58 protein-coding genes and 1 riboswitch (2 of these 59 running past the window's edge) are annotated in these 55724 nt (G+C 64.5%); of the genes, 34 read left to right on the forward strand and 24 right to left on the reverse strand.

Going from position 1 to position 55724, the window contains the following annotated elements:
- From D1012_RS11320 to D1012_RS22655, 14 genes are all read left to right on the forward strand, one after another.
- A protein-coding gene (locus tag D1012_RS11320) for a dimethyl sulfoxide reductase anchor subunit family protein (RefSeq protein ID WP_118152208.1) crosses the window boundary here: on the forward strand, window positions 1-822 show its 3' portion. It extends 48 nt beyond the left edge of the window; 822 of the gene's 870 nt are visible here — the last part of the coding sequence; its start codon lies beyond the left edge, outside the window; its stop codon occupies window positions 820-822.
- 77 nt (window positions 823-899) lie between these two features.
- The gene (locus tag D1012_RS11325) at window positions 900-4406 is read left to right on the forward strand and encodes a PAS domain S-box protein (protein WP_118152210.1); all 3507 of its coding nucleotides are present in this window, start codon (window positions 900-902) and stop codon (window positions 4404-4406) included.
- A 119-nt stretch (window positions 4407-4525) separates the two neighbouring features.
- Entirely contained in the window at window positions 4526-5536 is a 1011-nt protein-coding gene (locus tag D1012_RS11330) for a BMP family protein (RefSeq protein ID WP_118152354.1), read from the forward strand.
- Entirely contained in the window at window positions 5533-7050 is a 1518-nt protein-coding gene (locus D1012_RS11335) for an ABC transporter ATP-binding protein (protein ID WP_118152213.1), read from the forward strand. Before D1012_RS11330 ends, D1012_RS11335 begins: the two co-directional genes overlap by 4 nt.
- Window positions 7040-8083, forward strand: coding sequence for an ABC transporter permease (locus D1012_RS11340; RefSeq protein WP_118152215.1), 1044 nt, complete (start codon window positions 7040-7042; stop codon window positions 8081-8083). The genes D1012_RS11335 and D1012_RS11340 overlap by 11 nt, the downstream gene beginning before the upstream one ends.
- Window positions 8084-8195: 112 nt before the next feature.
- Window positions 8196-9134, forward strand: coding sequence for an ABC transporter permease (locus tag D1012_RS11345; protein ID WP_118152217.1), 939 nt, complete (start codon window positions 8196-8198; stop codon window positions 9132-9134).
- Window positions 9134-10402, forward strand: coding sequence for an amidohydrolase family protein (locus tag D1012_RS11350; RefSeq protein ID WP_118152219.1), 1269 nt, complete (start codon window positions 9134-9136; stop codon window positions 10400-10402). Before D1012_RS11345 ends, D1012_RS11350 begins: the two co-directional genes overlap by 1 nt.
- 154 nt (window positions 10403-10556) lie before the next feature.
- On the forward strand, window positions 10557-10841 hold the full coding sequence (locus D1012_RS11355) for an STAS domain-containing protein (RefSeq protein ID WP_118152221.1): 285 nt from the start codon (window positions 10557-10559) through the stop codon (window positions 10839-10841).
- Window positions 10838-11206, forward strand: a complete 369-nt coding sequence (locus D1012_RS11360) for a response regulator (protein ID WP_118152223.1) — start codon at window positions 10838-10840, stop codon at window positions 11204-11206. Before D1012_RS11355 ends, D1012_RS11360 begins: the two co-directional genes overlap by 4 nt.
- 7 nt (window positions 11207-11213) lie before the next feature.
- Window positions 11214-13337, forward strand: coding sequence for a chemotaxis protein CheA (locus D1012_RS11365; protein WP_118152225.1), 2124 nt, complete (start codon window positions 11214-11216; stop codon window positions 13335-13337).
- A gap of 4 nt (window positions 13338-13341) precedes the next feature.
- Window positions 13342-13809 (forward strand): chemotaxis protein CheW, encoded by a 468-nt coding sequence (locus tag D1012_RS11370; protein ID WP_118152227.1) that lies wholly within the window; start codon window positions 13342-13344, stop codon window positions 13807-13809.
- A gap of 58 nt (window positions 13810-13867) precedes the next feature.
- Complete coding sequence (locus D1012_RS11375; protein WP_233517099.1) at window positions 13868-14659, forward strand: CheR family methyltransferase; 792 nt, start codon at window positions 13868-13870, stop codon at window positions 14657-14659.
- Between the two features lie 36 nt (window positions 14660-14695).
- Complete coding sequence (locus D1012_RS11380) at window positions 14696-15079, forward strand: response regulator (protein WP_233517100.1); 384 nt, start codon at window positions 14696-14698, stop codon at window positions 15077-15079.
- 227 nt (window positions 15080-15306) lie between these two features.
- Window positions 15307-15483, forward strand: coding sequence for a hypothetical protein (locus D1012_RS22655; protein ID WP_158569318.1), 177 nt, complete (start codon window positions 15307-15309; stop codon window positions 15481-15483).
- 37 nt (window positions 15484-15520) lie between these two features.
- Here D1012_RS22655 and D1012_RS11390 read toward each other — a convergent pair whose 3' ends face one another.
- From D1012_RS11390 to D1012_RS11405, 4 genes are all read right to left on the reverse strand, one after another.
- Window positions 15521-16036, reverse strand: coding sequence for a chemotaxis protein CheD (locus D1012_RS11390; protein WP_118152233.1), 516 nt, complete (start codon window positions 16034-16036; stop codon window positions 15521-15523).
- Entirely contained in the window at window positions 16036-16710 is a 675-nt protein-coding gene (locus D1012_RS23225) for a CheB methylesterase domain-containing protein (protein WP_118152235.1), read from the reverse strand. Before D1012_RS23225 ends, D1012_RS11390 begins: the two co-directional genes overlap by 1 nt.
- Entirely contained in the window at window positions 16679-19621 is a 2943-nt protein-coding gene (locus D1012_RS11400) for a methyl-accepting chemotaxis protein (protein ID WP_118152237.1), read from the reverse strand. Before D1012_RS11400 ends, D1012_RS23225 begins: the two co-directional genes overlap by 32 nt.
- Before the next feature lie 273 nt (window positions 19622-19894).
- Window positions 19895-21118, reverse strand: coding sequence for an acyl-CoA dehydrogenase (locus D1012_RS11405; RefSeq protein ID WP_118152239.1), 1224 nt, complete (start codon window positions 21116-21118; stop codon window positions 19895-19897).
- 233 nt (window positions 21119-21351) lie between these two features.
- Here D1012_RS11405 and D1012_RS11410 point away from each other — a divergent pair, with 233 nt between their 5' ends.
- From D1012_RS11410 to D1012_RS11420, 3 genes are all read left to right on the forward strand, one after another.
- Complete coding sequence (locus D1012_RS11410; RefSeq protein ID WP_118152241.1) at window positions 21352-22236, forward strand: LysR family transcriptional regulator; 885 nt, start codon at window positions 21352-21354, stop codon at window positions 22234-22236.
- A 107-nt stretch (window positions 22237-22343) separates the two neighbouring features.
- The gene (locus tag D1012_RS11415; protein WP_118152243.1) at window positions 22344-23255 is read left to right on the forward strand and encodes a ring-cleaving dioxygenase; all 912 of its coding nucleotides are present in this window, start codon (window positions 22344-22346) and stop codon (window positions 23253-23255) included.
- Entirely contained in the window at window positions 23252-23884 is a 633-nt protein-coding gene (locus tag D1012_RS11420) for an alpha/beta hydrolase (RefSeq protein WP_118152245.1), read from the forward strand. The genes D1012_RS11415 and D1012_RS11420 overlap by 4 nt, the downstream gene beginning before the upstream one ends.
- Window positions 23885-23905: 21 nt before the next feature.
- Here the strand turns inward: D1012_RS11420 and hemP are convergent, their stop codons facing one another.
- Together hemP and D1012_RS23165 are read right to left on the reverse strand one after the other, a co-directional pair.
- Window positions 23906-24064: a hemin uptake protein HemP gene (hemP, locus tag D1012_RS11425; RefSeq protein WP_118152248.1), complete on the reverse strand. Its 159-nt coding sequence runs from the start codon at window positions 24062-24064 to the stop codon at window positions 23906-23908.
- A complete protein-coding gene (locus tag D1012_RS23165; protein ID WP_267897828.1) occupies window positions 24061-24192 on the reverse strand; it encodes a hypothetical protein in 132 nt (43 codons plus the stop codon). The genes hemP and D1012_RS23165 overlap by 4 nt, the downstream gene beginning before the upstream one ends.
- A gap of 197 nt (window positions 24193-24389) precedes the next feature.
- Between D1012_RS23165 and cysE the strand changes: the two genes are divergently transcribed.
- Entirely contained in the window at window positions 24390-25193 is an 804-nt protein-coding gene (gene cysE, locus D1012_RS11430; RefSeq protein ID WP_118152250.1) for a serine O-acetyltransferase, read from the forward strand.
- A 75-nt stretch (window positions 25194-25268) separates the two neighbouring features.
- Here cysE and D1012_RS11435 read toward each other — a convergent pair whose 3' ends face one another.
- From D1012_RS11435 to D1012_RS11465, 7 genes are all read right to left on the reverse strand, one after another.
- Window positions 25269-26567, reverse strand: coding sequence for a pyruvate dehydrogenase complex dihydrolipoamide acetyltransferase (locus D1012_RS11435; protein ID WP_118152252.1), 1299 nt, complete (start codon window positions 26565-26567; stop codon window positions 25269-25271).
- Window positions 26567-26821: a hypothetical protein gene (locus D1012_RS11440; protein ID WP_118152254.1), complete on the reverse strand. Its 255-nt coding sequence runs from the start codon at window positions 26819-26821 to the stop codon at window positions 26567-26569. The genes D1012_RS11435 and D1012_RS11440 overlap by 1 nt, the downstream gene beginning before the upstream one ends.
- An 8-nt stretch (window positions 26822-26829) precedes the next feature.
- On the reverse strand, window positions 26830-28209 hold the full coding sequence (locus tag D1012_RS11445) for a pyruvate dehydrogenase complex E1 component subunit beta (protein WP_118152256.1): 1380 nt from the start codon (window positions 28207-28209) through the stop codon (window positions 26830-26832).
- 14 nt (window positions 28210-28223) lie between these two features.
- Window positions 28224-29213 carry a pyruvate dehydrogenase (acetyl-transferring) E1 component subunit alpha gene (pdhA, locus tag D1012_RS11450; protein WP_118152358.1) on the reverse strand — a complete coding sequence of 330 codons (990 nt, stop codon included), beginning with the start codon at window positions 29211-29213 and terminating at the stop codon, window positions 28224-28226.
- 188 nt (window positions 29214-29401) lie between these two features.
- Window positions 29402-29704, reverse strand: a complete 303-nt coding sequence (locus D1012_RS11455) for an FtsB family cell division protein (protein ID WP_118152258.1) — start codon at window positions 29702-29704, stop codon at window positions 29402-29404.
- A gap of 106 nt (window positions 29705-29810) precedes the next feature.
- Window positions 29811-30704, reverse strand: a complete 894-nt coding sequence (locus tag D1012_RS11460) for a fructose bisphosphate aldolase (protein ID WP_118152260.1) — start codon at window positions 30702-30704, stop codon at window positions 29811-29813.
- A 184-nt stretch (window positions 30705-30888) separates the two neighbouring features.
- Complete coding sequence (locus D1012_RS11465) at window positions 30889-32079, reverse strand: phosphoglycerate kinase (protein WP_118152262.1); 1191 nt, start codon at window positions 32077-32079, stop codon at window positions 30889-30891.
- A 141-nt stretch (window positions 32080-32220) separates the two neighbouring features.
- Between D1012_RS11465 and D1012_RS11470 the strand changes: the two genes are divergently transcribed.
- From D1012_RS11470 to D1012_RS11480, 3 genes are all read left to right on the forward strand, one after another.
- A complete protein-coding gene (locus tag D1012_RS11470) occupies window positions 32221-32730 on the forward strand; it encodes a peptidylprolyl isomerase (RefSeq protein WP_118152264.1) in 510 nt (169 codons plus the stop codon).
- On the forward strand, window positions 32720-33331 hold the full coding sequence (locus tag D1012_RS11475) for a peptidylprolyl isomerase (protein ID WP_118152266.1): 612 nt from the start codon (window positions 32720-32722) through the stop codon (window positions 33329-33331). The genes D1012_RS11470 and D1012_RS11475 overlap by 11 nt, the downstream gene beginning before the upstream one ends.
- 181 nt (window positions 33332-33512) lie before the next feature.
- Window positions 33513-34649, forward strand: coding sequence for a cystathionine gamma-lyase (locus D1012_RS11480; protein WP_233517102.1), 1137 nt, complete (start codon window positions 33513-33515; stop codon window positions 34647-34649).
- Window positions 34650-34842: 193 nt separating this feature from the next.
- Here D1012_RS11480 and D1012_RS11485 read toward each other — a convergent pair whose 3' ends face one another.
- From D1012_RS11485 to pyrC, 11 genes are all read right to left on the reverse strand, one after another.
- The gene (locus D1012_RS11485) at window positions 34843-35499 is read right to left on the reverse strand and encodes an SDR family NAD(P)-dependent oxidoreductase (RefSeq protein WP_118152268.1); all 657 of its coding nucleotides are present in this window, start codon (window positions 35497-35499) and stop codon (window positions 34843-34845) included.
- Window positions 35500-35589: 90 nt separating this feature from the next.
- The gene (purF, locus tag D1012_RS11490) at window positions 35590-37053 is read right to left on the reverse strand and encodes an amidophosphoribosyltransferase (RefSeq protein ID WP_118152270.1); all 1464 of its coding nucleotides are present in this window, start codon (window positions 37051-37053) and stop codon (window positions 35590-35592) included.
- A 122-nt stretch (window positions 37054-37175) separates the two neighbouring features.
- The gene (locus D1012_RS11495) at window positions 37176-37772 is read right to left on the reverse strand and encodes a CvpA family protein (protein ID WP_118152362.1); all 597 of its coding nucleotides are present in this window, start codon (window positions 37770-37772) and stop codon (window positions 37176-37178) included.
- A 21-nt stretch (window positions 37773-37793) separates the two neighbouring features.
- A complete protein-coding gene (radA, locus tag D1012_RS11500) occupies window positions 37794-39152 on the reverse strand; it encodes a DNA repair protein RadA (protein WP_118152272.1) in 1359 nt (452 codons plus the stop codon).
- Between the two features lie 50 nt (window positions 39153-39202).
- Window positions 39203-39613: a hypothetical protein gene (locus D1012_RS11505; RefSeq protein WP_118152275.1), complete on the reverse strand. Its 411-nt coding sequence runs from the start codon at window positions 39611-39613 to the stop codon at window positions 39203-39205.
- Between the two features lie 7 nt (window positions 39614-39620).
- Window positions 39621-40367, reverse strand: coding sequence for an ABC transporter ATP-binding protein (locus tag D1012_RS11510; RefSeq protein WP_118152277.1), 747 nt, complete (start codon window positions 40365-40367; stop codon window positions 39621-39623).
- On the reverse strand, window positions 40364-41176 hold the full coding sequence (locus D1012_RS11515; protein WP_233517103.1) for an MlaE family ABC transporter permease: 813 nt from the start codon (window positions 41174-41176) through the stop codon (window positions 40364-40366). The genes D1012_RS11510 and D1012_RS11515 overlap by 4 nt, the downstream gene beginning before the upstream one ends.
- Window positions 41173-42222 carry an alanine racemase gene (alr, locus tag D1012_RS11520; protein WP_118152279.1) on the reverse strand — a complete coding sequence of 350 codons (1050 nt, stop codon included), beginning with the start codon at window positions 42220-42222 and terminating at the stop codon, window positions 41173-41175. The genes D1012_RS11515 and alr overlap by 4 nt, the downstream gene beginning before the upstream one ends.
- Before the next feature lie 211 nt (window positions 42223-42433).
- Entirely contained in the window at window positions 42434-43933 is a 1500-nt protein-coding gene (locus D1012_RS11525) for a replicative DNA helicase (protein ID WP_118152281.1), read from the reverse strand.
- A 271-nt stretch (window positions 43934-44204) separates the two neighbouring features.
- Window positions 44205-44882: an orotate phosphoribosyltransferase gene (locus D1012_RS11530; RefSeq protein ID WP_118152283.1), complete on the reverse strand. Its 678-nt coding sequence runs from the start codon at window positions 44880-44882 to the stop codon at window positions 44205-44207.
- A 105-nt stretch (window positions 44883-44987) separates the two neighbouring features.
- Entirely contained in the window at window positions 44988-46031 is a 1044-nt protein-coding gene (pyrC, locus tag D1012_RS11535) for a dihydroorotase (RefSeq protein WP_118152285.1), read from the reverse strand.
- A gap of 119 nt (window positions 46032-46150) precedes the next feature.
- Window positions 46151-46253, forward strand: a riboswitch (TPP riboswitch).
- 53 nt (window positions 46254-46306) lie between these two features.
- Here pyrC and thiD point away from each other — a divergent pair.
- The 13 genes from thiD to pstC all read left to right on the forward strand — a co-directional run.
- Window positions 46307-47110 (forward strand): bifunctional hydroxymethylpyrimidine kinase/phosphomethylpyrimidine kinase, encoded by an 804-nt coding sequence (gene thiD / locus D1012_RS11540; protein ID WP_118152287.1) that lies wholly within the window; start codon window positions 46307-46309, stop codon window positions 47108-47110.
- The gene (locus D1012_RS11545) at window positions 47103-48083 is read left to right on the forward strand and encodes an FAD-dependent oxidoreductase (protein WP_354002036.1); all 981 of its coding nucleotides are present in this window, start codon (window positions 47103-47105) and stop codon (window positions 48081-48083) included. The genes thiD and D1012_RS11545 overlap by 8 nt, the downstream gene beginning before the upstream one ends.
- Window positions 48073-48270 (forward strand): sulfur carrier protein ThiS, encoded by a 198-nt coding sequence (gene thiS, locus D1012_RS11550; protein WP_118152290.1) that lies wholly within the window; start codon window positions 48073-48075, stop codon window positions 48268-48270. The genes D1012_RS11545 and thiS overlap by 11 nt, the downstream gene beginning before the upstream one ends.
- Before the next feature lie 3 nt (window positions 48271-48273).
- Complete coding sequence (locus D1012_RS11555; RefSeq protein ID WP_118152292.1) at window positions 48274-49035, forward strand: thiazole synthase; 762 nt, start codon at window positions 48274-48276, stop codon at window positions 49033-49035.
- A complete protein-coding gene (locus D1012_RS11560) occupies window positions 49032-49628 on the forward strand; it encodes a thiamine phosphate synthase (protein ID WP_118152294.1) in 597 nt (198 codons plus the stop codon). The genes D1012_RS11555 and D1012_RS11560 overlap by 4 nt, the downstream gene beginning before the upstream one ends.
- The gene (locus tag D1012_RS11565) at window positions 49625-50578 is read left to right on the forward strand and encodes a HesA/MoeB/ThiF family protein (RefSeq protein ID WP_118152296.1); all 954 of its coding nucleotides are present in this window, start codon (window positions 49625-49627) and stop codon (window positions 50576-50578) included. Before D1012_RS11560 ends, D1012_RS11565 begins: the two co-directional genes overlap by 4 nt.
- Before the next feature lie 10 nt (window positions 50579-50588).
- The gene (locus D1012_RS11570; RefSeq protein ID WP_118152298.1) at window positions 50589-51539 is read left to right on the forward strand and encodes an ABC transporter substrate-binding protein; all 951 of its coding nucleotides are present in this window, start codon (window positions 50589-50591) and stop codon (window positions 51537-51539) included.
- Window positions 51536-52210 carry a thiaminase II gene (tenA, locus tag D1012_RS11575; RefSeq protein WP_118152300.1) on the forward strand — a complete coding sequence of 225 codons (675 nt, stop codon included), beginning with the start codon at window positions 51536-51538 and terminating at the stop codon, window positions 52208-52210. The genes D1012_RS11570 and tenA overlap by 4 nt, the downstream gene beginning before the upstream one ends.
- Complete coding sequence (locus D1012_RS11580) at window positions 52207-52962, forward strand: ABC transporter ATP-binding protein (protein ID WP_118152302.1); 756 nt, start codon at window positions 52207-52209, stop codon at window positions 52960-52962. The genes tenA and D1012_RS11580 overlap by 4 nt, the downstream gene beginning before the upstream one ends.
- Window positions 52949-53605, forward strand: coding sequence for a TenA family protein (locus D1012_RS11585; protein ID WP_118152304.1), 657 nt, complete (start codon window positions 52949-52951; stop codon window positions 53603-53605). The genes D1012_RS11580 and D1012_RS11585 overlap by 14 nt, the downstream gene beginning before the upstream one ends.
- A complete protein-coding gene (locus D1012_RS11590) occupies window positions 53602-54336 on the forward strand; it encodes an ABC transporter permease (protein WP_118152306.1) in 735 nt (244 codons plus the stop codon). The genes D1012_RS11585 and D1012_RS11590 overlap by 4 nt, the downstream gene beginning before the upstream one ends.
- A gap of 161 nt (window positions 54337-54497) precedes the next feature.
- Window positions 54498-55553, forward strand: coding sequence for a substrate-binding domain-containing protein (locus D1012_RS11595; protein WP_118152308.1), 1056 nt, complete (start codon window positions 54498-54500; stop codon window positions 55551-55553).
- Between the two features lie 61 nt (window positions 55554-55614).
- Window positions 55615-55724, forward strand: partial view of a phosphate ABC transporter permease subunit PstC gene (pstC, locus tag D1012_RS11600; RefSeq protein ID WP_118152310.1) — the 5' portion only. Its footprint extends 1351 nt past the window's final position; the window shows 110 of its 1461 coding nt (coding positions 1-110); it begins with the start codon at window positions 55615-55617; its stop codon lies beyond the right edge, outside the window.

Consider the following 55724-nt stretch of genomic DNA (forward strand, 5'->3'; position numbering starts at 1 on the left):
GGTTTTGGCTACTTGGCGCTGCTAGCCACGGTCCATGACTATAGTGGCATCGCGGCGTTCTGGCATTGGTTTGTCGGCTATGCGCTGGCCACGATCGGGCTTGCGGCCTCGGCGTTTCACCTTGGCAACCCCAGCCGCGCCTGGCGGGCGTTCACGCAGTGGCGGTCAAGCTGGCTGAGCCGCGAGGCCTGGGGCGCGGTGCTGGCGCTGCTGGCCCTTGCCCCGGTGGCGCTGTCGGACTGGCTGCACCTGGGCCTGCCGCGCGGCTTTGGCTGGCCGGGGGCGGTGCTGGCGGTGGCCACGGTTGCCGCCAGCGGCATGATCTATGCCAGTATCCGCGCCGTGCCGCGCTGGCATCACTGGACGGTGCCGGTGCTGTTCGTGGCCTTTGCCTGTGCCGGGGGCAGTCTGCTGGCGGGGCTGCGCGGGCCGTCGCTGGTGGCCCTGCTGGTGCTGGGCGGGCTGATGGTTCTGTATTGGCGGGTGGGCGACGGGGCCTTTTCCCGTGCGGGCAGCACGATGGGCACGGCGACGGGTCTTGGCACTCTGGGCGGCGTTTCTGTGTTCGAGCCGGCCCATACGGCGGATAACTACCTGCTGCGCGAGATGATTTACGCGGTGGGGCGGCGTCATGCGGCAAAGCTGCGCGTGCTTGCGCTGCTGCTGGCGGTGGTCCTGCCGCTGCTGGCGATGCTTTTGTTGCCCGGTCGATACGGCCCCTATGTTGCGGTGCCGTTGCATCTGCTGGGGGCTTTGGCGCAACGCTGGCTGTTCTTTGCCGAGGCTGAGCATGTCGTCGGTCTGTATTACGGCAAGCGCTAAGGTCTTGCACGAAGGGAGCAGCTGGATCATGCTGCAATCTTAAGGCGAAGCCGGGCGGAGGATACGCACTGAACGCGATGGACGGGAACAGCCTGACTGTGACCGACACCGGGGCATTGCTTTTGGTGATCCCGGAAGTTTTGGCCGGGCTGGCAGAGGCCGGGCTGTCTGATCACCGGCCCGCCGCGATTGAAGAGGCGGTGCAGCAGGCGCTGGACCAGCTTTCTGGCGCGCTGAACGCCCCGCTGCGTCTGCAGATCGGCGAAAGGATCTGGCAAACCGGGCAGGTTGTATCCGGGCCGGGTCAGATCATCCGTACCGGGGGGCGTCTGGAAGGGGTGCCGCAAACCCTGTCAGCCCCAATTCTCAACGCGCTGGAGTCGGTTCTGCGGACAGTCATCGCGCTGTATCATTCAGGGACAAAAGCCGCCGTGCGGCAGGCCGAAGCGGCGCGGGCAGCAGCAAAGATCACCCGGCGCGACCAGTTGCTGCGCCGGTTGTTTGATCTGTCGCCGGTTGGCATTGTGTTGATTGACTATGAAAGCGGCATAATTCTTGAGGCCAACACCGCTTTTATGGAGTTTGGCGACTGGTCGCGAGAGTCGCTTGTCGGGGTCAGCATCCGCTCGATCCTGCATCCCGATCATGCGCTTGCGATCAATCAGGCGGTGGCAGAACTGGATGAGGGCGGCAAGTTTGGTCCGTTTGACCAGCGCTTCATCTGTCCCGACGGTACGGGGTTTCCGGCGATTTTGCGGGGGTTGCTGCTGATCGCTGGGGAGGGGCAAAAGATCGTCTGGCTGATGGTCGAGGATGTGAGCGAGTTGCGCGCGCATCTGGCCGAGGTGCAGGCGGTGCGCGATGAGGCGGTGCGCGCGCGGGCCGAACTGCATACGGCGGTTCAGGCATTGCCGCACGGGTTCATGCTGTGCGATGCGGACAACCGCATTGTCATGGTCAACACCCAAATGGTGAACATGTACCCTGAGCTTGCGCCGTTGATGGTGCCGGGCAGTCACTACGAAGACCTGCTGCGCGCGGGTCTGAAGATCGGGCTTTGGCCCGCCACGCCCGGACGGGAAGAAGACCTGATCAAAGAGGTGATGGCCCGCCGCGGCGCGCCGCTCATCGAGAGACTGTCCGAGTTGCGGGATGGCCGGGTGATACGGATACTCGACCGCCTGACGCCGACCGGCGGGCGTGTCGGCCTGCGTATTGATGTCACCGCTGAACGCGACAACGAACGCCGCCTTTCGCACGTGATCGAAGGCTCGCAGGCCGGGACATGGGAATGTGATTTCGTGACCTGGGAAAACCGGGTCAACGCCCGTTGGGCCGAGATGGTCGGGTGGACCTGTGAAGAGCTGGCGCCGATTACCCTGACCACATGGAAGAATCTGCTGCACCCCGATGATCTGGAGCCGACCTTGACGCAAGTGAACCGTGCGGCACGGGGGGAGACAGACCGCTTTGATCTGGTGTTCCGCCTGCGGCATCGCGAGGGTCACTGGGTCTGGGTGCAGTCGCGCGGGCAGGTGTCGGTGCGGGATGCAGAGGGCATCCCGATCCGCATGTCCGGGGTACATGTCGATGTCTCGGCCCTCAAGGCCGCCGAACAGAGGCTGGAACAGATCATCGAAGGGGCCGAGGCGGGGATCTGGCATCACGACATGGTGGCGGGCATCTGCCATGTAAACGAGCTGTGGGTGCGGATGCTGGGCTACACGCTGGAAGAGCTGGGGCCGGTGACCGATGCGGTCTGGGAAGGGCTGCTGCATCCCGATGACTGGCTGATGCTGAACCGCAACATGCAGGCCCGCATGGCGAGCGGCAGCCGCCAGTTTCAGGATGAGTTGCGGCTGCGCCACAAGGATGGCCACTGGGTTTGGGTCGCGTCGCGCGGGCATATCACCGCATGGGATGCACAGGGCAATGCGACGGCGACGTCGGGCGTTCATCTTGATATCAGCGCGCGCAAGCAGCTGGAGGGTGATCTGGAGGCTGAGCGCGACTTTCTGGCGACGCTTACGGAAACCTCTGGCTCGGGCATTCTGGCGGTGGATGAGGATGCGCGGATCGTGTTCTTCAACCGCGAGGTGCAGCGTATTTTCGAGCTGCCCGGCGAGGCGCTTTTGAATCAGGTCTGCGACCCGCAGTTGTTGCGTCTGAGCGATTGCGACGGCCAGACATTGTCGTTTTCCGGGTTGCCCTGTCGTCTGGCGCTGTCCGGAGGGCAGGTCATCCGCGATCTGCGGATGCGTATCGCGATGGCTGACGGGCGGGAAAAGGTGGTGTCGGTCAATGCGGCGGAACTGCCTGATCCGGGCATGACGGCGCGGGTGGTCTGCACCATCACCGACATCACTGCCGCCGCGCAGGCCGAGGATGATCTGCGCGCGGCGATTTACCGGGCCGAGACGGCCAACCGGGCCAAGTCACAGTTTCTGGCCAATATGAGCCACGAGCTGCGCACGCCGCTGAACGGGGTGCTCGGCATGGCCGAACTTCTGGCCGACAGCCCGCTTGAGCCGGGGCAGCGCACCATGCTGAACGCCATCCGCGAATCCGGTGTGCATCTGCTGTCAGTGGTCAATGACCTGCTGGATCTGGCCAAGATCGAAAGTGGCAAGCTGGTGCTGGAGCTGGCCCCGATGAATGTGCGGGATCTGGCCGAGCGGATTGAGGCCATGCATGGCCCTGCCGCGCGGCGCAAGGAGGTCGACCTGCACGTGACCCTCGGGCCGGGGGCCGACAGGGTGCGGATGGGCGATGCCAAGCGGCTGTTGCAGGTGCTGCACAACCTTGTCGGTAATGCGGTAAAGTTCACCGAGGCGGGCGCGGTCGAGGTGGCGATCCGCGAACATGCCACGTCAGCCGGTCAGCTGGTCATCGAAGTCTCAGACACCGGCATCGGGATGAGTGACGACCAGACTGCACGGGTTTTCGAGGAATTTACCCAAGGCGACGATTCCATCACGCGGCGTTTTGGCGGCACCGGTTTGGGCCTGCCGATCGTGCGGCGGCTGGTGGCCTTGATGGAGGGGGAGATTGCCTTGGTCAGCGCCTTTGGTCAGGGGACAACGGTGACTGTGACGCTGCCGATGCCGCTGGTGGCGGTGCAGGACGCGGCAGGCGGGACCGATGAACCGCAGACTGAGGGCCAGCTTGCCGGGTTGAATGCCCTGCTGGCCGAGGATAACCCGACGAACCGGCTGATCATGCGTGCCATGCTTACCCGGCTGGGCATATCGGTCATACTGGTCTGCGACGGTGATGAGGCGGTAGAGATGTGGACGCCCGGTCAGTTTGATCTGGTGCTGCTCGATATCTCGATGCCGCGCAAGGACGGCCTGACGGCGCTTGCCGAGCTGCGGGAAAAGGCGGGCAGTGCGGGTCTGCCGCCGGTGCTCGCGGTCACCGCCAATGCCATGGCGCAGCACTTGCAGGAATACCACGAGGCCGGCTTTGCCGAGGTGGTCACAAAGCCGGTCACGCTGGAGGCTTTGACACAGGCCATTCACCGCGCGCTCCGCGCTGTCCCCCCGCTGCCCGGTCTTTCATCACATCGGCCCCTGTGCCTTTGATGATTGCGCGTTTCTTATGCGCAGCCCCCCTGATGAACGATTGCTTGTGGCGAATCGGAATTGGGTTTTACCGTATGGTCAAACAATAACGACAACGGGGGATGACAGAGATGATTGGAATGAAACGGGGTGTGTCGCGGCGGGGAATGATCCTGGGCGGCGGCGTTCTGGGCCTTGGGGCCGCGTTCCTGCCGCGGGCCGTGATGGCGCAGGAGCCGCTGAAGGTGGCGGGCATCTATACGGTGCCGGTCGAGCAGCAATGGGCCGGGCGCATCCATCAGTCCGCCGAGGCCGCGAAGGCGGCGGGCGTCGTTGATTACAGCTATACCGAGAACGTGGCCAATACCGATTATCCACGCGTGATGCGCGAATATGCCGAAAGCGGTGTCAAACTGATCGTGGGCGAGATTTTCGGGGTCGAAGCCGAGGCGCGCGAAGTGGCGGCGGAATACCCCGAGGTGGCGTTCCTGATGGGATCAAGCTTCATGCCCGATGCGGCGGCGAACCCCAATCTGGCGGTGTTTGACAACTACATTCAGGATGCCAGCTATCTGTCCGGCATCATTGCGGGCGCGATGACGACATCAGGCAATATCGGGCTGGTCGGCGGCTTTCCGATCCCCGAGGTCAACCGGCTGATGCATGCCTTCATGGCCGGTGTGCGCGAGACCCGGCCCGATGCGCGGTTTCAGGTCACCTTCATCGGCTCATGGTTCGACCCGCCGAAAGCCAAGGAAACGGCGTTCGCGATGATCGAGGCCGGGGCGGATATGCTCTATGCCGAGCGGTTCGGCGTGGCCGATGCGGCGGCGGAAAAGGGTGTGCTGGCGATCGGCAATGTGATCGACACCCAAGCCGATTACCCCGAAACCGTGGTCGCCTCGGCGCTGTGGCACTTCGAGCCGACGTTCGAGGCGGCGGTGGCAGCGGTGACGGCGGGCAGCTTTGCGGCGGAAAACTATGGCGTTTACAGCTATATGAACGTGGGCGGCTGTTCACTGGCCCCGCTGGGGTCGTTCGACGGCAAGGTGCCAGCGGCGGCGATGGAACTTGTGGCGGCACGGCAGGCGGCGATCATGGATGGCAGCTTTACCGTGACCATTGACGACAGTGAGCCGAAATCGTCGTGAGCCTTGCGCAAAGCGGGGCGGAGATTGTCCTTCGCCTTGACCAGATTACCAAACGGTTTGGCAGGCTGGTGGCGAATGACGCCATCAGCCTGACCCTGCACCGGGGCGAGGTGCTGGCGCTGCTTGGTGAAAATGGCGCGGGCAAGACCACGTTGATGAACATCCTGTTCGGGCATTATCTGGCGGATGAAGGGTCAGTGACGGCCTTCGGCCAGCCCTTGCCTGCGGGCCAGCCGAAAGCCGCCTTGGCGGCGGGCATCGGCATGGTGCATCAGCATTTCACGCTGGCCGATCAGCTGACGGTGCTGGAAAACATCACGCTGGGCACGGAAAGCCTGTGGAGCCTTGGCCGGGGGCGGGCAGCGGCGCTGGCAAAGGTGCAGGGGTTGAGCCGCGATTTCGGGCTGGCGGTGGACCCGTTGGCGCGCATCGCCGATCTGTCGGTGGGCGAGCGGCAGCGGGTGGAGATCCTCAAGGCGTTGTACCGCGACGCGCGGATCCTGATCCTCGATGAACCCACAGCGGTGCTGACCCCGCAAGAGGCCGAAGCGCTGTTCCAGACTTTGCGGCTGGCCACGGCGCGCGGGTTGTCGGTGATCTTCATCAGTCACAAGCTGCACGAGGTGATGGGGCATTCTGATACCTGCGTGGTGCTGCGCCATGGCCGGGTGGTGGGGCAGGTGGCGACCCGTGACACCGACCGCCGCGCGCTGGCTGCGCTGATGGTCGGGGCCGAGATGACCGAGGCCACCGTCGCGCCCGGCGTGCCGGGGCCGGTCCGGCTGTCGCTGACGGGCGTGCGGGCGGGCCCGTTGCGCGACCTGACGCTGGAGCTGCGGGCGGGCACCATCACCGGGCTGGCGGGCGTGTCGGGCAACGGACAGGCGGCGCTGGCCGATCTGATCGGCGGTGCACTGGGCCCCGAGGCGGGAGAGATGCGGGTGGACGGCGCGCCGGTGTCACGGTGGACCCCGCGCGCGGCGCTTGCGGCTGGGGTCGGGCGCATTCCCGAAGACCGCCACAAGACCGGCACGGTGGCCGATTTCACGCTGGCGGAAAACGCGGTGCTGGAGACCTATGCACAGCGCTTTTCCAAGCTGGGGTTCATCGACTGGGCGGCGGTTCGGTCGCATGCGATGGGCCTGATCGCGGGTTATGACGTGCGCTGTCCGGGGCCGGAGGCACGCATAAGACTGCTGTCGGGCGGCAACATGCAAAAGCTGATCCTGGGCCGGGTGATGGAAGAGACCCCCGGCATCCTGATCGCCAATCAGCCGGTGCGGGGGCTCGACGTGGGGGCGATTGCCTATGTGCACGGGCGGCTGGTCGCGGCGCGCGATGCGGGGGCGGCGGTGCTGCTGATCTCGGAGGATCTGGACGAGGTGATGGGGCTGTCGGATGTGATTCATGTGATCAGCGAGGGGCGGTTGTCGCCTGCGTTTGCGCGCGGGGCGCTGAGCCAAGGGGAACTGGGGTTGTGGATGGCCGGGCAGGGGTTTGAAGATGCGGCTTGAACCCGTCGCCAACCCGACGCTGCTGCGCCAGCTTGGCCTGCCCGCGCTGGCGCTGGGGGCCACGGTGCTGGTCGCCATGGCGCTGGCGCTGCTGGCCGGGGCCGATCCGCTGGCGGTGCTGGGGCAGATCGTGACCGGGGCCGTGGGATCTCGCTTTGCCCTGCTGGAAACGCTGAACCGCGCGACGCCGCTGATCTTTACCGGGCTGGCGGTGGCGGTGGCGTTCCGGGCCAGGCTGTGGAACATCGGGGCCGAGGCCCAGCTATATGCGGGCGCGATCATCGCGGTGCTCTTGGGCACCGGCGCGCTGGGCGCGCCGTTCGTGCTGCCGGTGAGTGCTGCGGTGGCGCTGCTGGCCGGGGCGATGCTGCTGCTGGTGCCGGTGCTGCTGAAGGTGCGGCTGGGGGTGGATGAGGTGGTGACCACGCTGCTTTTGAACTTCATCATGGCGCTGTTTGTCAGCTATCTGCTGGAAGGCCCGCTGAAAGACCCGATGGGCATGGGCTGGCCGAAATCCGCCGCGCTGATCCCCGAGGCGCGGCTGCCGCGCATCATTGACGGTCTGCGGCTGCACTGGGGCTTTGGGCTGGCGCTGATCTCGGCGGGGATCGTCTGGGTGATCCAGAGCCGCACCACGCTGGGGTTCGAGATGCGGGCGGTGGGGGCCAATATCCGCGCCGCGCGCTTTGCCGGTATGCCGGTGAACGCGGTGCTGGTGAAAACCGCGCTGCTGTCGGGCGGGCTTGCGGCTTTGGCCGGGTGGTCAGAAGTGGCGGGGGCCAAGGGGCACCTGTCTTTGGACCTGTCGCCGGGCTTTGGGTATACCGGCATCATCGTCGCCATGCTGGCGCTGTTGCATCCCTTGGGCGTGGTGGTGACGGCCCTGTTTGTCGCCGGGGTCTTCGTCGGAGCCGATGCCATGAGCCGCGCCGCTGGGGTGCCGACCTATATCGCCGACATGCTGCTGGCGGTGGCGCTGCTTTTCATGGTGCTGGCAATTGCGCTGACAAAGGTGCGGGTGGTGCGGGGATGAGATTTCATGGCTTCGCCTGTGCCCGGCCCCGGGGGGGCTTCGCGCCCCCCCGGACCCCCCCGCGGAGTATTTGCAAAGCAGCAAGCCACGCGGGTGGTGCGGGGGGCTGGGTATGATTGAGATCCTGATCTCGGCCAGTTTTTGGGCGGCGGTGTTGCGCATCGCCTCGCCGCTGATCTTTGCCACTATGGGCGAGCTGATCTGCGAGCGGGCCGGGGTTCTGAACCTCGGGATTGAGGGGATCATGGTGATCGGGGCCTTTGCCGGGTGGATGGCGGTCTATCTGGGCCTGCCGCTCTGGGGCGGGGTCGCGGTAGCCTTTGGCGCGGGGGCGCTGTTCGGGCTGTTGCATGGGGTGCTGGTGGTGCCGTTTGGCCTCAGCCAGCATGTGGTCGGGCTGGGGGTGACGCTGCTGGCGACCGCGACCGCGTATTTTGCCTACCGGCTGGCCTTGCCGCAGGTGACAAGCCCGCCGAAAATCGTGCCGTTTCAGGTCTGGGAGGTGCCGGTCCTGTCAAAGATTCCGCTGCTCGGCCCCGCGCTGTTTGCGCAGACGCCGCTGACCTATGCCGCCTTTGCCTGCGCCGGGTTGGTGGCCTTTGTGTTGTATCGCACGCCCTTGGGGCTGGCGCTCCGGGCGGCGGGAGAGAATCCGGCGGCGCTGGAGGCGCAGGGCGTGTCGGTGACCGGGGTGCGGATCGGCGCGGTGATGGTCGGATCGGGGCTGATGGCGGTGGGGGGCAGTTTTCTGACGCTGTCGGCGTTTTCGTCGTTTTTCTTCGAGATGGTCAACGGGCGCGGCTGGATCTGCATTGCGCTGGTGGTGTTCGGGGCGTGGCGGCCGGGCAAGGCGGTGCTGGGGGCGCTGTTGTTTGCCGGGTTCGATGCGTTGCAGATCCGCTTGCAGCAGACGCCGATGGGCGCGGTGGTGCCGTATCAGCTGTTCCTGATGCTGCCATATGTGTTTTCAATTCTGGCGCTGGTGGTGATGTCACGCCGCGCGCAGGTGCCCGCCGCGTTGATGGTGCCTTATACCAAGGGGGAGAGGTGATGTTTGATCTGATCGTCAAGGGCGGCACCCTGCCGGATGGTCGGGTGGCCGATATCGGCATCCGCGGCGACCGGATTGTCGAGGTGGGGCAGATCGTGGCCGGGGCAGGCCGCGTGATTGATGCCTCCGGCGATCTGGTCAGCCCGCCCTTTGTCGACCCGCATTTTCATATGGATGCGGTCTTGTCCTATGGCCTGCCAAGGGTGAATGCCTCGGGCACGCTGCTGGAGGGCATCGCCCTGTGGGGCGAGTTGCGCGCGGTTGCCACGGTGGAGGAGATGGTGGCCCGCGCTCTGCGCTATTGTGACTGGGCGGTCAGCATGGGGCTGCTGGCGATCCGTACCCATGTTGACACCACGCCCGACCATCTGCGCGGGGTGGAGGCGATGCTGGAGGTCAAGCGCCTTGTGGCCCCCTATCTGGATCTGCAACTCGTGGCTTTCCCGCAGGATGGGCTCTACCGCAGCGCGACGGGTCGGCAGAATGTGCTGCGCGCGCTGGATATGGGCGTGGATGTGGTCGGCGGCATCCCGCATTTCGAGCGCACGATGGAGGAGGGGGCGGAATCCTTGCGCGATCTGGGCCGGATCGCGGCAGAGCGCGGGCTGATGTGGGATGTGCATTGCGACGAGACTGACGATCCGATGAGCCGCCATGTCGAGACGCTGGCGCGCGAGGTGACACGGCATGGTCTGGGCGCGCGGGCGGCGGGGTCGCATCTGACCTCGATGCATTCGATGGACAATTACTATGTGTCCAAGCTGATTCCGCTGATCGCGGAGTCGGGGATGTGCGCGATCCCTAACCCTTTGATCAACATCACGCTTCAGGGGCGGCACGACAGCTACCCCAAGCGGCGCGGGCTGACACGGGTGCGCGAGCTGCAGGCGGCGGGGGTTACCGTGGGCTGGGGGCAGGATTGTGTGCTGGACCCGTGGTACAGCCTTGGCACGGCGGATATGCTGGATGTGGCTTTCATGGGGCTGCATGTTGCGCAGATGACCCATCCGGTCGAGATGGCGCGCTGTTTCGGAATGGTGACGCAGGACAATGCTGCGATCATGGGTCTGCAGGATTACGGGCTGGCGCCGGGCTGTGTCGCGTCGCTGGTGGTGCTGGATGCGGGCGGGCCGGTTGAAGCGCTGCGGCTGCGTCCGGACCGTCTGGCGGTGGTATCAAAGGGCCGGATCGTGGCGGAAAAGCCGCGCAATGACACGCGGCTGGCCCTGCCGGGGCGGCCGGAAACGGTGCGGCGGCGGCATCCGTGACCTGTCCGGCACGCAGAGAAACTGGCAGAGACGACTAAAATGCCATGCAATATGTGGCGCGGTTAAACGGTTCCTTCAGGCTTTCAGCGCTACCCATTGATCACACGGAGGGTCGCAACAGCCCCTCTGAGGCGGATCAGAGGGTCATGAAACGATGCGCAGAATTGAACTTGCAGCGAAGGTCACACCGGATTCGGCGCAGGCCTTGTGGTATGAGCTGGAAAGCCGGTTTGATGCAGCCGGGGCAAAGCCCGGCATCACGATTGAAGCCGCCGCCGTCCGGCATCTGAGCGCGGCTGCGGTACAGGTGCTGCTTATGGCGCGCAAACGGGCGCAGCGGGATGGTGGCGCATTGGTGCTTGCCTCCCCTTCGCCCGAATGCATCGACTGTTTGCGGATCATGGGTGCGTCGTCTCTGATCGGGGAGGATGCGGCATGAGCCTGCGGATTCTAGCGGTCGACGATTCCCTCACCATGCGCGAAATGCTCCGGCAGACCCTGACCGAAGCCGGGTTTCACGTGGTTCTGGCCGAAGATGGTCTTGACGCGCTGGATCGCTTGCCGGGGGCGGAGCCGGACCTGATTCTGACAGATCTGAACATGCCGAAAATGGATGGGTTCGGTCTGATTGACGCCGTGCGCAATGGCGACATGTATGCGCGCGTTCCGATTCTGGTGCTGACAACCGAAAGTGCCGCCACGCTCAAGGATCGTGCCCGGACGGCTGGTGCGACCGGCTGGATCACCAAACCGTTTGATGAACAATCGCTCGTCTCGACCATTCGTCGCGTCGCAGCTGTGTGAGGGTGGGATGGCAGGACCAGTTGATCTGAAGGATATCTTCTTTGTCGAAGCAGATGAACTGCTTTCGGCACTCGAAGAAGGGTTGCGCGCCATCCAGACCGGCGCTCAGGAAGCTGATACTGTCAACGCCGTGTTCCGCGCCGTGCATTCGATCAAGGGCGGTGCCGGGGCGTTTGACCTGAAGGCGCTGGTCGGATTTGCCCACAGGTTCGAAACCGTGCTGGACGCGCTGCGGGCCGGGCAGTTGCAGCCGGAAGCGGCGCTGCTCGGGGCGTTGCTGCATGCCAGCGATCATCTGGCCGACATGATTTCCGCGTCGCGCCAAGGTACAAACACCGATCCGGAGCTGGATGAACGGGTGATCATGGCTCTGGAGGCGCAGGCGGGCGGCGGCGGTCACAAAGAAGAGGAGGCTTTTGTCTTTGAGCCTCTGGCGCTTGACGGCCCCTTTGGCATGGAGTTCTCGCCCATGCCGCTGGTGTCCGGGCGGCGCAGCGTGATGCTGACATTCCGGCCGCATGCGGGGTCATTTGCCTCAGGTCATGATCCCGCGCTGCTCATGCGCGACTTTTGCGCTGAGGATGAGGTCGAGGTTGATCTTGATCTGAGTGCTTTGCCAGAGGCTGGGAATTTTGATCCCGGTCAATCCTATCTGGGCTGGACTGTCGCCATGCAGACAGAGCGGTCTGACAAGGATCTGCTTGCGATTTTCGAATTTATTGAGGGCAGCTGCGATCTGACATTGGTCTCTGACACCTCTATGGCACCTGCGCCTTCACGCGACCCGCCTCCGCCGGGGGGCCGATCCCCCGCGACCGCGCCCCCACCTGTGGCTGCCCCATCTGTTCCTGCTTCGCCCAAGCCGCCTGCCGTGGCTCCCGCCGCCGCTGTCCCCCCCCCACCTGCAGGAGCGGCCTCCGCTGCCGGGCCAAGGCCGACGATCCGCGTGGATATCGACCGTGTCGACCGGCTGGTCGACATTCTGGGCGAACTGGTGATTCATCAGGCGATGCTGACCGAGGCCATCGAACAATCACCGGGCTTTGGCTCGGTTGAGGTGGATCGCAGTCTGGACCAGCTGCGCCAGCTGTCGCGCCAGATTCAAGAATCGGTCATGGCGATCCGCGCTCAGCCGGTAAAGCCACTGTTCGACCGGATGCACCGGATTGTGCGCGAGGCGTCGATGGCGGCGGGTAAATCTGCCCGGCTGGTCACCGAAGGCGAGGGTACGGAGGTGGACAAGACCATCATCGAGCGTCTGGCCGATCCGCTGACCCATATGATCCGCAATTCGGTGGATCACGGCCTGGAAAAGCCCGCGCGTCGTGATGAGATCGGCAAGCCGAATGAAGGCGTGATCAAATTGGCAGCCGCGCATCGCTCTGGCCGGATTGTCATTACTGTTCAGGATGATGGTGCCGGGATTGACCGCGACAAGGTCCGGTTGATCGCGATCGAAAAGGGGCTGATTTCCGCCACGGCCGAGCTTTCCCCGCAAGAGATTGACGCGCTGCTGTTCCTGCCTGGCTTTTCCACCGCGACGGAGGTTTCTGCGCTGTCAGGTCGCGGCGTGGGCATGGATGTGGTCCGTTCCGAAATCGCAGGGCTGGGCGGTCGTGTCGGCATCGCTTCGGTCCGTGGGCAGGGAACCACGCTGACCATAAGCCTGCCGCTGACGCTTGCAGTTCTGGATGGCATGGTGTTCGAGGCGGCGGGGCAGACCCTGGTGCTGCCGGTTTCCACTATCATTGAAACTCTGCGCCCCGAAGCGTCCATGCGGCACAATCTGGGCCAGACCGACTCTGTCCTTGACGTGCGCGGGCGCTGCCTGCCGCTGATTGATGTCGGCATGGCTCTTGGTTTCCGGCGCAGTCTGAAACCGGGCGAAGGCGAAATCGTGGTTGTGGTCGAACGAGGCGATGAGGGCGCAATCGCCCTGATGGTCGACGGGATCCGCGATCAGAGGCAAGTGGTTATCAAAGGACTTGAGGCCAATTATGGCCAGATCCCCGGCATCGCTGCGGCTACGGTTCTGGGCGATGGCTCGGTTGCGCTGATTCTTGACCCCACCGATCTGGCTGCCACGGGCCCGATACCCGCCCGTCCTGTCGTTTCCCTTGCTGCGGAGTAATGTCATGCGTGCCTCTGGTTTTGCCACCGATCCTGATATCCGCGAACTGGTTGCTTTCCGGACCGCAGGTCAGGATTTTTGTATCGACATTCTCTCCGTGCGCGAGATCCGCGGCTGGAGCCGTCCGGCCCTTTTGCCGCATGCTCCGACTTATGTGCAGGGCGTGATCAATCTGCGCGGCGCCGTAGTACCGATCCTTGATCTGGCACGGCGGTTGGGGCTGGAGCCAATTGAAGACACGGACCGCAATGTCATCATCGTCGCAGCGATCCAGAACCGGACCGTCGGTTTGCTGGTGGAGGCGGTGACCGATATTCTGACCGTTCCGGCCTCTGGCGTGCAGCCAACCCCTGATCTTGCGTCCGAAACCACCCGCAACATGTTGCGTGGCGTTGTTGTTCAGGACAGCCGCCTGATCCGGCTGCTGGATGTTGCGCAGCTGTTGCCGCAAGCTGACGATGTGGCCGCCTGATATGGCGGTCAGGGCAACGGGGTCAGAGACGGATGTTCCCCTGAGTGATCGGGACTTCTTGCGCATTGCTGAGCTTGTTCACACCCTTGCCGGCATTGTTCTTGCCGAGGCCAAGCGACCCTTGGTGCAATCGCGGCTGATAAAGCGGCTACGGGTTCTGCATTTGCCGGATTTTGCAGCCTATGCCAATTTCATTTCTGATCCTGGCAACACTTCGGAACGCCTGGAGTTGATTTCTGCAGTCACAACCAACGTGACATCCTTTTTTCGGGAGCAGCATCACTTCGAGACTTTGACCAAGATCGCCTTACCGCCTTTGATGGCCAAAGCACAGGCAGGCGCACGGGTGCGGATCTGGTCAGCCGGTTGCTCCAGCGGGGAAGAGCCTTACAGCATTGCTGCATCGCTGTTGTCTGTCAGTCCGGATGTGCAGCGCTATGACGTGCGCATACTGGCGACCGACATTGACCGGACGATGATTGAGAGAACCCGTCGTGGGGTCTATCCGCGCGACGTGGCATTGGGGATGGCACCGGAACTGGCACGCCGGTTGTTCGCAGAGTCAAAGCCCGGGGAACCATTGCACGTCAGCGAAAAAGTCAAGCGACTGGTCACATGCAACGCATTGAATTTGCAAGATTCCTGGCCGATGAAAGGCCCGTTTGATGTGATTTTCTGCCGGAATGTGGTGATATATTTCGACAAGCCGACACAAGAGCGCCTGTGGCAGCGGTTTTCTGATCTGCTTGCCCCAGAGGGGTTCCTGATGATCGGCCATTCGGAGCGGATCACCGGCGCAGCGTTGTCGGAGTTTCGCACCGAGGGCATGACAACCTATAGACGCCGTTGAGAAGCGGCAGGGATAAGACAGCACAAGGGGGCTGAAATGAAGCGGGAAGACCTTAAAATCATGGTGGTGGATGACACAGCGGTCAGCCGGGGACTCATCACCCAAGCGCTGGACTGGATGCAGATTGAGGGGTATCGCACCTGCGCTGACGGGGATGAGGCCTTGCGGTCTTTGGTGCAAAAGCCGGTGCATCTGGTGATTTCTGATTACCACATGCCTGGTCTGGATGGTCTGGGACTCCTGGAGGCGATACGCCGCACACGCGGGATCGAGCGGATGGGGTTTGTTCTGGTGACCGGCAGGGCCGATGCAACCGTTGTTGCAAAGGGACGTGCGCTGGGGATGAACAACATGATTACCAAACCTTTTACACGTGAGGGTATGCGCGACTGTATCGAGCGGGTGGTGGGGCCGATCTGATGGGCTCCCCTCCCGGCCCCCCTCCCGGTCCCGGCCCGGCTGTGTCAGATGTAACTCCGGTTCTGAGTGGGCGACTCGCAGTGTTGCGTAGTGGCCTGCATCTGGCGCAGATCGCCCAAGGTTTGCGCGATCTTGAAGCTGACATGATTGCTGTGGACCTGTCCGGGGCGGGAGCGCCCAAGCAGAATCGTTGGGAACGGCGATCGCGTCTGCAGGCGCTTGATCTGATGATCCAAGAACTGACCGGATTGTCCGATATTCTGGTGGGGGCGGCATCGCATTTGTCCGATTCTCCCGACCAGACAATAGATGCTCTGGTCGATATGCCACGCTTGCAAAGCCTGTCCCGTGCTCTGCGTGACCACGATTGCACGGCTCCGAGTTCCGAAGTCGTGATTTTCTGACCGTCAGAAGCAAGGCGGAGGGCAATGTGATCGCGCATCAGAACAATACGATCTCGCTGCGCGGGGGAGGCTTGACACAAACCTCTCTGACCGCCGCCGCAGGCAGTTTCATTTGCTGAACTTGGCCGGATACCGGCCAAACCCGGATTTTCCGACCATGATCCCCACCGAGACTACCGCCCAGATTGCGGATGCCCTCGCGTTGCAGGAACTCTTCTGCAAAACGACCGTTTGCGGCACCAATGTCAGTCAGGCCCGGAACCATCCGGCCCCCTCCGAACAATTTGCCCTCCAGTCGTTCTCGACGCGCACCGGCCCGGATCAGGCTGTTGATCAAAAGCTCCATGGCGTTGAGGCCGTACTTCATGGCATTGCGGTCACTTGGATCATTTCCGGGAAGCAGGAAATGATTCAGCCCTCCGATGCCTGCGACCGGGTCGCGCAGAAACGCTGCCACACACGATCCCAGGATGGTGGAGAGAACGTCCTGCGGATCGGAGGAAATGAGATGCTCGCCCTGAATGACGATTTTCAGACGCTCGCCACTTTGCATCAGTCAGTCCGCCTGCGATTGAAATCTTGCGACGTTGGATCTGCGGCCCGCAACAAGGCCGCAGCAATCAACCTGAGCGGCAGGATCTGCGCCGCAGCGCCCAGCTCGCGGGCGGCGCGTGGCATGCCATAGACGACGGAACTTGCCTCATCCTGCGCAATGGTATGTCCACCCGCGCGGCGGATTTGCAGCAAGCCTTCAGCTCCGTCGCGCCCCATTCCGGTCAGCAAGGCGGCGACCGGTGCGGGGCGCAGCAATGCTGCGGACAGAAACAATTGATCAACAGCGGGCCGGTGCCCTTGGACCAGTGGCGCGTCAATCAGCCGGAGTGCGAGAGCCGTCTGTGCAAACAGGGCAAGATGAAGGTCACCCGCGGGGGCCACATGGATGCGGCCCGGCCGCGCAAGCTGCCGATCCTGCGCCAATACCACTTCAGCGGCACAGGCGCGGTTCAGACCGCTGACAAAGCTTTCGACAAATCCGGGACGCATGTGCTGAACCACAAAAGTTGGTGGGCAGTCTGAGGGAAACTCGGAAAGCAGGGTATGAAGCGCCTCTACGCCGCCGGTGGATGCCCCAATCACAATGACCCGACCGGTGCCGCTCCGAGAGTCTTCTCCGTTCGCGTGCGTTTTTGTCTGATCAGGCGGCACGGAATGCGCCCCCCCGTGCATCTTTCAGGTTGAAACCGGCCAGAAGGGCCGAGAGCTCGTCGGCTTCCTGCTTGAGCAGAACGCTTGCGGCTGTTGACTCCTCGACCATGACAGCATTCTGCTGGGTTACCTTGTCAAGAACGGCAACCCCGGCATTGATTTCGGCCAGACTGTTGGACTGATCCTGAGCGGCCTGAGAAATATCCTGAACGATGCTGCTGATTTCGGCGACGTCAGAAACGATGGCCTCTACCGCGCGACCGCTTTGGCTGACAAGGTCCGCGCCGGTTCCGACCTGGGTTTCCGAGGTCGAAATCAGGGTCTTGATCTCTTTTGCGGCCTCGGACGAGCGCTGTGCCAAGGCTCGGACCTCGGCTGCGACCACTGCAAAGCCGCGCCCGGCTTCGCCTGCGCGTGCAGCCTCGACCCCGGCGTTGAGTGCAAGAAGATTGGTCTGAAAGGCAATGTCGTCGATAACCGAAATGATCTTGGAGATCTGATGCGAGGACTGTTCGATCGCTGCCATCGCCTCGATCGCCTGTCGCACAACGCCGCCGTTGTTGCGGGCCTCGTCATGGGCCGATCTGACCTTGCCGCCGGCTTTGAGTGTGCCTTCGGTGGCAGAGCGCACATTCGCGGTAAGGGTGTCGAGCGCCGCTGCGGTCTGCTCAAGCGTGGCGGCCTGGCTTTCCGTGCGACGTGACAGGTCGGCTGCGGCACCGGCAATGTTGCCCGCGCCATCCAGAATCGCGGCGGTGACAGCCGCCACGCGTGCCAGAGTGTCTGACAGGCTTTGGGCGGCCTGATTGCAGTTCAGGCGCAGGCTTTCGTAATCGGCCGGAAACGGCGTCATGATCTGCGCGGAAAGATCGCCGTCAGCAAGCGCCCCCAGCGCATCGCGCAGGGCTTCGACCACGTTTTGCTGTTCGGCAGAACGGATCTGCATGGCCTGTTCTGTGGCGGTGCGAAACTGAGTTTCTGCGGTTTGATCGGTACAGATTGCGACAATCCGCTGCGCCTCACCCTTGCGGTTTGTGATGATGTTCAGATTGCTGATCACAAAGCGATCGCTGCCATCGCGGGCGACGCGATGCTGGAGTTCACAGACATGGCCCTGGGCGATCACGCGGGCCAGAACCTCTTCGGCATGGGATTTTCCGGCTTTGAACAGGGTTCCGACGTGCCGGCCGATAATAGCGGCGCTGTCATAACCATAATCTGTCAGGGCCATGTCGTTCATGCTGAGGATGCGCCCGTCGAGCCCGATTTCCAGCACGGCCTGAGCCGTGTTGACAGCCGAAATGATCGCATTGCTCCGGCGCTGTTCGCGCACATTTTCCCAGACCACCACAAAGCCCGCCCGCGTTCCATTGTCATCCTCAACGGCGCTGATCGACAAGGCAAACACCTGCTCTCCGATCTGGATGTCAGAGTCCATCTGGCCGTTCGTCAGGTTTGCCAGCATGGTCATGTTGTTGTGGTGATTGCCGTGAAAGACCGAGATGTTGCGGCCAATCAGCCGATCCGGGTCCAGTCCGGCAAAGCGGGTCTGAAAATCGGCGAAATGCTCGCGAAACAGCGAGATCAGGGCATCATTGACATAAAGCAGATTTCCTTCGGCATCCGAGATCATCATGGCCGTGCTGGTGGTGGCAAATGCCTTGCCCTTGAACAGCATTTCCACGCGGTTTGCATCGGCAGCCGACTGGTCCTGCCGAAACCGTTCCAGCCCGCGGGCCAGTTCGCCAACCTCGTCCTTGCGGTCAAGAAAGCCGATCACGACAGGTTGGCGCGCCAGCATAGACAGGGTGGCCTGTGTCAGGTGCGACAGGGGGCGCGCGATCCAGCGGCCGATTGCGAGGCCCACCCCCAATGACGCAAGACCCAGTATCCCTAGGGCAAAAAGGGTGCGCAACATGGCGTCCCTGACCGGGGCTGCGACACGCGCCTCATCGAGTTCGGTCACGATGGACCAGCCCGCATCAAAGGCACCGATGGGCCGGTATGCGGCAAGAACGGAGGAGCCAGTCGCATTGGTGGTGCTTTGCATCACGCCAATCTCGCCCTGTTGTGCTGCTGTCACCTGCGGCGTCTGCGCGGGCTGGCGGCTTTGCACCATTTCTTCCCCGTTTGTGGTCCAGTAATAGCCACTGGCTCCCAGCAGGGTGAATGTATAGGTTTCACCATCCTGGCCGTCATCACTGACCAGCCCTGCCAGCAAACTTGATGGGATACGAACCGCTGCGACGCCAATCCTGCGCCCGGCGCTGTCTGCCACGGCATGGGCCAGAAAACCCGCCGGATCGCCTTTTGCGTAAGTATAGGGCGCCAGGTCTTCGAAGACCAGATGTGGCCTTGTTCCCTCCAGCGCGCGCCGGACGGCAGAGCCGAGTGGGGTGCCGGCCAGATCACCGCTGAGGGCGTTCTGGCCAAGATCGCCCTCTTTCGTGACGGTGTAGACCAGTGTTCCCTCTGCGTCGAACAGCAGCACGTCATAAAATCCGTGTTCGCGGCGCAGGTCGCGATAGAAATCGTGCACCTTTGCATGAGTCTGACCATAGGCGCTGCGATCCATGGTGTAGTCGAACGTATCGCGCGCGGTGCCATTGGCACGGTTCGGATCAATATAAGTGCGTTTCAGAAAATCTGCGGCGTCGGGGCCAGAGGCGCGCAACATGGTCGACAACTGCTGGATTGTATCCCTGGTCTGCTTGCTGCCGGCCAAGGCGGCGACGGCCCGCCCGGACGCATCAAACCAGGTGTCGACCCGTTTGGCTGCCCGTGCCGTTGCCCCTTCCATGCCGGATATGGCCTGTGTGATCAGGGCTTTTCGCATATCGGCGAGGACAAAGGCGGCATAGCTGGTCAGAAGGGTCAGAATCGACAGGACAAAAACAGCGGGAAGAAGAATCGTCAGACGCGTTCGTTTCATTCTGCACTCCAACCTGACTGCCCTCACACACCGGATCGGTGCAGAAGCCGCTAGGTGAGCAGTGTGGCGTATGGGCTCCTAATCTTCCCCTAACGTAAAAACTTCTAACGATTTTCGGTGCGGCAAGGTGCCTGGCTGTTCCGTACATTCACCAGGACGCGGCAGGGACTGCGCCACGTGCATGATTCCGGACTTGTCCGCGCAAGCCATTTTGGTGTGGCCCCTTCGGGCGCTGTGCGAGCACAGACGCCGTCCGGGAGCGAAAAGGGGAGCTTAGAAAAACGCCTGCAACCCGGTGATCGCGCGGCCCAGGATCAGCGCGTGCACGTCATGCGTGCCCTCATAGGTGTTGACCGTTTCCAGGTTCACCATGTGGCGCATGATCTGGTAATCTTCCTGAATGCCGTTGCCACCATGCATGTCGCGCGCCATCCGGGCCGCGTCCAGTGCCTTGCCGCAATTGTTGCGCTTGATGATCGAGATCATCTCGGGGGCCGCATTGGCCTGATCCAGCAGCCGCCCGACCTGCAGGCAGCCCTGTAGACCCAGGCTGATTTCCGACATCATGTTCGCCAGTTTCAGCTGAAACAGCTGGGTCTGCGCCAGCGGCTTGCCGAATTGCTTGCGGTCCAGCCCGTACTGACGGGCGGCATGCAGGCAGAATTCGGCCGAACCCATCACCCCCCAGGCAATGCCATAACGCGCGCGGTTGAGGCAGCCGAACGGACCCTTGAGCCCTTCGACATTTGGCAGCAGGGCGTCTTCGCCGACTTCGACATCTTTCAGCACAATCTCGCCGGTGATGCTGGCGCGCAAGCTGAGCTTGCCGCCGATCTTGGGGGCCGACAGGCCCTTGGTGCCTTTATCCAGCACAAAGCCCTTGATCTTGCCGCCATGCGCCTCGGATTTGGCCCAGACGACGAAGACATCGGCAATCGGGGCGTTGGAAATCCACATCTTGGCGCCGTTGAGCACGTAGCCATTGGCGGTTTTCTTTGCCACGGTTTTCATGCCCGCAGGATCGGAACCGGCATCGGGTTCGGTCAGGCCAAAGCAGCCAATCCATTCCCCGGTTGCCAGTTTCGGCAGATACTTCTGCCGCTGCGCTTCGGTGCCATAGGCATAGATCGGGTACATCACGAGTGAGGATTGCACGCTCATCATGCTGCGATAGCCGGAATCCACCCGTTCTACCTCGCGCGCAACCAGACCGTAAGCGACGTAAGACGCGCCCAGACCACCGTATTCCTCGGGGACGGTGACGCCCAGCAGGCCCATTTCGCCCATCTCACGGAAAATCTCGGGGTCGGTGGATTCATCGCGATAGGCGGCGATGACCCGCGGCTGCAGCCTTTCCTGTGCGTATGCACGGGCGGCATCGCGCAGCATGCGCTCCTCTTCGGTCAGCTGGTCATTGAGACGGAACGGGTCTTCCCAGTCGAAACGGCCCAGATCGGGGGCGTCTTTGGCTTTCAGCTTCGGGGCGTCTTGGGTCATGGTGTCCTCCGGTTCAGGTCAGTGTGCCATGGGTTGCAAAGGCGCGAAAGGTATCGCTTCGGTGCATGGCCCCGTGGTCTGCGGCATCTGTCCCGGGGGCGCTGCCCCCGGACCCCCGGAGTATTTGGGAAAGCTGCAATTGCAAGAGATCGTGCCGGGAGGGTGCGCCCCTTATTGCGCAGAGTGGGGGCGAATGCTATCGACGTCTTCTCACCAGTTCATGAGGAAAACGCATGATCGGATCGCGTCGGCTGTTGCCCTCGATGCCCGCGCTGCTGGCGCTGGAGGCGGTGGACCGGCTGGGTACCGTATCAGCCGCGGCGGCGGAGCTGTCGCTGACCCAAGGGGCGGTGAGCCGGGCGCTGCAGGGGCTGGAGGGGCAGCTGGGCGTGGTGCTGTTCATCCGCGAGCGCCAACGGCTGCGGCTGACCCCGGCGGCACAGGAATATGTGCGGCAGGTGCGGGTGCATCTGACCGGGCTGTCGCAGGCCTCGCTGCGGTTGCGGGTCAATCCGGGGGGCGGCGGGCTGTCGCTGGCGATCCTCCCGGCGTTCGGGGTGCATTGGCTGGCCCCGCGTCTGCCGGGGTTTGCACGGCAGCATCCGGGGGTGACGGTCAATCTGTCCACCCGGCTGCGCCCGTTCGATTTTGCCGCCGAAGGGTTTGATGCGGCCATCCATTTCGGCCGCGCCGACTGGCCGGGGGCGGAGCATCTGTTGCTGATGGAGGAAGAGGTGCTGCCGGTCTGTGCCCCGGCGCTGTTGCCGGACCCGATCGCGGGGGCCGAGGCGCTGCTGACGTTGCCGCTGTTGCAGCTGGAAAGCCGACCCGGTGCCTGGGGCCGCTATCTGGCGCAGCAAGGGGTGCCGGGACAGCGCCCGGCGGGGATGCTGTTCGATCAGTTTGCCACCATGACGCAGGCCGCGATCCATGGTCTGGGTGTGGCGCTGTTGCCGCTGTTTCTGATCGAGGATGCGTTGCGCGATGGCAGCCTGATCGCCGCCTGGCCGGTGCGGGGCCGGGGCTTGGGCAGTTACTATCTGGTCTGGCCGCGTGACGTGCCGCCGCGTGCGCCCTTGATCGCCTTTCGGGACTGGACCGCGGCTCAGGTGAAGTAGGGTTGGTGCGAATCTGCACAGCTGCCGTGTCCGGATCGGTCTTATCTGCAAATCTCTTTCCGCTATCTTTGCCTCAACGCCCTGCTTCGGGGCGACAGGAGGGCAAAATGACCACCATTCCCGGCATCCACCATGTCACCGCCATTTCTGGCGCACCCCAACCCAATGTCGATTTCATCACCGGAGCCCTTGGCCAGAAGCTGGTCAAGAAGACCGTCAACTTTGATGATCCCGGCACCTATCATCTGTATTACGGCGACGGCGCGGGCAGTCCCGGCACGATCCTGACCTTCTTTCCCTTTGCCGATGCGGGCCCCGGCCGGTCCGGTCCGGGTATGGCCTCGGCCTATGCCTATGCGATCCCGAGCGCCGATTTCGACCGGATCACCGATGATCTGGCTGTTCGCGGGCTGACCACGGCGGGTGCCGGGCAACGCTTTGGCGAGCGGATCGTCACGCTGCGCGACCCCGATGGTGCGCCGGTGGAACTGATCGAGAGCGCCGATGCTGCTGATACACATGGCTTTCACTCGGTGACGCTGTGGGAACGGGATCCCGAGCGGACCGTGCGGCTGCTGACCGATGTGTTCGGCTATCAGCACGCCGGGACCGAGCAGGAGGGTGCTGTGGAACGTCAGCGGCTGATCGCACCGGGGGACGCGCGCGGGCGCATTCTTGATGTGATCCGTGTCGCCGGTGCGCAACCGGGGCGGCAGGGGGCGGGTACCATTCACCATGTTGCCTTCCGCACCAGGGATGATGCCGAGCAGGTGGAGTGGATGGACCGACTGGCGCGGGCAGGGCATCGCACCACACCTGTCACCGACCGGCAGTATTTCAACGCGATCTATTTCCGCGAACCGGGCGGGGTGCTGTTTGAAATCGCCACCGATCCGCCGGGATTCTCTGTGGACGAATCTGCAGAAAGCCTGGGTCAGGCGCTGAAGCTGCCGCCGCGCTATGAGGCGATGCGCGACCGGATCGAGCGGGTTCTGCCGCCGCTGCGGGTGCGGTCATGATCGCGCGTCTGCCAAAGGGGGCAACGCGGGGGCTGGTGATGCTGCATGGGCGCGGCGGGTCTGCGGCGGACAGTCTGTCGCTGCTCGACCACGCCGCCTTGCCCGATGTGGCGGCGGTGGCCCCGGAAGCGCCGGGAAACAGCTGGTGGCCCAGCAGTTTCCTGGCACCCGCCGCGCAGATGGAGCCGTTTGTTCAGGGCGGTCTTGCCAGCGTCGCGGGCGCGGTGGCAACGCTGGAGCAAGCAGGCGTCGCCCGATCTGCGATCTGGCTTTGTGGCTTCAGTCAGGGGGCCTGTCTGGCGCTGGAGGCCTTTGCCCGGCAGGGGATCGGTCTGGCCGGGCTGTTCGCGCTTTCCGGCGGGCTGGTCGGCTCCGGGGATCATGGCAGCCCCAGCCCGGCGCTTTATGGTCATGCCGACAAGCGCCTGACCTATCCGGGGCACAGGCAGGGGCGGGTCTGGATTTCGGTTCACGAACGCGACCCGCATATTCCGCTGAAACGGGTGCAGGACAGTGCCACCGCCTTGCGCGCCCTTGGGGCGACGGTGGAGGTGCAGGTCTATCCGGGGGCGGGTCATGCGGTGATGCGCGACGATATTGCCGCGTTGCGCCGGCATCTGAACGGGTGAAAGGGGGCCGCATGGCCCCCTTCATTTTGTCAGGATCAGCTTGCCCTGCCGGGTGATGCGCAGGGAATAGACCATGCCATTCAACAGGATCCGCGCCTCGCGCCCGCCTTCGGTCAGGGCGACGGCGTCATGCAGGGGGATCGCATCGGCAATGCGGGTGATATCGGTCAGCGCGTTCATGAGCGTCCCTCCAACCGGTCAAGGATCGAGGCGAGCAGATCATTGGGCGTCAGACCGGCCAGCGACTGCCGCAGCAGTTCGGAGAAATCCGGCGCAACCGGAGCCGTTCGGGCAAGGTGAGGTGTCATGGAACTTCCTTCGGACTGGGGTCATGATCTTGGCTGGCCCGTCCGGACTGGCTGTGTGAATACCTTACAAAAATACTTTGTAATGTAAAGGCCCCTGTTGGCCGATGCCTCCGGTCCGACAACTTTTTCCAAACCGACTGTTGAACCGCCGCTCAAGCTGCTACATTCCTAATCACAATTTCCGAAAGGGTCGTGCCATGGCCGAGCGTAAACTGAAACTGTCGCCCCTTGACCCGGTCTGGAGCCGGGTCTGTGATGAGGCCGAAGCCGCGATCAAGGACGACCCGCTGCTTGGGGGGCTGATCCACTCGTCACTGTTGCATCATGCGACGATGGAACAGGCCTTGGCCTACCGCTTTTCGTTCAAGCTGGCCTCGCCCGAGATGGGCGAGCAGATCCTGCGCGAGATTGCCGATCAGGCTTACCGCGATGACCCGGATCTGGGGGCCGCCGCACGTGCCGACCTGATGGCGGTGTTCGACCGCGATCCGGCCTGCCACCGCTATCTGCAGCCGATCCTGTTCTTCAAGGGCTATCAGGCGGTGCAGGCCTACCGCATCGGTCATTGGCTCTGGACCCATGGCCGTCGTGATCTGGCGTATTTTGTGCAGATGCGGGTGAGCGAAGTCTTTGGCGTCGACATTCACCCGGCGGCAAAGGTCGGGCGCGGCATCATGATCGACCACGCCCATTCCATCGTGATCGGTGAGACGGCGGTGGTCGGCGACAATGTCTCGATGCTGCATTCGGTGACGCTGGGCGGCACCGGCAAGGAAGATGGCGATCGCCACCCCAAGATCGGCGATGGCGTGCTGATCGGCGCGGGGGCCAAGGTGCTGGGCAATATCAGCATCGGCCATTGCTCGCGCATCGCCGCCGGATCGGTGGTGCTGCAGGATGTGCCGCCGTGCAAAACCGTCGCAGGTGTGCCCGCCCGCGTGGTGGGAGAGGCCGGGTGCTCGAACCCGTCGCTTACGATGGATCAGGTGATCGGCGACTAGGCTCGCATAGATATAAGAATAGAAAACACCCCGGAAGACGCTGTCTTCCGGGGTGTTTGTTTGATGTCGCTCAGTTCAGGCCAGCATCGTCATCGGGTTTTCCAGCGCCTCGATCACCGCTTTCAGGAAAGCCGCGCCGAGTGCGCCGTCGATCACCCGGTGATCGACCGACAGGGTCATCGACATCACGGTGGCGACGCCGATGGTGCCATCCGCCTTGACCACCGGCTTTTTCACCCCGGCCCCGACGGCCAGGATCGAGCCATGCGGCGGGTTGATCACCGCGTCAAAGTTGTCGATCCCCATCATCCCGAGGTTCGAGATCGCAAAGCTGCCGCCCTGATATTCATGCGGGGCCAGCTTTTTGGTCTTGGCGCGTCCGGCCAGATCCTTCATCTCGGCCGACAGGGCAGACAGCGACTTCTTGTCGGCGTCACGCAGAACCGGCGTGAATAACCCGCCCTCGATGGCGACAGCAACGGCCACATCCGATGGCTTCAGCTTCAGGATCCGGTCGCCGGCCCAGACCGCGTTGCAATCTGGCACGGCTTGCAGCGCCTGAGCGCAGGCCTTGATGATGAAGTCATTGACCGACAGCTTTACGCCACGCGATTCAAGCGATTTGTTCAGCGTGGCGCGGAAGTCCATCAGCGCATCCAGCTGCACGTCGCGGCGCAGGTAGAAATGCGGGATGGTCTGCTTGGCTTCGGTCAGGCGGGCCGCGATGGTGCGGCGCATGCCGTCGAGTGCCACTTCGGTGAACTCGCGGTCGGCGTACATCTTCAGCACGGTTTCGGTTGACGGCCCGGTGGGCATTGCTGCCTTGGCCGGGGCGGCTGCAGGTGCAGCAGCGGCGGCTGCCGGGGCAGGGGCCGCTGCCTTTGGCGCGGCCTGCGCGCCCTCGACATCTGCCCGCACGATGCGGCCATGCGGACCGGAGCCCTGAACCGCGCTCAGATCCAAGCCTTTTTCCTTTGCGATCCGCCGCGCGAGCGGCGAGGCAAAGACCCGTGCGCCGGACGCCGCCGGAGCGGCAGCAGGTGCAGCAGCGGCCGGGGCCGCAGCCGGTGCCGCAGCCTCAGCCGGTTTTGCGGCCGCGGCGGGCGCGGCTGCGACGGCAGAGGCGTCTTCGCCCTCTTCCAGCAGCACCGCGATGGCGGCGTTCACCTTGACCCCCGCCGTGCCCTCGGCCACCAAGAGCTTGCCGATGGTGCCCTCATCCGTCGCTTCAAACTCCATCGTGGCCTTGTCGGTCTCGATCTCGGCCAGGATCTGGCCGGATTTCACCACATCGCCTTCTTTCACCAGCCATTTGGCCAGCGTGCCCTCTTCCATCGTCGGGGACAGCGCGGGCATCAGAATTTCGGTTGCCATCAATTTCCCTCCAGAAGAACGATGCGATGAAATGGCGCGCGCACAGCCAAGCCATGCTTCTTTTGGCTGATTGCTCGCTTGATCGCTTGTTGATTTTCGAGAACCCACGAAGTTCTTGATGAGCGACTGGCGTTGTCCCCAACTTCGTCATCGAGAAGCTCTGCTGGCAGGAGAGCGTCTTGCCATGTTTCATCGTCCATGAGGACACTAACGGAAGTCCCCAGATAGTTAACCGCAGAGATTGTGATCATCATTATGGGCCTCAACGGTAGCAGACAGATTTCACCGCGGCAGCGATTTCCGCCGGGGTGATCAGCGCGAATTTTTCAAGGTTCGCGGCATAGGGCATCGGCACGTCCTTGCCGGTGCAGGTGATGACCGGCGCATCCAGATAATCGAACGCGCGCTGCATGATGGTGCTGGCCATATGGTCGCCGATCGAGCCGACGGGGAAGCCTTCTTCCACCGTCACGCAACGGTTGGTCTTTTGCACGCTCGCCAGAACCGTATCGTAATCAATCGGGCGCAGGGTGCGCAGGTTGATCACCTCGGCGTTGATGCCGTCTTTGGCCAGCGCGTCTGCGGCCAGCAGCGAATGGGCTACACCGATGCCAAAGCTGACGATGGTAACGTCGCTGCCTTCGCGCATGATCGAGGCTTTGCCGAACGGCACCGTGAAATCCGGGTCGGTCGGCACATCAAAGCTGCGACCGTAGAGGATTTCATTCTCAAGGAAGATCACCGGGTTCGGGTCTCGGATCGCCGATTTCAGCAGGCCTTTGGCATCGGCTGCGGAATAGGGGATGCAGACCTTCAGCCCCGGAATCGCGGCATACCAGGCCGAGTAATCCTGGCTGTGCTGCGCGCCGACGCGGGCGGCAGCGCCGTTCGGGCCCCGGAACACCATCGGGCTGCCCATCTGGCCGCCTGACATATACAGCGTCTTGGCCGCCGAGTTGATGATGTGGTCAATCGCCTGCATGGCGAAGTTGAAGGTCATGAACTCGACAATCGGGCGCAATCCGCCCCAGCTTGCCCCGACCGCGATCCCGGCAAAACCGTGCTCGGTGATCGGCGTATCCACGACGCGCTTGGCCCCGAACTCGTCGAGCAGGCCCTGGCTGATCTTGTAGGCGCCTTGGTATTCGCCAACCTCTTCCCCCATCAGGAACACGTTGGGATCGCGGCGCATTTCCTCGGCCATCGCTTCGCGCAGAGCTTCGCGGACGGTCATGGTCTTGGTCGGACCTTCGGGCAGGTCGCTGTGCGGCCAGCCTTTGGCGGCCACCACCAGCGCGGGTGCCGGATCAGCTGCTTTTGCGGGCACCGATGCCGGGGCCTCTGCGGCGGGGGCGACGGCTTCGGCCACCTTTGGCGCGGGCGTGTCGCTGACGCTTTCGCCGTCTTCGACCATGATCGCAATCGGGGTGTTCACTTTCACCCCGGCGGTGCCCTCAGTCACCAGCAGCTTGCCGATGATCCCTTCATCGGTCGCCTCGAATTCCATCGTGGCCTTGTCGGTTTCGATCTCGGCCAGAATCTGGCCGGATTTCACCGCGTCGCCTTCTTTCACCAGCCATTTGGCCAATGTGCCCTCTTCCATCGTCGGGGAAAGCGCGGGCATCAATACTTCGGTTGCCATGTCGTGTTTCCCCCTCAGGCGTAGATGTCGGTCCAGAGTTCCTCGACCGGAGGCTCTGGGCTTTCTTTTGAGAATTCAGCAGATTCGTTGACCTGCGCCTTGATTTCTTTGTCGATGGCTTTCAGGTCGTCGTCGCTGGCAAGCCCGCCTTGCAGCAGCAGGTCGCGCACATGTTCGATGGCGTCCTTTTCCGAGCGCATTTTCTCGACCTCTTCGCGGGTGCGATACTTGGCCGGGTCCGACATCGAGTGGCCGCGATAGCGATAGGTCATCATTTCAAGGATATAGGGGCCCTGACCCGCGCGGCAGGCGGCAACCGCCTTTTCGCCGGCAGCTTTCACGGCCAGCACGTCCATGCCATCCACGGCTTCGCCCTTGATGCCATAGGCGGCACCGCGTTCCCACAGCGACGGCGATTTGGTGGAGCGTTTCACAGAGGTGCCCATGGCGTAACCGTTGTTTTCGATCACGAAAATCACCGGCAGGTTCCACAGCTCGGCCATGTTATAGGCCTCATAGACCTGGCCCTGATTGGCCGCGCCATCGCCGAAATAGGTAAAGGTCACATTGTCATTGCCCAGATACTTGTCGGCAAAGGCCAGACCCGCGCCCAGTGGCACCTGCGCGCCGACGATGCCGTGGCCGCCGTAGAAATGCTTCTCTTTCGAGAACATGTGCATCGAGCCGCCCTTGCCCTTGGAATAGCCGCCGATGCGCCCGGTCAGTTCCGCCATCACACCCTTTGGGTCCATGCCGCAGGCGAGCATATGGCCGTGGTCGCGGTAGCTGGTGACCCGTTTGTCACCCTCTTTCGCCGCAGCCTCCAGCCCGACGACGACCGCTTCCTGCCCGATATACAGATGGCAGAACCCGCCGATCAGGCCCATGCCGTATAGCTGACCGGCCTTTTCCTCGAACCGGCGGATCAAAAGCATCTCGCGGTAGTATTTCAGCAACTCTTCCTTCGAGGCATTCGGCCTCTCGGCTGGTTTCTTGGCGGCCATATGCGGCATCCTCCCGTCAGTGGCTTGGATCGTGGGGCTTGGATAGTTTAGTATTAAACCATTCATAGCCTATCGGGTTTTGTTGGGCAAAACAAAAAATCATCCCCGGATGATACGGGAAAATAGCACCTAAATGCAAAAAAAAAGCCCGCCGGATCGGCGGGCCTTGGCGCGACTGAACCGCAGGTTCAGCGGATTACGATCTCATCGGGGCGAACATAGCCCAGCACATCACGCACCCGTTCGTCCAGCAGGTCTACATCCAGATAGCGGTCAGACAAACGCGCAGTCAGGTTGCTGATCCTGCCCAGTTCTTCGTACAGACGGTCCCGCTCGACCCGCAGGGTCTCGGCCTCGGACCGTATCTGGACCTGACGGAACACACCGTAATCGCCCTGAACGGCGGCAAAGGTGAAATAGGCCCCCAGCAGGAACGCCAAAATCAGATAAAGAATGCCACCAATCGGAAGGCGGCTGGCCTGTGCCGTCATTGTCTGCCCCTAATGGCCGTGTTCTCCGGCCTTTGGCGAATCATGGCACATCTGATTCGGTTAGGGAATCCCCCTTGCGGGGAATTCCGATCACGTTTGCCTGTGATCAGCCTGCGACCGAGGCCGCGTGGATGCTGTCAATCGCGGCACCCAGAGCCGCGTCAAACTCTGCGTCCGATTGCTGTGCCGACAGCCCTTCGGTCAGGGCGCGGCTGAAGCTGGCGATGATGCCCCGGTTGCGGGCCAGAATGGCATTGGCCGCGTCGCGGCTGTGACCGCCCGACAGCGCCACCACTTTCAGCACGCGCGGATGATCGACCAGCGGCGCGTAAAAATTGTCGACCGTCGGCAGCGACAGTTTCAGCATGACCTTGCGATCTGCGGGCAGGGCGTCGAGGTGCTTCAGGATTTCCTGCTGCAGAATCGCCTCGGCTTGCGGCTTGTCGGTGATCGAGATCGTCACCTCCGGCTCCAGGATCGGCATCAGACCCGCCGCCGCGACCTGATCGCCGACCGCAAACTGCTGGGCCACGATGGCCGCAATGCCCTTGGCATTGGCGGCATTCACCACCGAGCGCTCCTTGGTGCCGAACACCCCCAGCGCCTTGGCGCGGGCCAGCAGCGCATCCAGATCGGGCATCGGCTTCATCAGCTGTACACCGTCAGCCTCGGCCTCCAGCCCCTTGTCGATCTTCAGAAACGGCACCACGCCGCGCTGTTCCCACAGGAATTGCGCGGTCGGAATGCCGTCGATGTCGCGGTCCATGGTCTGTTCGAACAGGATCGCACCCACCACCTTGTCCCCGGTAAAGGCGGGCGACTTGATGATGCGCGACCGCATGGCGTGAATCATGTCATACATCGCCGCTTCGCCCGAATAGGCATCCTCGGTCACGCCATACAGGCGCAGCGCCTTTGGTGTGGACCCGCCCGACTGGTCCAGCGCTGCGATAAAGCCATTGCCCGTGCCGATCTGGTCAGCTGCTTGCGAAGAGGTCATGTCGGTGATCCTTTGAAAACGTCGGAGATTGCCCTTGGATAGCCACATGCGACCGGCCCTGCAATCATGGTGACGCTAACAGCGCGCCGGAAAAGCCGGTCCGTGCCAGAGCGCGCCGCGACCCGCCCGGTTGTTCGGGCGGGCTGGTTTTTGCCGATGGACCGCCGAGGCGGCGAGAGATCGCCTATGCGGTCAGCGCGGCCACGCCGGGCAGCTCTTTGCCTTCCATCCATTCCAGGAACGCGCCGCCCGCAGTCGAGATAAAGGTGAAATCCTCCGCCGCGCCCGCCTGATTGAGCGCCGAGACGGTATCCCCGCCGCCCGCGACCGAGATCAGCTTGCCTTCGCGCGTCAATGCCGCTGCGGATTTCGCCGCCGCATTGGTGGCCGCATCAAACGGGGTCAGCTCGAACGCTCCAAGGGGGCCGTTCCAGATCAGGGTTTCAGACGCCTCGAACACCTTGACGATCGCCGCCACACTCATCGGCCCGGCATCCAGGATCATCGCGTCGGCGGGGCAGGCATCGGCGGCCACCACGTCATGATCGGCGTTGGCCTTGAACTCCCGCGCCACCACCACATCGACGGGCAGGTGAATGGTGCAGCCCGCCGCCGATGCCTTGGCCAGAATCTCGCGGGCGGTGTCGGCCATGTCACGTTCGGCCAGCGATTTGCCGACCTCGATGCCTTGGGCCACCAGAAAGGTGTTGGCCATGCCGCCGCCGATCACCAGATGATCCACCTTGGTCACCAGATTGCCCAGCAAATCCAGCTTGGTCGAAACCTTGGCCCCGCCGACCACCGCCACCACCGGGCGCTTGGGCGTGCCAAGGGCAGCTTCCAGCGCCTGCAGTTCCGCCTCCATCAGCCGCCCCGCCGCGCTTGGCAGCAGATGCGCCAGACCGGCGGTCGAGGCATGGGCCCGGTGCGCAGCCGAGAACGCGTCATTGACAAAAACATCGCCCAGCTTTGCCATCTCTGCCGCAAGGGCGGGGTCGTTCTTTTCTTCGCCGGGGTGAAAGCGGGTGTTTTCCAGCAGCACCACATCGCCCGGTTCGGCACTGGCGATGGCATCGGCTGCGACTGATCCGATGCTTTCCGGGCTGAACACCACCTTGCGGCCAAGGCTGGCCTCCAGCGCGCCCGCAATGTGCGACAGGCTCATCTCGGGCACGACCTTGCCCTTGGGGCGGTCGAAATGCGCCAGCAGCACCACGCGCCCGCCGCGCACGATGATATCCTCCACCGTGGGTCTGATCTTGTCGATCCGGGTGGTGTCGGTCACGCGACCGGCCTCCATCGGCACGTTGATGTCAACGCGGACCAGCACAGTTTTGCCAGCCAGACCGATGTCGTCGAGTGTTTTCCAGCCCATATCGGACTCCCCTGTCGAAATGTCGCCCCCTGTTTCCGCCGGAATGCCGCGCAGGTCAACCGATCTGCGCAAGGCCCCCCTTTCCTTGTGGGCCTTCGATGTTTAGGTTCCGGGCCAGACAACAGTAAGGAGCCAAACCCGATGGCCGAGATCAAAGACCCAGAAAACACCATCATCCTGACGCTGAAAGACGGCGAAGTGGTGATCGAGCTGCTGGCCGATGTGGCCCCGAAGCATACCGAGCGGATGAAGGAACTCGCCCGCGCGAAGGCTTATGATAACGTCTGCTTTCACCGCGTGATCAAGGGCTTCATGGCGCAGACCGGCGACGTGGAAAACGGCAATATGGAAAACAACTTCAACCTGCGCCGGGCTGGCACGGGCGGGTCGGACAAGCCGGATCTGCCGGCCGAATTCTCCAAACTGCCGCATGACCGGGGCACCCTGGGGGCTGCGCGCAGCCAGAACCCGAACTCGGCCAACAGCCAGTTCTTTATCAACTTCGCCGACAACCACTTCCTGAACGGGCAATACACCGTTTATGGCCGGGTGATCTCGGGCATGGAGCATGTCGACAAAATCGCTCTGGGCGAGCCACCGGCCAGCCCGGACCGGATGATCAGCGTGCGGGTGGCTGCCGATGTTGCGTGACCGGTTCATCGCGGGCGGGATCTTCGCCCTGGGCCTCGCGGTTGTCGGCGGCTATGGCATCAGCCAGATGGCAACCCCGGTCATGGCGCAGGCCGAAGATGGCCCCGGCCCCAATCTGGTGATCGAGGTTGCGGGCAGCACCACAGGGCAGATCGTGATCGACATGCTGCCGGACGTGGCGCCGAAACATGTGGAGCAGATCACCGCGCTGGCGAAAGAGGGCGCTTATGATGGCGTCGTGTTTCACCGGGTGATTGATGGCTTCATGGCGCAGACCGGCGACGTGGCAAATGGCAAGGCGGGCGGCAATCTGTCGATGGCGGGGATGGGCGGATCGTCGCGGCCTGATCTGCCGGCGGAATTCTCGGACCTGAGCTTTGAGCGTGGCGTGGTCGGCATGGCGCGCAGCCAGAGCCCCAACTCGGCCAACAGCCAGTTCTTCATCATGTTTGCCCCCGGCGATTTCCTGAACGGGCAGTACACGGTGGTCGGCCGGGTGATCTCGGGCATGGAGGTGGTCGATGCGATCAAGAAGGGCGACGGCGGCAACGGCGAGGTGTCCGACCCTGACCGCATGGAGCGTGTGACGGTCGCTGAGTAAGATGTGACGCGGCCTTTCCGGCGGGATTTCCCGCCGGAAAGGCCGACCATGCCGGGGAGGCTTCCCCCTGTGTTACACCGGGCCATTCTATTTAGTATCAATGGCTTGGCTGTCTCGATTTAACTTATTTTTAACATTTTCCGCCTTCCGGCGGCCCTTGTCATTGCGCAGGGGCTGACCGATGATCGCCCCTGACACATCAGGGGATATTGGGATGGATACCGACATGCAGCGCCGTTTGGCGCAGATGCTTCACCATCGCAGCGCGGGGCTGGAAAAGGGTGATCCGGTGGCGCTGCCGCTAACGACCTCGACCAGCTATCATCTGCCCGAAGTGCAGGGCGCACCCTATATCTACGCCCGCAACGGAACGCCCACCTGGGCGGCGGTGGAGGCGCAGCTGTCGCTGCTGGAGGATGCCGAGGTCGTCACCTTTCCCTCTGGCATGGGCGCGATTTCGGCGGCGCTGTTTGCCACGCTGCGCGCCGGGGAGCGGGTGATTCTGCCGTCGGACGGCTATTACGTGACGCGGGTATTGTCAGAGGGGTTTCTGGCCCCGATGGGCGTCGACGTGGTGCAGATCAAGACGCTGGACTATGCAACGGCGGATTTCACCGGCGCGGCCGTGGTCTATCTGGAGACCCCGTCAAATCCCGGTCTGGATGTGGTTGATATTGCGGCTGTCTGCGCCCGCGCCCATGCGGCGGGCGCGATGGTGATTGTCGACAACACCACGATGACGCCGCTCATGCAGCGCCCGCTGGATCTGGGGGCGGATCTGGTGGTGGCCGCCGATACCAAGGCCCCGGCGGGGCATTCGGATGCGCTGTTCGGCCATGTGGCGGGGCGCGATGCCGCGCGCATGACGCGGGTGCGCGACTGGCGACGACTATCAGGATCAGTGCCGGGGTCGATGGAGGCCTGGCTGGTGCATCGCGGGTTGGAGACGCTGGAGGTGCGGCTGGAGCGGATGTGCGCAACTGCGGGGGTGATCGCCGCGCGGCTGGCAGAGCATCCGGCGGTGCTGCGGCTGCGCTATCCGGGGCTGCCGGACGATCCGTCGTTTGCGCTGTCAAAGCAGCAGATGCAGGGCTTTGGCTTTCTGATCGGGATGACGTTGAAAGATGCGACCGTGGCGGAAGATTTCCTGGCGCGCTGCCCGTATCTCGTGCGCTCCACCAGCTTTGGCGGCACCCATTCGGCGGGCGAGCGCCGCGCACGCTGGGGCGACGCGGTGCCCGAAGGGTTCATCCGGCTGTCGGTCGGGGTGGAGCCGGTCGAGGCGCTGTGGGGCGCGATGGCTGCGGCGCTCGACTGAGCGTGGCCTGTCGCAGGGGCGGGGTGAACCCCGCCCTACCGCGGGTGGCAGCCGTTGCGCCGTGGTGGGTCAACCCGCCCGTGCCGGGCGGAACAACCCACCCTACCTTTGAGTGTTGGGCCGAAGGCAGGGTGTGGCGGGGTGAACCCCGCCCTACCGGGACATGTCGGGCCGTTTTTCTTCGTAACGTATGTCAGATCAACGCGATCAGGCGTGCGGCCTCGTCGCGCGGGCTGAACAGGGCGTCGCGGTCTTCGCCGGGGTAGAATCGGGCGCGCACCGCTGTTGGCATCGGGCGTGGGGTTTCCACCAGCACGCGCGGGCCGATGCGCGCGGATTCCGCCTGCCAGTTGCGGGCGAGGGCGATCTGCCCGGCCTTGCTGGCCCCATACGCCGCGCCAAATTTCTGACCGGCAACCGGATCATCAAAGAACATCGCGGTGCCGGTTTTGGCGCGCAGCAGCGGCTCGATCATGGTGATCAGAAACGCCGTGGCGCGCAGATTGGCGGCGATGGATTTATCCAGATCCTTCATGTCGAGCGAGGGCGCAGGCGCAAGCGCCGTGGCATGGACCGCCGTATGCGCCCAGAGCTGAAGACCGCCCCAGCGGTCGTGGATGGAGCGGCAGAGGTGGCGCATGGCATCCTCATTTGTCACATCCATCGGGGCGAGGGTCAGGCTGCCCGCGCCGGGCAGGCCCGCAGCTTTCACCCGGTCATCAAGATCCTCCAGCCCGCCGACGGTGCGGGCGACCGCCACCACATGCCAGCCGCGCAGGGCCAGTTGTTCGGCCATGGCGGCACCCAGACCGCGCGAGGCGCCGGTGATGAGGGCGATTTTCTGGGTCATGGTCGGCTCCGCTGGCTGGTGTCGGAGCGGGGGTTTCACACCCCCGCACCCCCGTGGGATATTTGAGGACAGAAAATGGGGATGGAGGGGCTATTCTGCCGCCTTCATCTCGAAGCCTTCGGCGATCTTGTCGGACGGGGTGACGGGGTAATCGCCGGAGAAGCAGGCGTCGCAGAATTTGGGGGCCATGGCGTCGCGGCCTGCCGCCTCGCCTGCGGCGCGGTAGAGGCCGTCGAGCGAGATGAATTTGAGGCTGTCGACGCCGATCCAGTCGCGCATCTCATCCTCGGTCATCGTGGCGGCGAGGAGTTTCGAGCGTTCGGGCGTGTCAACGCCGTAAAAGCAGGGCCAGGCGGTGGGGGGCGAGGCGATGCGGAAGTGAACCTCGGCGGCGCCGGCATCAAGGATCATGTCCTTGATCTTGCGGCTGGTGGTGCCGCGCACCACCGAGTCGTCGACGAGGATCACCCGCTTGCCCTTGATCAGCGCGCGGTTGACGTTGAGTTTGAGGCGCACGCCCATGTTGCGGATGGATTCGGTGGGCTCGATGAAGGTGCGGCCCATGTACTGGTTGCGGATGATGCCCATGGCATAGGGGATGCCGGATTGCTGCGAGTAGCCGATGGCGGCGGGGGTGCCGGAATCGGGGACCGGGCAGACCAGATCAGCCTCGACCGGGGCCTCGATCGCCAGTTCCATGCCGATGCGGTGGCGGGTCTCGTACACCGACTGGCCGCCGAGGATGCTGTCGGGGCGGGAGAAATAGACCTTCTCGAAGATGCAGAACCGCGATTGCGCCGGGTGGAAGGGGCGGGTGGAGATCACCTTGTTGCCCTCGATCACCACCATTTCGCCGGGGTCGATCTCGCGCACGAAATCGGCACCGATGATGTCGAGCGCGCAGGTTTCAGAGCTGAGTGCCCAGCCGGAATCGCCGATGCGGCCCAGCACCAGCGGGCGCACGCCAAGCGAGTCGCGCACGCCGATCAGCTTGGTGCGGGTCATGGCGACGACGGAGAAGGCGCCTTCGCAGGCGCGCAGGGCGTCTTTGATCCGCTCGGACAGGTTCTTCTGGATTGAGCGCGCCATCAGGTGGATGATGCATTCGGAATCGGAGGAGGACTGGAAGATCGAGCCGCGCTCGATCAGTTCCTTGCGCAGGGCACTCGCATTGGTCAGGTTGCCGTTATGCGCGATGGCGCAGCCGCCCATCGAGAACTCGCCGAAGAAGGGTTGCACGTCGCGGATCGCGGTAGCGCCCTTGGAGCCGGCGGTGGAGTAGCGGACATGGCCGATGGCGAGCTGGCCGGGCAGGGTATCCATCACGTCGGCTTTGGTGAAGTTGTCACGCACATAGCCAAAGCGGCGGGCCGAGTTGAAGCCGTGTTCGGGGTGATAGGCGACGATGCCGCCCGCCTCTTGCCCGCGATGTTGCAGGGCGTGCAGGCCAAGGGCGGTGAAATTTGCCGCATCGGAGACGCCGATGACGCCAAAGATCCCGCATTCCTCCTTCAACTTGTCATCATCAAAGGGGTGGGACAGGAAGGGACGCATGGGGCTGCTCCATCTGGGTCAGATGCGCCACCCTTTACGGCATGGTCACGCCAGTGTCACGTGCATTGCAGCAGAGGAACGGTGCCATTTTGCTGCAATGCGGCGTTTGCGTTGTCTTCGGGTCAGTTCCCGGCGGGGGCCGGTTCGGCGGCGGGCGTGGTGGCAGGCACGGCGCAGGCGGCGGTCAGGTCATTGTAGCGCGAGACGATCCAGCCCGGCGCATCGGCGGGGATGGTGCTGTCGATATTGGCCTGAAAACTGGCAAAGACCTTGGCAGAGCGGGAATTATCTACCATCGGGACAGTGTTGGCGGCCACGGCGCGGTCGTAGACGATAAAGGCCACCGCCACCAGAATCACGCCGCGCGCCACCCCGAACAGAAAGCCGAGCGCTTGGTCGATGCCGCCGATGGCGGAGCGTTGCACGACGCTGGAAAACAATGGCGTGAAGAGCGCCGCGATGACCAGACCGACCGCGAAGACGAGCGCGAAGGCCCCGATGATCGACAGCTCACAGCTGTCGCCGAGGAAATCGCCGACCACCGGCAGTTCCTTGATCAGCGGTTGGGCGGCGGGGGCGAAGATGAAGGCCAGCACGGCGGCCCCGATCCAGCCTGCGATGGCCATCGCCTCGCGCACAAGGCCGCGTGAATAGGCCAGGATCGCAGACAGGACGATCACGCCCGCCACGATACCATCTACCAGAGTAAAGCCTTCCATCATCCGCTCCTTTGTGCCGCGTCAGCCTGCGCCGAACATTTCGCCGACAAAGGCGGTCAGGTCGGGCATCTGGCGCAGACGCATATCTGTTCCGCCCACGGTTTTCGACCCCGTGGGCAGCGTGGCCTGCTGAAAACCAAGTTTCGAGGCTTCTTTCAACCTGTTTTCGGTCTGGCCCACCGGACGCAGCGCGCCCGACAGCGAGATTTCCCCGAAAAGCACCATGTCTGGCGGAATTGCCACATCCTCACGCGCGGAAAGCAGCGCACCGGCGACGGCCAGATCGGCAGCGGGCTCGTTGACGCGCAGGCCCCCGGCCACATTGAGGAACACATCAAGGCCGGTAAACGGGATGCCACACCGCGCCTCCAGCACCGCGAGAATCGTCGAGAGCCGCCCCGAATCAAGCCCGACCACAGTGCGGCGCGGGGTGCCGAGGGTGGAAGGTGCGACCAGCGCCTGAATTTCGGTCAGCACCGGGCGCGTGCCCTCGATTCCCGCAAACACCGCCGAGCCGGGGGCCGGGCGGTCGCGGTCAGACAGGAACAGCGCCGAGGGGTTGGTCACCTGCGCCAGACCATTGCCGGTCATCTCGAACACGCCGATCTCATCCGCCGGGCCGAAGCGGTTTTTCACCGCGCGTAAGATGCGGAACTGGTGGCCACGCTCGCCCTCGAAATAAAGCACGGTATCGACCATGTGTTCGACCACGCGCGGGCCGGCGATCTGGCCCTCTTTGGTGACATGGCCGACCAGCACCACCGCCACGCCACGTTTCTTGGCGAAGGTCACCAGCTCGTGCGCTGCGGCGCGGACCTGAGAGACGGAGCCGGGGGCGGCCTCGACCGTATCGAGCCACATGGTCTGGATCGAATCGATGATCGCAAGCGCCGGGCGTTCGGCATCCAAAGTGGTCAGGATGTCGCGCAGGTTGGTTTCCGCGCCAAGACCGACCGGGGCATCCTGCAACCCCAGACGCTGGGCGCGCATCCGCACCTGTGCGGCGGCCTCTTCGCCGGAAATATACAGGACTTTCAACCCGGTGCGGGCGAAACTTGCGGCGGCCTGCAACAGCAGCGTGGATTTGCCGATGCCGGGATCACCGCCGACCAGAATGGCAGAGGCGGGCACCAGCCCGCCGCCAAGCACCCGGTCGAGCTCGTCAATGCCAGATGAGGCGCGCGGCGGCGGGTCTTCTTCAGTGGCAAGGTCGGTGAGCTGGATGGCGCGGCCCTTATGGCCCAGCGATTTGGGGCCAGCGGAAAGCGGGGCCTCCTCGACAATGCTGTTCCAGGCACCGCAAGCATCGCAGCGGCCCTGCCATTTCTTGTGGGTCGCGCCGCAGGCGGTGCAGGTGAAGCTGGAGGAGGATTTGCTCATGCGACTGACTAGCGCGGAACGGGGCCGGTCTTCAAGCCTTGCGGGCGGGATCAGAGCGGCAGGTCATAGCCCATCAGGTCGCGCAACAGGGCGACGCCGGTGGTCAGGATCAGGGTGATCATGAAGGTGACCACGATGCTGTTGGCCGCCAGCAAAAAGGGTTCGTGCCATTTGGCCTGACGCCCCCAGGCAGAGACCAGCCAGAACCAGCCGATCACCGACACCACCCGCCCCGGCAACACCAGTTCGGGCACCAGAGGCTGCGGCCAGATCATCCAGAGCGTGTAGAGCGCGACAGCGGCGATCAGCAGCAGCCCCCGGCGGTCACCGATCCGCCATGTGGCATAGCCAGACAGCGCGATGGCAAGCGGGGTGATGAGGATCAGGGTCTGGACCAGAGTGCGCCAGATCGAGGGCTGTTCAAAGACGAAGGACAGATCAACCTGAAACAGCGGGTCCATCGCGCGCCTACCGGATTGCGTTGATCGGGCCGGTGGCGCGGCCATGGATGAACTGTTGCACGTAAGGGTCGGGGCAATCATCCATTTCCGCGACAGGGCCGGTCCATTTGATGGTGCCTTCGTGCAGCATCGCCACCTCATCCGCGATGGCGCGGACCGATGACATGTCGTGGGTGATGGTCATGGCCGTGGCCCCCATCTCGACCACGATCTCGCGGATCAGGTCATTGATGACGCCGGCCATGATCGGGTCCAGCCCGGTGGTGGGTTCGTCGAAAAAGATGATCTCGGGCTCGGCGGCGATCGCGCGGGCGAGGCCGACACGTTTCTGCATGCCGCCGGAGAGTTCGGCGGGGTAGAGGTCGGCCACCTGCGGGCCAAGGCCGACGCGGCGCAGTTTTTCCAGCGCGATGGCGCGGGCCTCATCCTTGGGACGGCGGGCAGCGCCGCGCATCAGGCGGAAGGCGACGTTTTCCCAGACCCGCAGCGAGTCGAACAGCGCACCGCCCTGAAACAGCATGCCGAACCGGGCGAGGAAGGCATCGCGCTCGGCGCGGCGCACGTCTTGCCCATCCAGCGCGATGGTGCCGCTGTCGGGCGTGACCAGACCCAGCACGGATTTGAGCAGCACCGATTTGCCGGTGCCGGAACCGCCGATGATCACCATGCTTTTGGCGGTGGGGATCGTCAGGTTAACCCCGCGCAGGACGTGGTTGTTTCCAAACGACTTTGTGACATCTGACAGGGTGATCATGAGGTAAAGAACACCTCGGTCAGCAGGTAGTTGGCGGCGAGGATCAGGACAGAGGCGGCGACAACGGCGGATTTGGTGGCTTTGCCCACGCCTTGCGCGCCGCGACCGGAGTTCATGCCGTGGTAGCAGCCCAGAAGCGCCACGATGAAGCCGAAAGCCGCCCCCTTGACGAGGCCGGAGCCGACATCCCAGACCTCCAGAAAGTCGATGGTGTTCTTCAGATAAGTGACCGAGTTGAAGTCGAGCCGGGTCACGCCGACCAGCCAGCCGCCCATGATGCCGATGGCATCGCCGACCCCGACCAGCACCGGCACCGCAAGAGTGGCCGCCAGCACGCGCGGCACCACGAGGTATTTCATCGGGTTGGTCGACAGGGTGGTCAGCGCGTCAATCTGCTCGGTCACCTTCATGGTGCCAAGCTCGGCGGCGATGGACGAGGCGACACGCGCGGCAACCATCAGCCCGCCCAGCACCGGCCCAAGTTCGCGCACCATGCCGATGGCGACGATGGAGGGCACCACGGCTTCGGCATTGAAGCGCGCGCCGCCCGAGTAGATCTGCAGCGCAAGTGCGCCGCCGGTGAACAGCGCGGTGAGGCCGACGACCGGCAGGCTGCACCAGCCGATCTGCAGCACCTGCGCACCGAACTCGCGCCAGTAGAATGGCGGGCGGACCAGATGGCCCAGCGTAGCGGCGGCAAACAGCACCACACGCCCGATGGACGCAAGCGCGCCAAGGGTAGACCGTCCGATGCTGCGCAGGGCGAGGCCAAGGTGGCCCAAGCTCCGTGGGTCCGGGGCTGCGCTCACGCGCTGCCCTCCTGATAGCGGCGGGTGTAGCGGGGGCCGAGCGAGGTGAGGATCTCATAGCCGATGGTGCCGGCAATATCGGCCAGATCGTCCACCGTCTGATGCGGGCCGAGGATGTCGAGCGCGCGCGGCACATAGGACAGATGGCTGATGTCGACGGTGATCAGATCCATCGAGACCCGGCCCACCAGCGGGCAGGGGGTGTCGCCATCCCACAGCACGGCATTGTTGGACAGCGCGCGCAGCAAGCCGTCGGCATAGCCGCCAGAGACGGTGGCGATCATGCTGGGCACGTCTGCGGTCCAGCCACAGGCATAGCCGACCGACTCGCCAGCCTGCACCACCCGGGTCTGGATCACCGGCAGCGACAGGCCGACCACACGGGACGCGCCTTCATAGGGCCGTCCGCCATAAAGGCCGATGCCGGGGCGGGTCAGGTCGAAATGGTATTTCGGACCGAGCAGGATGCCGCCGGTCGCGGCCAGCGAGCGCGGAACCCCGGTGCCATCGGTCATGGCGTGAAAGGTGGCAAGCTGCAGCTCGTTGAGCGCATGATCGGGCTCATCAGCGCAGGCCAGATGCGACATGATCAGTTCCGGCCCGGCCTCCAGCACGAAGGGGGCCACCGCCTCCCATTCCGCCTCTTCCATGCCGAGGCGGTTCATGCCGGTGTCGAGCTGCACACCAAACGGCAGGCCGGGCAGCGATTCCAGATGGCGGGTGACCTGATCAATGCTGTTCAGCATCGGGCACAGGTCGAGGTCGTGCACCATTTCGGTATCGCCGGCCATATGGCCCGACATCACGCAGATCTGCGGCCCCGGCCCGAGGGCCTGACGCAGGGCCGCGCCCTCTTCGGACACGGCGACGAAAAACCGCCGCGCCCCGGCCTGTGCCAGCGCGCGGGCGACGCGGGTGATGCCGAGGCCGTAAGCGTCAGCCTTGACCACGGCCGCGGTCTGCACGCCGGAGGCCGAAGCACGGTCCAGCGCGCGCCAGTTGGCGGCGATGGCATCAAGATCAATGGAGAGGGTCGCTGTTGTCATGGGGGTTTGTTGTCAGATCATGCGCGAGGGTCAAGCGGAAAAGGCGGTGTCGGCGGGAACGGGGCGGGCTTGGGGGGCATCGAGCCCCCCGCGCCCGCTGCTGCCGCAGGATGGGTCTGTGGCGTGGCGTGGGCGGAGAGGGTGGGATGCCTCCGGCGGGAGTATTTGGAAAAGCTGCAATGCAAAGGGGCGGCGCGGCGGTCTGGCGGTGTCAGTAGCCGGGGCCGTCGCCTTGCCAGGGTTTGGCGAGGTTGCCGAAGCGGGTGAAGCGGCCCTCGAAGCTGAGCTCGACCGACCCGATCGGGCCGTGACGCTGTTTGCCGATGATCACCTCGGCCTTGCCATGGACCTGTTCCATCACCGTCTGCCAGGCGGCCATCTTTTCCAGCTCGTGATCGCCCGGCTTTTCGCGTTCTTTGTAATATTCGTCGCGGTAGACGAACATCACCACATCGGCATCCTGCTCGATCGAGCCGGATTCGCGCAGGTCAGACAGCTGCGGGCGTTTGTCTTCGCGCGATTCCACCTGACGCGAGAGCTGCGACAGGGCGATGACCGGGATGTTGAGCTCTTTGGCGATGGCTTTCAGCCCTTGGGTGATTTCCGAGACTTCCTGCACCCGGTTGCCTTCGGAGCTTTTGGCCGAGCCTTTGAGAAGCTGCAGGTAGTCGATCATCAGCACGTCAAGCCCATGGGTCCGCTTCAGGCGCCGGGCGCGGGCGGCGACCTGGCTGATCGGCAGCGCAGGCGTGTCGTCGATGTAGAGCGGGCAGGATTCGAGCTGTTTGGCCGCTTCGACAAAGCGGCGGAATTCGGTTTCGGTCATGTCGCCGCGGCGGATTTGTTCGGAGGGCACTTCCGAGGCCTCGGAGAGAATCCGCGCGGCGAGCTGTTCGGCGCTCATCTCAAGGCTGAAAAAGCCGACGACGCCGCCTTCGACTGCGCCCTCATGGCCATCGGGTTTGCGGCCGCGCTTGTAGGCTTTGGCGACGTTGAAGGCGATGTTGGTGGCGAGCGAGGTTTTGCCCATCGACGGGCGACCGGCGAGGATCAGGAGGTCGGATTCGTGCAGGCCCCCCAGCTTTTTGTCGAGATCGGTGAGGCCGGTCGAGATGCCGGCAAGGCCGCCGCCGCGCTGATAGGCGGCGTTGGCCACGTTCACTGCATCGGTGACCGCCTTGAGGAAGGACTGAAAGCCGCGTTCGGCCACGCCCTGTTCGCCCAGTTTGTAGAGCCGCTGTTCGGCCTCGACGATCTGCTCGCGCGGTTCCGACGCCATGTCGACCTTGGCCGCCTTGGCGCTGATGTCCTTGCCAAGTGCTATCAGCTCGCGGCGCACGGCGAGGTCGTAGATCATCTGGGCGTAATCGCGCGCCGCATAGGCAGAAATCGCCGCCCCGGCCAGGCGCACGAGGTAGGCCGGGCCGCCGAGTTCCTTGAGCCCGTCATCATCCTCGAAGAACGGCTTCAGCGTGACCGGGCTGGCGAGGGCGTTTTTCTGGATCCGGGCGGCGGATTTTTCATAGATGCGCTGGTGGACCGGATCATAAAAATGCTCGGATTTCACCGTGCTGGCGATGCGGTCGTAGACATCGTTGTTGGTCAGGATCGCGCCCAGAAGCTGCTGCTCGGCCTCGATGTTGTGCGGCAGGGTATCGGCTTCGGGCGCGGCGGCGGGAAGGTCGGTTCTGATCTTGGCTACTTCGTTCATGTCCTGCCCTTGCCCCCCGGATGAAGTGTGCGGTTTAGCCTGTCCGGGCGGGCGGGGGCAAGCCGGGACAAAGCTGTGCATAACCCTGTGCATGGCCCCTGTCGCAGGCCGCAGATCGTGTCAGGCAACAGGACCGCCCCAAGATGTAGCGGTTGGTGGGGCAGCGTAGCAGGGTCTTTCGATTCTGACGACCGCTTGTCCACATGCTGTGCACAGGGTTTTCCACCGGCGCGTCACAGCGCCGGCGGAAAATGGCGCAGCTGCCGCAGCGTCAGCTTTTGCGGGCGTCCTGCCAGGCGCGGGGGGCTTTGAGGAAGGCCTCGACCTCGGTCAGAGTGGACTCGTCAAAGATCGCCTGAGCGCGGGCTTCGGCCAGCACATCCCACCAGGTGCACAGATGGTGCAGCGCGACGCCGTGGTCTGCCAGACGTTCGGTGGTGCCGTCAAAGATGCCGTAGTAGAAGATCACCGCCGTATGGGCGCAGGTGGCCCCGGTCTCGCGGATGGCATCGACGAAGGACAGTTTTGATCCGCCATCGGTGGTCAGATCCTCGACCAAGAGCACGCGCTGGCCCTCGGTCATCACCCCTTCGATGCGGGCGTTGCGGCCGTAGCCTTTGGGCTTTTTGCGCACATAGGTCATCGGCAGGGCAAGGCGCTCGGCCACCAGCGCGGCGAAGGGGATGCCAGCGGTCTCGCCCCCGGCGATGTTGTCAAATGCCTCGAAGCCTGCGTCGCGCATCACGGTGACGGCCATGAAATCCATCAGCATCGCGCGGATGCGCGGGTAGGAGATCAGCTTGCGGCAGTCGATATAGGTTGGCGATGGCAGGCCGGAGGCGAGGGTAAAGGGCGTCTCGGCGTTGAAATGCACCGCCTTGATTTCCAGCAGTGCGCGGGCGGTCAGGCGGGCGATTTCTTCGCGGGGGGGGAAAGAGGTGGGGATCATGGCGGCAGTCCTTGCTATGGCTTTGCTGCTTTCCAAATACTCCCGCCGGAGGCTCCTGTCGGTGCCGTTGGTGCCTCCGGCGGGAGTATTTGGGTAAGCAGCAACTCAGGCTTCCACGGCCCAGTGGACCGGATAGTCGGGGTTGAAAACGGTGACGGGGCCAGCCTCGGTGTAGATCTTTTCGGGCCAGATTTGCGGGGTGTCGTGTTTGACAAGGCGCAATTGGCTGTCATTGGCGGGCAGGCGGTAGAAGGCCGGGCCGTTGAGGCTGGTGAACGCCTCCAGCCGGTCGAGGGCGGTGTCTTCCTCGAACACATGCGCGAGCAGCGGCATGGTGTTGGTGGCGGTGAAGCAGCCCGCGCAGCCGCAGGCCTGTTCCTTGGCGGCATCGACATGCGGGGCGGAATCGGTGCCGAGGAAAAAGCGGCCCGCGCCGGAGGTGGCGGCGGCGCGCAGGGCGAGGCGGTGACGCTCGCGCTTGGCGACCGGCAGGCAGTAGTAATGCGGTTTGATGCCACCGACGAGGATGTGGTTGCGGTTGATGATCAGGTGATGCGTGGTGATCGTGGCCGCCAGATCCGGGCCGCCGGAGAGCGCGTAATCCACCCCGTCCTGCGTGGTGATGTGTTCCATCACCACCCGCAGACCGGGCAGGCGACGGCGCAGCGGGTCGAGCACGGTGTCGATGAACACGGCCTCGCGGTCGAAGATGTCAACCTCGGGCGTTGTCACCTCGCCATGCACGCAGAGCGGCAGGCCGATTTCGGCCATTTTCTCCAGCACCGGCATGACCTTGTCCACATCATGCACGCCGCCGTGCGAGTTGGTGGTGGCCCCGGCGGGGTAGAGCTTGACCGCCTTGACCAGACCGGAGGCATGGGCGGCTGCGACATCGGCGGCGTCCGTTGTCTCGGTCAGGTAGAGCGTCATCAGCGGCTCGAACGCCGCGCCCGCCGGCAAGGCCGCGAGAATGCGGTCGCGGTAGGCGCTGGCCTGCGCGCCGGTGACGACCGGCGGCACCAGATTGGGCATGATGATGGCGCGGGCAAAGTGGCGCGCGGTTTCGGGCAGCACCCCTTGCAACATCGCGCCGTCGCGCAGGTGCAGGTGCCAGTCATCGGGGCGGCGGAGCGTGAGGGAATGGGTCATCCGCTCCGGTTACCGCAATCTCTGTGCGGTTTCCAGTGGGGAGTTCGGCGGGCGGCTCGCGGTTTTCGCGTGTCGGTGAACCCCCCTTGTCAGTCGGAAATCTTCGGTCTAGCGTTGCGGCACAACCGTTGGGGTGCCCTGTCATGGGGCTGAGAGGTGTTATGCCAACCCATCGAACCTGATCCGGGTCATACCGGCGTAGGGAACGGTGCATCGAGGGCGCAAAGCGCCCGGAGTCCGTCTCCTTGCGATTTTGATGAAGCAAGGAGGGGCATGTGGTTCCCATCGCGTTGACGATTGCAGGCTCTGATTCTGGCGGTGGCGCCGGGATTCAGGCGGATCTGAAGAGCTTTTCGGCTTTGGGCGTCTATGGCGCCTCGGTCATCACCGCACTGACCGCGCAGAACACCCGCAGCGTGCGGGGAATCGAGGCTGTCAGCCCGGCGATGATCGCGGCGCAGATGGCGGCGGTGTTTGACGATCTGGCGGTGCGGGCGGTCAAGCTGGGGATGCTGGGCGGGGCCGGGGCGATTGCGGCGGTGGCCGCAGGGCTGTCGGGCTGTGCGGTGCCGGTGGTGCTGGACCCGGTGATGGTGGCAAAATCTGGTGACCGGCTGTTGCCGCAAGAGGCGCTGGCGGCGCTGCGCAGTTTGCTGCTGCCGATGGCCACGGTGCTGACCCCGAACCTGCCCGAAGCCGCCGATCTGCTGGGCTGTGCCCCGGCCGGTTCCGAAGCCGAGATGGGGGAGCAGGGGCAGGCGCTGCGGGCGCTGGGGCCGCAGGCGGTGCTGATGAAGGGCGGGCATGGCGCGGGCGCGGACTGTGTCGATCTGCTGATCACGGCAGAAGGCATCACCCGGCTGAGCGCGCCCCGGCAGGTCACCCGAAACACCCATGGCACCGGCTGCACGCTGTCGGCGGCGATTGCTGCCGGGCTGGCGCAGGGGCTGGCGCTGCCCGAGGCGGTGGGGCGGGCGCATGGCTATCTGCAGGGCGCGATTGCCGCTGCGGATGGGTTGGGCGTGGGCTCGGGGCAGGGGCCGGTGCATCATTTTCATGCGGTGTGGGCCGATGGCTGATCGCGCCATGGCCGATGTCACGGTGATCGGGGCCGGAGTGGCGGGGCTGTGGGCGGCCTATGCGTTGTGTGAGGCCGGTCTGACCCCGCGCCTGATCGACCGCAGTGGCCCGCCCGGCCCGCATGGCTGTTCGTGGTGGGCGGGCGGGATGCTGGCCCCCTGGTGCGAAGGTGCTGTGGCCGAGCCGGTGATCACCCGCCATGGCGCGCAGGCCGCAGCGCATTGGGCCGGGGTGACGGAAGTTACGCAGCGCGGCACGCTGGTGGTGGCCATGCCGCGCGACAAGGGGGAACTTGCGCGCTTTGCCCGCCGGACCACGGGGCACCGGGCGGTGGCGGATCTGGCCGCGCTGGAGCCGGATCTGGCCGGCGCGGGGCAGGGATTGTTCTTTGACGCCGAGGCGCATCTGGACCCCCGCGCGGCGCTGGCCGGTCTGGTGGCGGCGCTGGCGGCGCGGGGCGTGGGGATCATGCAGGCCGATGCCACGCCGGAAACGATACCCGGCCCGGTGATTGATGCGCGCGGCCTGGCGGCGGGCCTGCCCGGCTTGCGCGGGGTGCGCGGCGAGATGCTGCTGCTGCGCGCGCCCGAAATCCGGCTGTCTCGCCCGGTGCGGCTGCTGCATCCGCGCCACCCGCTCTACATCGTGCCGCGGGCGGAGGGCGTGTTCATGCTGGGGGCCACGCAGATCGAAAGCGAGGACCGGCGCGGCGTGTCGGCGCGGTCGATGCTGGAGCTGTTGAGTGCGGCCTATGCGCTGGACCCGCGCTTTGCCGAGGCCGAGGTGCTGGAAACCGGCGCCGATCTGCGCCCGGCTTTTGCCGACAATGTGCCGCGTGTGCAGGTGCGGGGGCGGGTTTTGCAGCTGAACGGTCTGTTCCGGCACGGCTATCTGATGGCCCCGGCACTGGCGCTGCAGGCGGTGGACTATCTGACCAGGGGCATCAAGGGGGATCTGGTGCATGAAGATTGAGGTGAATGGCGCAAGCCATGAGGTGCAGGCCGCAACCGTGGCCGGGGTGCTGGCTGAACTGGGCTGGGGCGAGGCGCGGGTGGCGACAGCGCTGAACGGCGCGTTTGTGCCAAAGGCCGCGCGCGGGACGATGGCTGTAACCGAAGGGGACCGGCTGGAAGTGCTGGCCCCGATGCAGGGGGGCTGAGCGATGCGCAGATTTTACGGGGTGAGTCTGGAGACGCCGCTCATGCTGGGCACGGCGCAATATCCGTCGCCTGCGGTGCTGGAGGCGGCGTTTCGTGACTCGCAGGCCTCGGTGGCGACGGTGTCGTTGCGGCGGGAGGCGGGCAAGGGGCAGGCGTTCTGGCAGATCATCCGCAGCCTTGGGGTGCATGTGCTGCCCAATACCGCCGGATGCCACAGCGTGCAGGAGGCGGTGACCACGGCCAAGATGGCGCGGGAGATGTTCGAGACCAACTGGATCAAGCTGGAGGTGATCGGTCATGCCGATACCTTGCAGCCCGATCCGTTCGGGCTGCTGGAGGCGACCGGGGTTCTGGCGGCGGACGGGTTCGAGGTGTTTCCCTATACCACCGAAGATCAGGTGCTGGCGGGGCGTTTGCTGGCGGCGGGGGCACAGGTTCTGATGCCTTGGGGTTCGCCCATCGGCTCGGGACTGGGGCTGAACAACCGCTATGGGCTGAAAATGCTGCGCGCGGCGTTTCCCGATGTGCCGATGGTGATTGATGCGGGGCTGGGTCTGCCAAGCCATGCGACGGATGCGATGGAACTGGGGTTTGACGCGGTGCTGCTGAACACGGCGGTGGCGCAGGCGGGCGATCCGGCGGCCATGGCGCGGGCGTTTGGGCTGGCGGTGCAGGCGGGGGCGCTGGCGCGAGGCGCGGACCCGATGGAGCCGCGTGAGATGGCGGTGCCCTCGACCCCGGTAATGGGAAAGGCATGGCTATGACATTGGCGCGATTTTATCCGGTATTCGATTCGCTGGCCTGGTTGGAGCGCGCTTTGCCGCTGGGCGTGGGGCTGGTGCAACTGCGGATCAAGGACCGCCCGCCCGAGGCATTGAGCGCCGAGATCCGCGCGGCACTGGCACTGGCGCGGCGGCATGGCGCAGCGTTGGTGGTTAATGACCATTGGCAACTGGCGATCGAGGAAGGGGCAGAGTGGCTACATCTGGGGCAGGAGGATCTGGACAGTGCTGATCTGCCCGCGATCCGCCGGGGCGGGCTGCGGCTGGGAATCTCGACCCATGATCATGCCGAACTGGACCGCGCCTTGGCGCTCACGCCGGATTATATCGCGCTGGGGCCGGTTTACCCGACGATCCTGAAGCAGATGAAATGGCATCAGCAGGGGCTGGAGCGGGTGACCGAGTGGAAGCGGCTGGTGGGGGACATTCCGCTGTGTGCCATTGGCGGCATGTCGGTGGAGCGGGCGGCGGGGGCGTTTGCGGCGGGGGCGGATCTGGTGGCGGCGGTCACCGACATCACGCTGCACCCCGATCCGGAGGCGCGGATGCGCGACTGGCTGAGGGTCTGCGCATGACCCGATACGCACGTCAGACCGTATTGCCGCAGGTCGGGGCCACAGGGCAGGCGCGGCTGGCCCGGGCGCATGTGCTGGTGGTAGGCGCCGGGGGGCTGGGGGTGCCGGTGTTGCAGTATCTGACCGGGGCCGGGGTGGGGCAGATCACGCTTGTTGATGGTGATGTGGTGGAGGAACACAACCTGCCCCGCCAGCCGCTCTACCGGATGGACCAGATCGGCCAGCCCAAGGCGCGGGCGGCGGCCATGGCGCTGGGCGCGCTGAACCCGCAGGTGCAGGTCACGCCGCTGGTGGGAACTCTGGACCCGGCCAATGCGCCGGGGCTGGTGGCGATGGTCGATGTGGTACTGGATTGTGCCGATACCTTTGCCGCCAGCCTGACGCTGTCGGACGCCTGCCGCGACAGTGGCACGCCGCTGATCACCGCCTCGGCGCTGGCGATGTCGGGCTATGTGGCGGGCTGCTGTGGCCCGGCCCCCAGCCTGCGCGCCATCTTTCCCGACCTGCCAGAGCGGGGGGCGACCTGTGCCACGGCGGGGGTGATGGGGCCGGTGGTGGGCGCGGTGGGGGCGTTGCAGGCGCAGATGGCACTGGCCGTGCTGTTGGGGCTGGAGCCGTCGCCGCTGGGCCGTCTGGTCAGTCTGGATGCGCTGGGCTGGCGGATGGGCGGCTTTGGCTTTGCAGACGCGCCCGAGCCTGATCGGCCCTTGGCCTTTATCGGGCGCAGCCAGATCCGCGCCGATGATCTGCTGATTGATCTGCGCGCCGAGGCGGCACCCTTCAGCCCGCAGGCCCGCCATATCCCGCCCGAGGCGATGCCGGGGCTGACCCCGCCCGAGGGGCGGCGGGTGGTGCTGGCCTGTGCCACCGGCCTGCGCGCCCACAATGCCGGGCAACAGCTGCAAACCCGTTGGCCGGGCGAGATTGCCCTGCTGGCTGTTCATGACTGAGAGGACTCCCATGCGACCCCTTATCACCGCACTTGCGCTTACCCTGTCACTGACAGCGCCCGCTGCCGCACAGGACCGGATCAGCCTGATGCTGGACTGGTTCATCAACCCCGACCACGGCCCGATCATTCTGGCGCAGGAGCTGGGGTATTTTGCCGAGGCCGGGCTGGAGGTGGAAATCCTCACCCCGTCTGACCCGAATGATCCGCCGCGCATGGCAGCGGCGGGGCGGGTGGATCTGGCGGTCAGTTATCAGCCGCAGCTGCATCTGAGCCGCCACAATGACTTGCCGTTGCGCCGGGTCGGCACGTTGATTGCCACGCCGCTGACCTGTCTGGTGGTGCTGGCGGATGGCCCGGTGCAGACCATCCCCGATCTGCGCGGCGGCAAGGTGGGTTTTGCCGTGGCCGGGGTGCAGGAGGGCATCCTGAACGCGATGCTGGCGCATCACGGGCTGAAGCCTGCGGATGTGGAGCAGATCAACATCGGCTTTTCGATCTCGCCCGCGCTGATGTCGGGGCAGGTGGATGCGGTGATCGGCGCGTACCGGAATTTCGAGCTGCACCAGTTGCAGCTGGAAGGGATGGAAGGCCGCTGCTTTTACCCTGAAGAGGAGGGCGTTCCAGCTTATGACGAGCTGATCTATGTCGCCAACCCCGACACGATGGATCGGGCGGTGATTGCGCGGTTTCTGGAGGCGACCGAACGGGCGACCGGCTATATCCTGAACCAGCCGGAAAAGGCTTGGGAGATCTTTGCTGCCACCGCGCCAGAGCTGCGCACCGAGCTGAACCGGCGTGCCTGGGCCGATACCTGGCCGCGCTTTGCCAGCCGCCCGGCGGCAATGGATGCGGGGCGCTACCATAGGTTCGAGGCGTTTCTGGCCGCGCAGGGGGCGACGCCCGGCGGCTTGCCGGTCTCGGCGCTGGCGATTGATGTCACAGCAGAGGCTTCGCCATGAGTGCGCCCGATTATGGCCGGGCCTTTGCCCTGTGGCGGGCTGCGGCACCGGCGTGGCGGGACTATACCCATCACGCCTTTGTCGAAGGACTGGGCCGGGGCGATCTGCCGCGCGCGCGGTTTTTGCACTATCTGCGGCAGGATTATGTGTTCCTGATCCACTTCGCGCGGGCCTGGGCGCTGGCGGCGGCCAAGGCCGATACGCTGGCGGAACTACAGGCGGCCTCGGCCACGGTGCAGGCGCTGGCGCATGTCGAGATGCCGCTGCATGTGCAGATCTGTGCTGACGCAGGGATTGATGCCGCGATGCTGGAGGCGACTGAGGAAGCGCCCGCCAACCTCGCCTATACCCGCTATGTGCTGGAGGCGGGGTATTCGGGCGATTTCCTCGACCTGATGGCCGCACTTGCGCCCTGTGTGCTGGGTTACGGCGAAATCGGCGCGCGGCTGGCGGGCCGGGGCGGGGCCTATGCGGATTGGATCGCCACCTATGGCGGGGCCGAGTATCAGGCGCTGTGCCGCGATGTCGGCGCGTTGATTGACGCAGCGCTTTTGCACCGGCTGGGGCCGGGTTGGGCTGGTTTGCCCCGCTTTGCCCGGTTGACGCAGCGCTTTGCCACCGCGACCCGGCTGGAGGTCGGGTTCTGGCAGATGGGGCTGGACGGCGCATGACCGGGGTGCAGCTGCAGGGCGATCTGTGGATCGGGGGCGCGCCGCTGATCCGGGGTCTGGCGCTGGGCTTTGCGGCGGGCCGGTGGTCTTGCCTGCTCGGGCCGTCGGGTGTGGGCAAATCGACGATTGCGCGATTGATTGCCGGGTTGCCGGGGCCGTACCGGCTGGAGGGCGCCTTGGCGACGGCAGACGGTCAGTCGCTGGCCGGGCGGGTGGCGATGCTGGCGCAAGAGCCGCAGCTGCTGCCCTGGGCCGATCTGGTGCAGAACGTGACCATCGGCGCGCGATTACGTGGCGTGCGGCCCGATATCGCCCGCGCCCGCGCGCTGCTGGGCGAGGTCGGGCTGGCGGGGATGGAGGCGCGCCACCCCGCCGCGCTGTCGGGCGGGCAGCGGCAGCGGGTGGCGCTGGCGCGGGTGCTGATCGAGGAGTGCCCGGTGGTGGTGCTGGATGAGCCGTTTTCGGCGCTGGATACGGTGACGCGGCTGGCGATGCAGGATCTGGCGGCGCGGCTGCTTCGCGGGCGCACGGTGATATTGATCACCCATGACCCGCTGGAGGCGGTCCGGTTGGCAGATCAGGGCTGGCTGCTGGGGCGGGGCGGGGCGGAACCGCTGGACCTGCCCGCCAGCCCCACCCCCCGTGATTTTCGGGCGGCTGACACGCTGGCGGCGCAAGCGCGTCTGCTGGCGCGGTTGCACGATCAGAGTTTGAAAACCGACCGGAAGGAACCTTGTCATGCGCCCCACTGACCACCTGACATCGCTGTGCGCGGCAGATTGGGCGGCTGCGACCCGCCATGCGTTTACCGACGCCTTGGCCGATGGCACGCTGCCCGAGCCGTTGATGCTGGGCTATCTGCGGCAGGATTATCTGTTTGTCGAAGATTTCACCCGCCTGCTGGGCGCGATGATTGCCCACGCCCCCAGTTTGGCCGATGCGGTGCCGGCGGGGCAGTTCATGGGGCTGATCTGCGGGGCAGAGAACACCTTTTTCCAGCGCGCGATTGCGGCTTTGGGCGGTGATCCCGCGCAACCTGCGCCGCCGCATCCAGTGACTGTGGCGTTTCAGGCGCTGATGCGCGAAGCGGCGGGCTCAGGGCGGTATGAGCAGATGCTGGCGGTTCTGGTGGTGGCAGAGGGCAGCTATCTGGACTGGGCCAGCCCGCACGCGGCCAAGTCCGCTTACCTGCCGTTCTGGTTTGGCGACTGGATCGACCTGCATGCCGGGCCGGGGTTCGAGGGGTTTGTGGCCTATCTGCGCGGCCAGCTGGATGCGGTCTGGACGGACCTGACCCCGGCTGAGCAACACGCGGTGGAAGAGCGCTTCACCACGGCGGTGCAGCTGGAGCGGGCGTTTTTCGATGCGGCACTGACCGGGTTTGACGCTGCATGAGGCGGATCGGGGCCGGTCTTGCCGCGCCGCTGCTGGCGCTGGGGCTGTGGCAGGCGCTGGTGGTGCTGACGGCGCTGCCGCCGTTCATCCTGCCGGGGCCGGGGCGGGTGGCGAGCAGCCTGTGGGCGAATGCGCCGCTGCTCTGGGAACAGGCGCAGTTCACGGCGGTCAATCTGCTGAGCGGGCTGGCGGCGGGCGTGGCGCTGGGGGTGGCGACCGCGCTCAATCTGGCGCTGTCGCCGGGCGCGCGGCTGCTGCTGCGCCCGATGCTGATCTTTGCGCAGGCGGTGCCGGTGTTTGCGCTGGCCCCGGTGCTGACGCTGTGGCTGGGCTATGGCGCGGCGTCAAAGGTGGTGATCGTGATGCTGGTGGTCTATTTTCCGGTCACCTCGGCGTTTTTTGACGGGCTGATGCGGCTGCCGTCGCCGCTGGCCGATCTGGCGCAGCTGATGCGGGCCACGCCGCTGCGCCGTCTGCTCCTGTTGCAGGTGCCGCACGCCTTGCCCGCGCTGGGGTCTGGCCTGCGGCTGGCGGTGGTCTATGCGCCCTTTGCGGTGGTGATCGGCGAATGGGTCGGCTCATCCCGGGGCCTGGGCTATCTGATGCTGATGGCCAATGGCCGGGGGCAGACGGACCTGATGTTTGCCGCCTTGGTGGTGCTGGTCGCGCAGAGCCTGATCCTGTTTGCGCTGCTGGAGGCGATTGCCGCGCGGTGGGGGCGGGCGGTCTGAGTGTTCTTGCCTCGGGCCTTGGCCGCTGCGGTCTGACTGCGCAGTAAAGCCGTCACTTCGTAAAACTGTCACAAACCTGTTGTAAAACTGTAGCGGCGACTGATTAGCAGAACCCGTGGGGCCAGACAGGACGTGGCCCGAGAAATCCACTGGAGAGTGACATGAACCTCATGAAAATCACCGTGTCGGCACTGGCCGTTGCGGCTGTGTCGGCTTCCGCCGCTGCTGCCCGCGACAACGTTCAGGTTACCGGTTCGTCGACCGTGCTGCCCTATTCCACCATCGTTGCCGAAGCGTTCGGCGAAAACTTCAGCTTCCCGACCCCGGTTGTCGAAGGTGGCGGTTCGGGCGCTGGTCGTGCCAAGATGTGTGAAGGCGTGGGCCCGAGCACCGTGGACATCGCCAACTCGTCCTCGCGCATCACTCAGAAAGACCTTGACGCTTGTGCTGCCAACGGCGTCACCGAAGTCATGGAAGTCCGTTTTGGCTATGACGGGATCGTCTTTGCATCGGACGTGAACGGCCCGGAATTCGCCTTTGCCGCTGGCGACATCTACAACGCTGTGGCTGGTCAGGTCGTCAAGGATGGCGCTCTGGTTGCCAACACCTACACCCAGTGGGCTGACTTCAACCCGTCGATGCCCGCTCAGGACATTCTGGTCCTGTCGCCCGGCACCAAGCACGGCACCCGCGAAGTGTTCGACGAGCGCGTGATCATCGCTGGCTGCAAAGAAACCGGCGCGCACGCTCTGTTCGCGGCTGTTGCGGCCGGTGACGACGATACGGCCAAGAACCGCGCCGCCAACGGCGAATGCGCCAAGCTGCGCACCGATGGCCGCAACGTGGACATCGACGGCGACTACACCGAGACCCTGCAGCGTCTGGAAAACGACAAGAACGCCATCGGCGTGTTCGGTCTGTCGTTCTATCAGAACAACACCGACAAGCTGCGCGTCGGCACCATGGGCGGCGTCGTTCCATCGACCGAGACCATTGCTTCGGGTGACTATCCGGTGTCGCGTCCGCTGTACTTCTACGTCAAGACCGCGCATCTGGACGTGATCCCCGGCCTGAAAGAATACGTCGAGTTCTTCGTGTCTGACGATATGGCTGGCCCTGATGGCCCGCTGGCCCAGTATGGTCTGGTGTCCGACCCGGAACTGGCTGCGACGCAGGCCATGGTTGCTGCACGCACCCCGATGGGTCCGCTGAACTGATCTTTTCCCCGGGGGCGGCGTACAAACGCCGCCCCCACTCCTTTTGCGTTCAGGATCGCACATGACCGTCGCACTTATTCTCACTGTCATTCTTGTTCTGGCAATTGCAGGCTATGTGGTCGCGCGACAGCGCGCCGTGGCCTCGGCTCAGGGCAATATCCGCGTGCTGCA

The sequence above is a fragment of the Pseudotabrizicola alkalilacus genome, assembly GCF_003443995.1.
Taxonomy (GTDB): Bacteria; Pseudomonadota; Alphaproteobacteria; order Rhodobacterales; family Rhodobacteraceae; genus Pseudotabrizicola; species Pseudotabrizicola alkalilacus.

Excerpts from the sequence above, each read along its gene's own strand:
- D1012_RS11355 (WP_118152221.1), top strand. The coding sequence starts at position 10,557 with ATGCGCAGAATTGAACTTGCAGCGAAGGTCACACCGGATTCGGCGCAG.
- D1012_RS11410 (WP_118152241.1), top strand. The coding sequence starts at position 21,352 with ATGATCGGATCGCGTCGGCTGTTGCCCTCGATGCCCGCGCTGCTGGCG.
- alr (WP_118152279.1), bottom strand. The coding sequence starts at position 42,222 with ATGACAACAGCGACCCTCTCCATTGATCTTGATGCCATCGCCGCCAAC.
- D1012_RS11445 (WP_118152256.1), bottom strand. The coding sequence starts at position 28,209 with ATGGCAACCGAAGTATTGATGCCCGCGCTTTCCCCGACGATGGAAGAG.
- D1012_RS11545 (WP_354002036.1), top strand. The coding sequence starts at position 47,103 with ATGGCTGATCGCGCCATGGCCGATGTCACGGTGATCGGGGCCGGAGTG.
- purF (WP_118152270.1), bottom strand. The coding sequence starts at position 37,053 with ATGCGTCCCTTCCTGTCCCACCCCTTTGATGATGACAAGTTGAAGGAG.
- D1012_RS11330 (WP_118152354.1), top strand. The coding sequence starts at position 4,526 with ATGAAACGGGGTGTGTCGCGGCGGGGAATGATCCTGGGCGGCGGCGTT.
- D1012_RS11485 (WP_118152268.1), bottom strand. The coding sequence starts at position 35,499 with ATGACCCAGAAAATCGCCCTCATCACCGGCGCCTCGCGCGGTCTGGGT.
- D1012_RS11555 (WP_118152292.1), top strand. The coding sequence starts at position 48,274 with ATGCGCAGATTTTACGGGGTGAGTCTGGAGACGCCGCTCATGCTGGGC.
- hemP (WP_118152248.1), bottom strand. The coding sequence starts at position 24,064 with ATGAACGCGCTGACCGATATCACCCGCATTGCCGATGCGATCCCCCTG.
- D1012_RS11440 (WP_118152254.1), bottom strand. The coding sequence starts at position 26,821 with ATGATGATCACAATCTCTGCGGTTAACTATCTGGGGACTTCCGTTAGT.
- D1012_RS22655 (WP_158569318.1), top strand. The coding sequence starts at position 15,307 with ATGATCCAAGAACTGACCGGATTGTCCGATATTCTGGTGGGGGCGGCA.
- D1012_RS11350 (WP_118152219.1), top strand. The coding sequence starts at position 9,134 with ATGTTTGATCTGATCGTCAAGGGCGGCACCCTGCCGGATGGTCGGGTG.
- D1012_RS11525 (WP_118152281.1), bottom strand. The coding sequence starts at position 43,933 with ATGAACGAAGTAGCCAAGATCAGAACCGACCTTCCCGCCGCCGCGCCC.
- D1012_RS23225 (WP_118152235.1), bottom strand. The coding sequence starts at position 16,710 with ATGCACGGGGGGGCGCATTCCGTGCCGCCTGATCAGACAAAAACGCAC.
- D1012_RS11510 (WP_118152277.1), bottom strand. The coding sequence starts at position 40,367 with ATGATCACCCTGTCAGATGTCACAAAGTCGTTTGGAAACAACCACGTC.
- D1012_RS11475 (WP_118152266.1), top strand. The coding sequence starts at position 32,720 with ATGTTGCGTGACCGGTTCATCGCGGGCGGGATCTTCGCCCTGGGCCTC.
- D1012_RS11585 (WP_118152304.1), top strand. The coding sequence starts at position 52,949 with ATGCGCCCCACTGACCACCTGACATCGCTGTGCGCGGCAGATTGGGCG.
- D1012_RS11390 (WP_118152233.1), bottom strand. The coding sequence starts at position 16,036 with ATGCAAAGTGGCGAGCGTCTGAAAATCGTCATTCAGGGCGAGCATCTC.
- pyrC (WP_118152285.1), bottom strand. The coding sequence starts at position 46,031 with ATGACCCATTCCCTCACGCTCCGCCGCCCCGATGACTGGCACCTGCAC.
- cysE (WP_118152250.1), top strand. The coding sequence starts at position 24,390 with ATGGCCGAGCGTAAACTGAAACTGTCGCCCCTTGACCCGGTCTGGAGC.
- radA (WP_118152272.1), bottom strand. The coding sequence starts at position 39,152 with ATGAGCAAATCCTCCTCCAGCTTCACCTGCACCGCCTGCGGCGCGACC.
- D1012_RS11495 (WP_118152362.1), bottom strand. The coding sequence starts at position 37,772 with ATGGAAGGCTTTACTCTGGTAGATGGTATCGTGGCGGGCGTGATCGTC.
- D1012_RS11380 (WP_233517100.1), top strand. The coding sequence starts at position 14,696 with ATGAAGCGGGAAGACCTTAAAATCATGGTGGTGGATGACACAGCGGTC.
- D1012_RS11325 (WP_118152210.1), top strand. The coding sequence starts at position 900 with ATGGACGGGAACAGCCTGACTGTGACCGACACCGGGGCATTGCTTTTG.
- pdhA (WP_118152358.1), bottom strand. The coding sequence starts at position 29,213 with ATGGCCGCCAAGAAACCAGCCGAGAGGCCGAATGCCTCGAAGGAAGAG.
- D1012_RS11530 (WP_118152283.1), bottom strand. The coding sequence starts at position 44,882 with ATGATCCCCACCTCTTTCCCCCCCCGCGAAGAAATCGCCCGCCTGACC.
- D1012_RS11505 (WP_118152275.1), bottom strand. The coding sequence starts at position 39,613 with ATGGACCCGCTGTTTCAGGTTGATCTGTCCTTCGTCTTTGAACAGCCC.
- D1012_RS11590 (WP_118152306.1), top strand. The coding sequence starts at position 53,602 with ATGAGGCGGATCGGGGCCGGTCTTGCCGCGCCGCTGCTGGCGCTGGGG.
- D1012_RS11420 (WP_118152245.1), top strand. The coding sequence starts at position 23,252 with ATGATCGCGCGTCTGCCAAAGGGGGCAACGCGGGGGCTGGTGATGCTG.
- D1012_RS11565 (WP_118152296.1), top strand. The coding sequence starts at position 49,625 with ATGACCCGATACGCACGTCAGACCGTATTGCCGCAGGTCGGGGCCACA.
- D1012_RS11480 (WP_233517102.1), top strand. The coding sequence starts at position 33,513 with ATGATCGCCCCTGACACATCAGGGGATATTGGGATGGATACCGACATG.
- D1012_RS11370 (WP_118152227.1), top strand. The coding sequence starts at position 13,342 with ATGCGTGCCTCTGGTTTTGCCACCGATCCTGATATCCGCGAACTGGTT.
- D1012_RS11460 (WP_118152260.1), bottom strand. The coding sequence starts at position 30,704 with ATGACCTCTTCGCAAGCAGCTGACCAGATCGGCACGGGCAATGGCTTT.
- tenA (WP_118152300.1), top strand. The coding sequence starts at position 51,536 with ATGAGTGCGCCCGATTATGGCCGGGCCTTTGCCCTGTGGCGGGCTGCG.
- D1012_RS11470 (WP_118152264.1), top strand. The coding sequence starts at position 32,221 with ATGGCCGAGATCAAAGACCCAGAAAACACCATCATCCTGACGCTGAAA.
- D1012_RS11560 (WP_118152294.1), top strand. The coding sequence starts at position 49,032 with ATGACATTGGCGCGATTTTATCCGGTATTCGATTCGCTGGCCTGGTTG.
- D1012_RS11465 (WP_118152262.1), bottom strand. The coding sequence starts at position 32,079 with ATGGGCTGGAAAACACTCGACGACATCGGTCTGGCTGGCAAAACTGTG.
- D1012_RS11340 (WP_118152215.1), top strand. The coding sequence starts at position 7,040 with ATGCGGCTTGAACCCGTCGCCAACCCGACGCTGCTGCGCCAGCTTGGC.
- D1012_RS11360 (WP_118152223.1), top strand. The coding sequence starts at position 10,838 with ATGAGCCTGCGGATTCTAGCGGTCGACGATTCCCTCACCATGCGCGAA.
- D1012_RS11405 (WP_118152239.1), bottom strand. The coding sequence starts at position 21,118 with ATGACCCAAGACGCCCCGAAGCTGAAAGCCAAAGACGCCCCCGATCTG.
- D1012_RS11595 (WP_118152308.1), top strand. The coding sequence starts at position 54,498 with ATGAACCTCATGAAAATCACCGTGTCGGCACTGGCCGTTGCGGCTGTG.
- D1012_RS11435 (WP_118152252.1), bottom strand. The coding sequence starts at position 26,567 with ATGGCAACCGAAATTCTGATGCCCGCGCTGTCCCCGACGATGGAAGAG.
- D1012_RS23165 (WP_267897828.1), bottom strand. The coding sequence starts at position 24,192 with ATGACACCTCACCTTGCCCGAACGGCTCCGGTTGCGCCGGATTTCTCC.
- D1012_RS11580 (WP_118152302.1), top strand. The coding sequence starts at position 52,207 with ATGACCGGGGTGCAGCTGCAGGGCGATCTGTGGATCGGGGGCGCGCCG.
- D1012_RS11345 (WP_118152217.1), top strand. The coding sequence starts at position 8,196 with ATGATTGAGATCCTGATCTCGGCCAGTTTTTGGGCGGCGGTGTTGCGC.
- D1012_RS11415 (WP_118152243.1), top strand. The coding sequence starts at position 22,344 with ATGACCACCATTCCCGGCATCCACCATGTCACCGCCATTTCTGGCGCA.
- D1012_RS11365 (WP_118152225.1), top strand. The coding sequence starts at position 11,214 with ATGGCAGGACCAGTTGATCTGAAGGATATCTTCTTTGTCGAAGCAGAT.
- D1012_RS11570 (WP_118152298.1), top strand. The coding sequence starts at position 50,589 with ATGCGACCCCTTATCACCGCACTTGCGCTTACCCTGTCACTGACAGCG.
- D1012_RS11400 (WP_118152237.1), bottom strand. The coding sequence starts at position 19,621 with ATGAAACGAACGCGTCTGACGATTCTTCTTCCCGCTGTTTTTGTCCTG.
- D1012_RS11455 (WP_118152258.1), bottom strand. The coding sequence starts at position 29,704 with ATGACGGCACAGGCCAGCCGCCTTCCGATTGGTGGCATTCTTTATCTG.
- thiS (WP_118152290.1), top strand. The coding sequence starts at position 48,073 with ATGAAGATTGAGGTGAATGGCGCAAGCCATGAGGTGCAGGCCGCAACC.